The 49,485-nt window shown below is 66.3% G+C and carries 49 protein-coding genes, 2 tRNA genes, 2 other RNA genes and 7 pseudogenes; 25 read left to right on the top strand and 35 right to left on the bottom strand.

The features are described from left to right. Positions 1 to 93: 93 nt before the first annotated feature. From MBELCI_RS19845 to MBELCI_RS08755, 5 genes are all read right to left on the bottom strand, one after another. Positions 94 to 951, bottom strand: coding sequence for an HNH endonuclease (locus MBELCI_RS19845; RefSeq protein WP_081698522.1), 858 nt, complete (start codon positions 949 to 951; stop codon positions 94 to 96). After that, positions 948 to 1,673 carry a tyrosine-type recombinase/integrase gene (locus tag MBELCI_RS21565; RefSeq protein ID WP_235047600.1) on the bottom strand — a complete coding sequence of 242 codons (726 nt, stop codon included), beginning with the start codon at positions 1,671 to 1,673 and terminating at the stop codon, positions 948 to 950. Before MBELCI_RS21565 ends, MBELCI_RS19845 begins: the two co-directional genes overlap by 4 nt. Positions 1,674 to 1,684: 11 nt before the next feature. Continuing rightward, positions 1,685 to 2,155, bottom strand: coding sequence for a DUF6538 domain-containing protein (locus MBELCI_RS22545; RefSeq protein WP_369385411.1), 471 nt, complete (start codon positions 2,153 to 2,155; stop codon positions 1,685 to 1,687). 61 nt (positions 2,156 to 2,216) lie between these two features. Continuing rightward, positions 2,217 to 2,303 (bottom strand) — tRNA-Leu (locus MBELCI_RS08750). A 61-nt stretch (positions 2,304 to 2,364) separates the two neighbouring features. Continuing rightward, positions 2,365 to 2,910, bottom strand: a complete 546-nt coding sequence (locus tag MBELCI_RS08755) for a tetratricopeptide repeat protein (RefSeq protein WP_021693835.1) — start codon at positions 2,908 to 2,910, stop codon at positions 2,365 to 2,367. Positions 2,911 to 2,965: 55 nt separating this feature from the next. Between MBELCI_RS08755 and MBELCI_RS08760 the strand changes: the two are divergent. Next, positions 2,966 to 3,711, top strand: a pseudogene (locus tag MBELCI_RS08760) (rhomboid family intramembrane serine protease). After that, on the top strand, positions 3,708 to 4,085 hold the full coding sequence (locus MBELCI_RS08765; RefSeq protein ID WP_021693837.1) for a GFA family protein: 378 nt from the start codon (positions 3,708 to 3,710) through the stop codon (positions 4,083 to 4,085). Before MBELCI_RS08760 ends, MBELCI_RS08765 begins: the two are co-directional and overlap by 4 nt. 5 nt (positions 4,086 to 4,090) lie before the next feature. Here MBELCI_RS08765 and MBELCI_RS08770 read toward each other — a convergent pair whose 3' ends face one another. Continuing rightward, entirely contained in the window at positions 4,091 to 4,885 is a 795-nt protein-coding gene (locus MBELCI_RS08770) for an inositol monophosphatase family protein (protein ID WP_045319908.1), read from the bottom strand. 109 nt (positions 4,886 to 4,994) lie between these two features. Beyond that, on the bottom strand, positions 4,995 to 5,900 hold the full coding sequence (locus MBELCI_RS08775; protein ID WP_045319909.1) for a LysR family transcriptional regulator: 906 nt from the start codon (positions 5,898 to 5,900) through the stop codon (positions 4,995 to 4,997). A gap of 87 nt (positions 5,901 to 5,987) precedes the next feature. Here MBELCI_RS08775 and metF point away from each other — a divergent pair, with 87 nt between their 5' ends. The 6 genes and pseudogenes from metF to MBELCI_RS08800 all read left to right on the top strand — a co-directional run bounded on the left by metF (position 5,988) and on the right by MBELCI_RS08800 (position 12,568). After that, the gene (gene metF / locus MBELCI_RS08780; protein WP_045319910.1) at positions 5,988 to 6,854 is read left to right on the top strand and encodes a methylenetetrahydrofolate reductase [NAD(P)H]; all 867 of its coding nucleotides are present in this window, start codon (positions 5,988 to 5,990) and stop codon (positions 6,852 to 6,854) included. Between the two features lie 118 nt (positions 6,855 to 6,972). Further along, positions 6,973 to 8,013 (top strand): ligase-associated DNA damage response exonuclease, encoded by a 1,041-nt coding sequence (locus tag MBELCI_RS08785; RefSeq protein WP_021693839.1) that lies wholly within the window; start codon positions 6,973 to 6,975, stop codon positions 8,011 to 8,013. Then, positions 8,010 to 9,148 (top strand): annotated as a pseudogene (locus tag MBELCI_RS08790) (ATP-dependent DNA ligase); the annotation flags it as partial. The gene MBELCI_RS08785 and the pseudogene MBELCI_RS08790, both read left to right, overlap by 4 nt. A gap of 126 nt (positions 9,149 to 9,274) precedes the next feature. Further along, positions 9,275 to 9,613, top strand: coding sequence for an ATP dependent DNA ligase (locus tag MBELCI_RS21570; protein WP_235047601.1), 339 nt, complete (start codon positions 9,275 to 9,277; stop codon positions 9,611 to 9,613). Beyond that, positions 9,610 to 10,689 (top strand): endonuclease/exonuclease/phosphatase family protein, encoded by a 1,080-nt coding sequence (locus MBELCI_RS19275; protein ID WP_021693841.1) that lies wholly within the window; start codon positions 9,610 to 9,612, stop codon positions 10,687 to 10,689. The genes MBELCI_RS21570 and MBELCI_RS19275 overlap by 4 nt, the downstream gene beginning before the upstream one ends. A gap of 68 nt (positions 10,690 to 10,757) precedes the next feature. After that, positions 10,758 to 12,568, top strand: a pseudogene (locus MBELCI_RS08800) (M3 family oligoendopeptidase). A 91-nt stretch (positions 12,569 to 12,659) separates the two neighbouring features. Here MBELCI_RS08800 and MBELCI_RS20710 read toward each other — a convergent pair. The 5 genes from MBELCI_RS20710 to MBELCI_RS08825 form a co-directional block, all read right to left on the bottom strand. Continuing rightward, complete coding sequence (locus MBELCI_RS20710) at positions 12,660 to 13,328, bottom strand: hypothetical protein (RefSeq protein WP_131505520.1); 669 nt, start codon at positions 13,326 to 13,328, stop codon at positions 12,660 to 12,662. Positions 13,329 to 13,446: 118 nt separating this feature from the next. After that, the gene (locus MBELCI_RS08810; protein ID WP_021693843.1) at positions 13,447 to 14,148 is read right to left on the bottom strand and encodes an NAD(P)-dependent oxidoreductase; all 702 of its coding nucleotides are present in this window, start codon (positions 14,146 to 14,148) and stop codon (positions 13,447 to 13,449) included. 45 nt (positions 14,149 to 14,193) lie between these two features. After that, positions 14,194 to 15,168, bottom strand: a complete 975-nt coding sequence (locus tag MBELCI_RS08815) for a Gfo/Idh/MocA family protein (protein ID WP_045319911.1) — start codon at positions 15,166 to 15,168, stop codon at positions 14,194 to 14,196. An 85-nt stretch (positions 15,169 to 15,253) separates the two neighbouring features. Further along, a complete protein-coding gene (rpoH, locus tag MBELCI_RS08820) occupies positions 15,254 to 16,153 on the bottom strand; it encodes an RNA polymerase sigma factor RpoH (RefSeq protein ID WP_021693845.1) in 900 nt (299 codons plus the stop codon). A gap of 168 nt (positions 16,154 to 16,321) precedes the next feature. Further along, complete coding sequence (locus tag MBELCI_RS08825) at positions 16,322 to 17,344, bottom strand: RluA family pseudouridine synthase (RefSeq protein WP_021693846.1); 1,023 nt, start codon at positions 17,342 to 17,344, stop codon at positions 16,322 to 16,324. Here MBELCI_RS08825 and MBELCI_RS08830 point away from each other — a divergent pair. Then, a complete protein-coding gene (locus tag MBELCI_RS08830) occupies positions 17,343 to 17,663 on the top strand; it encodes a DUF6476 family protein (RefSeq protein ID WP_021693847.1) in 321 nt (106 codons plus the stop codon). The two genes, MBELCI_RS08825 and MBELCI_RS08830, sit on opposite strands and share 2 nt — an antisense overlap. 19 nt (positions 17,664 to 17,682) lie before the next feature. Here the strand turns inward: MBELCI_RS08830 and MBELCI_RS08835 are convergent, their stop codons facing one another. Both MBELCI_RS08835 and MBELCI_RS08840 read right to left on the bottom strand, forming a co-directional pair. Next, positions 17,683 to 18,027 (bottom strand): SPW repeat domain-containing protein, encoded by a 345-nt coding sequence (locus tag MBELCI_RS08835; protein WP_158497373.1) that lies wholly within the window; start codon positions 18,025 to 18,027, stop codon positions 17,683 to 17,685. A gap of 216 nt (positions 18,028 to 18,243) precedes the next feature. Continuing rightward, positions 18,244 to 18,320: transfer RNA gene (locus tag MBELCI_RS08840), tRNA-His, on the bottom strand. A 138-nt stretch (positions 18,321 to 18,458) separates the two neighbouring features. Between MBELCI_RS08840 and MBELCI_RS08845 the strand changes: the two genes are divergently transcribed. Further along, positions 18,459 to 18,653, top strand: a complete 195-nt coding sequence (locus tag MBELCI_RS08845) for a DUF6324 family protein (protein ID WP_021693849.1) — start codon at positions 18,459 to 18,461, stop codon at positions 18,651 to 18,653. Here the strand turns inward: MBELCI_RS08845 and MBELCI_RS08850 are convergent. Further along, complete coding sequence (locus MBELCI_RS08850) at positions 18,637 to 19,191, bottom strand: MmcB family DNA repair protein (protein ID WP_439645925.1); 555 nt, start codon at positions 19,189 to 19,191, stop codon at positions 18,637 to 18,639. The two genes, MBELCI_RS08845 and MBELCI_RS08850, sit on opposite strands and share 17 nt — an antisense overlap. An 87-nt stretch (positions 19,192 to 19,278) precedes the next feature. On the opposite strand from MBELCI_RS08850, the gene ssrS reads away from it, so the two are divergent. After that, positions 19,279 to 19,433, top strand: a non-coding RNA gene (gene ssrS, locus MBELCI_RS22935) — 6S RNA. Positions 19,434 to 19,504: 71 nt separating this feature from the next. On the opposite strand, the gene nusB is transcribed toward ssrS, so the two are convergent. The 5 genes from nusB to MBELCI_RS21000 form a co-directional block, all read right to left on the bottom strand. Next, positions 19,505 to 19,972, bottom strand: coding sequence for a transcription antitermination factor NusB (gene nusB, locus MBELCI_RS08860; protein ID WP_045319919.1), 468 nt, complete (start codon positions 19,970 to 19,972; stop codon positions 19,505 to 19,507). After that, positions 19,972 to 20,487 carry a 6,7-dimethyl-8-ribityllumazine synthase gene (locus tag MBELCI_RS08865; RefSeq protein WP_110546414.1) on the bottom strand — a complete coding sequence of 172 codons (516 nt, stop codon included), beginning with the start codon at positions 20,485 to 20,487 and terminating at the stop codon, positions 19,972 to 19,974. Before MBELCI_RS08865 ends, nusB begins: the two co-directional genes overlap by 1 nt. After that, a complete protein-coding gene (gene ribB / locus MBELCI_RS08870) occupies positions 20,487 to 21,617 on the bottom strand; it encodes a 3,4-dihydroxy-2-butanone-4-phosphate synthase (protein WP_021693853.1) in 1,131 nt (376 codons plus the stop codon). The genes MBELCI_RS08865 and ribB overlap by 1 nt, the downstream gene beginning before the upstream one ends. Positions 21,618 to 21,759: 142 nt before the next feature. Next, positions 21,760 to 22,431, bottom strand: coding sequence for a thiamine diphosphokinase (locus MBELCI_RS08875; protein WP_045319913.1), 672 nt, complete (start codon positions 22,429 to 22,431; stop codon positions 21,760 to 21,762). A 175-nt stretch (positions 22,432 to 22,606) separates the two neighbouring features. Next, entirely contained in the window at positions 22,607 to 24,070 is a 1,464-nt protein-coding gene (locus MBELCI_RS21000; RefSeq protein WP_158497374.1) for a hypothetical protein, read from the bottom strand. On the opposite strand from MBELCI_RS21000, the gene MBELCI_RS21005 reads away from it, so the two are divergent. Beyond that, positions 24,008 to 24,931, top strand: coding sequence for a hypothetical protein (locus MBELCI_RS21005; RefSeq protein ID WP_158497375.1), 924 nt, complete (start codon positions 24,008 to 24,010; stop codon positions 24,929 to 24,931). The two genes, MBELCI_RS21000 and MBELCI_RS21005, sit on opposite strands and share 63 nt — an antisense overlap. 86 nt (positions 24,932 to 25,017) lie before the next feature. On the opposite strand, the gene MBELCI_RS08890 is transcribed toward MBELCI_RS21005, so the two are convergent. Next, positions 25,018 to 25,254: a DUF2842 domain-containing protein gene (locus tag MBELCI_RS08890; protein ID WP_021693857.1), complete on the bottom strand. Its 237-nt coding sequence runs from the start codon at positions 25,252 to 25,254 to the stop codon at positions 25,018 to 25,020. Between the two features lie 13 nt (positions 25,255 to 25,267). Beyond that, positions 25,268 to 26,560, bottom strand: coding sequence for an adenylosuccinate synthase (locus MBELCI_RS08895; protein ID WP_021693858.1), 1,293 nt, complete (start codon positions 26,558 to 26,560; stop codon positions 25,268 to 25,270). A gap of 173 nt (positions 26,561 to 26,733) precedes the next feature. Here MBELCI_RS08895 and secG point away from each other — a divergent pair, with 173 nt between their 5' ends. Beyond that, complete coding sequence (gene secG, locus MBELCI_RS08900; protein WP_021693859.1) at positions 26,734 to 27,093, top strand: preprotein translocase subunit SecG; 360 nt, start codon at positions 26,734 to 26,736, stop codon at positions 27,091 to 27,093. A 172-nt stretch (positions 27,094 to 27,265) separates the two neighbouring features. Next, on the top strand, positions 27,266 to 28,909 hold the full coding sequence (gene pyrG, locus MBELCI_RS08905) for a CTP synthase (RefSeq protein ID WP_021693860.1): 1,644 nt from the start codon (positions 27,266 to 27,268) through the stop codon (positions 28,907 to 28,909). Between the two features lie 52 nt (positions 28,910 to 28,961). Here pyrG and MBELCI_RS08910 read toward each other — a convergent pair whose 3' ends face one another. Next, positions 28,962 to 29,429, bottom strand: coding sequence for a lysozyme inhibitor LprI family protein (locus MBELCI_RS08910; protein ID WP_021693861.1), 468 nt, complete (start codon positions 29,427 to 29,429; stop codon positions 28,962 to 28,964). A gap of 97 nt (positions 29,430 to 29,526) precedes the next feature. Beyond that, positions 29,527 to 30,300: a MipA/OmpV family protein gene (locus MBELCI_RS08915; protein WP_021693862.1), complete on the bottom strand. Its 774-nt coding sequence runs from the start codon at positions 30,298 to 30,300 to the stop codon at positions 29,527 to 29,529. 167 nt (positions 30,301 to 30,467) lie between these two features. Here MBELCI_RS08915 and MBELCI_RS08920 point away from each other — a divergent pair, with 167 nt between their 5' ends. The 10 genes and pseudogenes from MBELCI_RS08920 (at position 30,468) to MBELCI_RS08965 (ending at position 39,924) form a co-directional block, all read left to right on the top strand. Beyond that, positions 30,468 to 31,253: a 23S rRNA (adenine(2030)-N(6))-methyltransferase RlmJ gene (locus tag MBELCI_RS08920; protein WP_021693863.1), complete on the top strand. Its 786-nt coding sequence runs from the start codon at positions 30,468 to 30,470 to the stop codon at positions 31,251 to 31,253. Positions 31,254 to 31,313: 60 nt separating this feature from the next. Continuing rightward, the gene (locus tag MBELCI_RS08925; RefSeq protein ID WP_021693864.1) at positions 31,314 to 31,760 is read left to right on the top strand and encodes a tellurite resistance TerB family protein; all 447 of its coding nucleotides are present in this window, start codon (positions 31,314 to 31,316) and stop codon (positions 31,758 to 31,760) included. 112 nt (positions 31,761 to 31,872) lie between these two features. After that, positions 31,873 to 32,660 (top strand): annotated as a pseudogene (locus MBELCI_RS08930) (ABC transporter ATP-binding protein). 41 nt (positions 32,661 to 32,701) lie between these two features. Continuing rightward, positions 32,702 to 33,439, top strand: a complete 738-nt coding sequence (locus MBELCI_RS08935) for a transporter substrate-binding domain-containing protein (RefSeq protein ID WP_021693866.1) — start codon at positions 32,702 to 32,704, stop codon at positions 33,437 to 33,439. Positions 33,440 to 33,496: 57 nt separating this feature from the next. Further along, positions 33,497 to 34,402, top strand: a complete 906-nt coding sequence (locus MBELCI_RS08940; protein ID WP_021693867.1) for an ABC transporter permease — start codon at positions 33,497 to 33,499, stop codon at positions 34,400 to 34,402. Then, positions 34,399 to 35,208: an ABC transporter permease gene (locus MBELCI_RS08945; protein ID WP_021693868.1), complete on the top strand. Its 810-nt coding sequence runs from the start codon at positions 34,399 to 34,401 to the stop codon at positions 35,206 to 35,208. The genes MBELCI_RS08940 and MBELCI_RS08945 overlap by 4 nt, the downstream gene beginning before the upstream one ends. Next, positions 35,205 to 36,536: a glutamine synthetase family protein gene (locus MBELCI_RS08950; protein ID WP_021693869.1), complete on the top strand. Its 1,332-nt coding sequence runs from the start codon at positions 35,205 to 35,207 to the stop codon at positions 36,534 to 36,536. Before MBELCI_RS08945 ends, MBELCI_RS08950 begins: the two co-directional genes overlap by 4 nt. 60 nt (positions 36,537 to 36,596) lie before the next feature. Continuing rightward, positions 36,597 to 37,274 carry a type 1 glutamine amidotransferase gene (locus MBELCI_RS08955; protein WP_021693870.1) on the top strand — a complete coding sequence of 226 codons (678 nt, stop codon included), beginning with the start codon at positions 36,597 to 36,599 and terminating at the stop codon, positions 37,272 to 37,274. After that, positions 37,271 to 38,623: a glutamine synthetase family protein gene (locus MBELCI_RS08960; RefSeq protein WP_021693871.1), complete on the top strand. Its 1,353-nt coding sequence runs from the start codon at positions 37,271 to 37,273 to the stop codon at positions 38,621 to 38,623. The genes MBELCI_RS08955 and MBELCI_RS08960 overlap by 4 nt, the downstream gene beginning before the upstream one ends. Then, positions 38,620 to 39,924: an NAD(P)/FAD-dependent oxidoreductase gene (locus MBELCI_RS08965; protein ID WP_021693872.1), complete on the top strand. Its 1,305-nt coding sequence runs from the start codon at positions 38,620 to 38,622 to the stop codon at positions 39,922 to 39,924. The genes MBELCI_RS08960 and MBELCI_RS08965 overlap by 4 nt, the downstream gene beginning before the upstream one ends. On the opposite strand, the gene MBELCI_RS08970 is transcribed toward MBELCI_RS08965, so the two are convergent. Then, the gene (locus MBELCI_RS08970; protein ID WP_045319920.1) at positions 39,921 to 40,175 is read right to left on the bottom strand and encodes a DUF6552 family protein; all 255 of its coding nucleotides are present in this window, start codon (positions 40,173 to 40,175) and stop codon (positions 39,921 to 39,923) included. The genes MBELCI_RS08965 and MBELCI_RS08970 overlap by 4 nt on opposite strands. Positions 40,176 to 40,321: 146 nt before the next feature. Between MBELCI_RS08970 and MBELCI_RS08975 the strand changes: the two genes are divergently transcribed. Next, the gene (locus MBELCI_RS08975) at positions 40,322 to 41,206 is read left to right on the top strand and encodes a LysR substrate-binding domain-containing protein (protein ID WP_021693874.1); all 885 of its coding nucleotides are present in this window, start codon (positions 40,322 to 40,324) and stop codon (positions 41,204 to 41,206) included. Positions 41,207 to 41,263: 57 nt separating this feature from the next. On the opposite strand, the gene rpmG is transcribed toward MBELCI_RS08975, so the two are convergent. The 10 genes and pseudogenes from rpmG to MBELCI_RS09020 form a co-directional block, all read right to left on the bottom strand. Continuing rightward, entirely contained in the window at positions 41,264 to 41,431 is a 168-nt protein-coding gene (rpmG, locus tag MBELCI_RS08980) for a 50S ribosomal protein L33 (protein WP_017928995.1), read from the bottom strand. Between the two features lie 127 nt (positions 41,432 to 41,558). After that, positions 41,559 to 41,981: RNase P RNA component class A (rnpB, locus tag MBELCI_RS19280), an RNA gene on the bottom strand. 11 nt (positions 41,982 to 41,992) lie between these two features. After that, a pseudogene (locus MBELCI_RS08985) lies at positions 41,993 to 42,669 on the bottom strand (N-acetylmuramoyl-L-alanine amidase). Positions 42,670 to 42,675: 6 nt separating this feature from the next. Continuing rightward, entirely contained in the window at positions 42,676 to 43,356 is a 681-nt protein-coding gene (locus MBELCI_RS08990; RefSeq protein WP_021693877.1) for a hypothetical protein, read from the bottom strand. A 37-nt stretch (positions 43,357 to 43,393) separates the two neighbouring features. Beyond that, positions 43,394 to 44,877: pseudogene (gene gatA / locus MBELCI_RS08995) on the bottom strand (Asp-tRNA(Asn)/Glu-tRNA(Gln) amidotransferase subunit GatA). 11 nt (positions 44,878 to 44,888) lie between these two features. Then, a complete protein-coding gene (gene gatC, locus MBELCI_RS09000) occupies positions 44,889 to 45,176 on the bottom strand; it encodes an Asp-tRNA(Asn)/Glu-tRNA(Gln) amidotransferase subunit GatC (protein ID WP_021693879.1) in 288 nt (95 codons plus the stop codon). A gap of 29 nt (positions 45,177 to 45,205) precedes the next feature. Continuing rightward, the gene (locus tag MBELCI_RS09005) at positions 45,206 to 45,862 is read right to left on the bottom strand and encodes a hypothetical protein (protein ID WP_021693880.1); all 657 of its coding nucleotides are present in this window, start codon (positions 45,860 to 45,862) and stop codon (positions 45,206 to 45,208) included. A gap of 9 nt (positions 45,863 to 45,871) precedes the next feature. After that, positions 45,872 to 47,194 carry a pilus assembly protein TadG-related protein gene (locus MBELCI_RS09010; RefSeq protein ID WP_021693881.1) on the bottom strand — a complete coding sequence of 441 codons (1,323 nt, stop codon included), beginning with the start codon at positions 47,192 to 47,194 and terminating at the stop codon, positions 45,872 to 45,874. 2 nt (positions 47,195 to 47,196) lie between these two features. Continuing rightward, the gene (locus MBELCI_RS09015) at positions 47,197 to 47,544 is read right to left on the bottom strand and encodes a hypothetical protein (RefSeq protein ID WP_131505521.1); all 348 of its coding nucleotides are present in this window, start codon (positions 47,542 to 47,544) and stop codon (positions 47,197 to 47,199) included. 174 nt (positions 47,545 to 47,718) lie between these two features. After that, positions 47,719 to 49,139 (bottom strand): annotated as a pseudogene (locus tag MBELCI_RS09020) (Glu/Leu/Phe/Val family dehydrogenase). Positions 49,140 to 49,485: the final 346 nt, after the last annotated feature.

Genomic DNA, 49,485 nt, shown 5'->3' on the forward strand with positions numbered 1-49,485 from the left:
GGCCACGGGCACCAAGACTTAGGCTAAGCCCTTGTAAAGCCCGGCTTTTGCGCAATCAAAGCAAGGCCGTAGCATTAGGGCGTATGTTAGCACTTAACGCTCCAGCCATCCTTCTCCTCTTATTGCTAAAACTGCATCATTTTCAAACTTCGATGCTGCTATCGAAATCAAAGGCCTGAAAAGACTAGGCTTATCAGGAAACACGTCCCCATCCCCATCTACTTCCAGCATCCTCAGGCCAGAATATTGCGCTGCCCTGACAGCATCAAAATACTTAGCAGAGAATGACCCCTTCCCTTCCCCTCGGCTCGGGGATTGAGCATAAACTAGGTAATGATACTCAAACCTATTGTACAAAACCACCGGCCCCCCATACTGAAATCCATTTATTTCATGGATTAGACTCTTATTTCGAAACTCCAGGATCATGCGGCTATGACCCGTTTTAAAATTCCTGGCGTTAGTGGCCCGCGGATCAAGCATTACAGACGCTTGAATAGCCTCTTCGGACAAACCTACAAAAATTATTGAGACGACCTTCTCCTCAAGGTAGCCTCGCATCTTTTCATGAAAGACATCCAAACTCTTCTTGCGCCGGACCTTTGGACTTGCCTTGTCTACCGAATGAGAAATTTGAAGGGCTTTTGACTGCGCTGACCTCGCAACTAGCTCTAGAAGGTCGTCGCGAAGCAGGTGTTTGAATTTCTCATGGTTGCATCGACGGCAGGCTGCGGCATAATTTCCGAAATCTTCGATGCCGCCTCTTGCTTTCGGAATGATATGATCGACGTGCTGCGCGGGATGATCACTGCAATATGCACATACACCGCCCCATGCCGCGAGTACGAGCTTCTTCCCGGCCGTGGTAAGGCCATTAGGGACAGGAAACTGCCCAAATACTGGATCTGTTAGCCTTCGTACGGTTAAGTTCTGCACCGCCCGTGCTGTCATTTCGACCTCGAATACTGATCTGCAGCCTGAATAGTTGCCTCCATCCACTTTTTTAGGACTATTATTGGATAACCTTTCCCATATCCGTGGCCGACACCTTCGGTTTGCCAACCTCCGATCTGATCGACAATATCAGACGGACATTCCACGGCCCGTAGTCGGTCACGCATTGAGTGGCGAAAGCCATGCATGGTTGAGCGATCCGGTGCATAGGATTTCAGCCACTTGTTGAGTCCCGCACTAGCTGCGTTGGCGTTTGTAATGCCGGTCTTGTTGTAGCGCGGGAAAGCAAAGCCCGTCCCTCCATGCGCAGCCAATAGACGCTCAGCCGCCCACTGAGCAGAGCCGACAAGGGGGACTTCCCTCTTACTGCCAGTCGTCTTGAGCCTTCGCCACGGATGCGGGGTGATCCGGGCCGTGTAGTTGCCGTCAGCGTCTTGCACGATGTCCTCGCAGAGCAGGCCTGCTGCCTCGGCGAGGCGCATCCCCGTATCGGCAACCAAGGCCACCAGCCACCGCATCTCGTCGTCTAAGCGATAGCACTCGGCCTGCACGGCACGGATAGCTTCGCCCGGAATGGGCTGACGGTCCGACACGCCCGCTGACCGGTCGTAGTAGACCTTGCCGAAGGGATTGCTCAGTTCGACCCCCTCCTCGTTGGCCGCGAAGTTGATGATCGACCGCACCGTACCGAAGACACGAGTGATGCTGCTGCCCGCCATGCCACGGGCGATCAAGGCATCGCGGAAGGCGTTGGCATCAGCTTCGTATATGCCGTGAGCGGCTTGTCCCCACAGGTGTCGATTACGTAGCCACAGGATCGCTCTGCTGCCCGGTGAAAGGTGATGCCCTTTCCCCCGCCCTTTAGACGGAGATACGTCACAACAGCCTCGGAAAGGCTCATGCCCCCAGTGTTGACATCATAGCCCTCAACAGGCGCTCGATCACGACCAGCCACGCCCATTCGCAGCATATGCTTGCCGGGCAGGTCCGCATCCTGACAGCGAAGGTGATACCAATATTCGTCGAGTTGCCCCGCTGCTCGCATAGCCCGAGCTGCCGCCACGCGGGGCGATCTCGTCCGCAACGAATAGGCGATCTTCGGGGACGTGTAATGGCGACTCAACTCCGCAGGCACTCGTCGCCGGAAGTAGAAAACACCCTCTTTCAGGAAGGTATACGGGGCAGAAATGTGATCCGGCATGTGCTACGGCCTTGCTTTGATTGCGCAAAAGCCGGGCTTTACAAGGGCTTAGCCTAAGTCTTGGTGCCCGTGGCCGGACTCGAACCGGCACGCTCCGAAGGAGCAAGAGATTTTAAGTCTCGTGTGTCTACCATTTCACCACACGGGCCTGGGGCGAGACTTACGACGCCATGCGCGGACGGTAAAGCACCGGGAGGAGATCGGTGGGGTCAGATGTCGGTGCCCGGCGCTTCGATCAGCCCGCGTTCGGGCAGCCAGGGGTTGCGCGCCAGCGCGGCATCGAGGGCGCGGCGCGCCTCGGCGTCGCGGCCCAGCGCCATAAGCGCCAAGGCCCGTCCGGCCAGCGCTCCGACATGGCTCGGCTCGCGCGCCAGCGTCGCGTCGAGACCGGCAAGAGCCGCCGCATGCGCGCCTTGCAGGTAATGGATGAAGGCGCGCTGGTTCCAACCTTCGGCATAATCCGGACACTCCTCGACGAGTTGGTCGAGCAGCGCCAGCGCCTCGTCGCCCTGCCCCGCCGCGCGCCGCTCCATCGCCCGATCGAGCAAGTCCTGCGCGCGCGCATCGGGGGCATCGAACCACAGCGCCCAGAGCGCGTTCATCAGACGCTGCGCCTGCACCGGATCGCCCGCTCGCGCCAGCCGGTCGAGCAGGGCCGAAATTTCGCCCGCATGGTCGGGCGGCGGTGGACAGTCACGGCCCCATGCCGGAGCGGCGAGTATCAGGCCAAGCACCATGGCGGTCGCGCGGATCATGCGCCATGCTGCGCCAGCGCCTCACCGCGCGTCAAGATCCGCAGCCGAGGCCCCGATGTTTCCGATCCGCGACCACAACCCTTCGACCGGCACGCCCTATGTCACATGGAGCCTGCTCGTGCTCAATGTCGCGATCTATCTGTGGATGGTAGTCGCGCTCGACACCGGAGACGATCTCGCACGGCTCTATTTCGACTGGGCGATGATCCCGGCGCGGATCTCGGCGGCCGAGAACCCGATCTCTCTCGTCAGCTCGCTGTTCTTGCATGCCGGCCTGTTCCATCTTGCGGGCAACATGCTGTTTCTGTTCATCTTCGGCGACAACATGGAGGAGCAGATGGGCCATGGCGGCTTCGCGGCCTTCTATCTGGCCTCCGGCGTCGCGGCCAACCTCGTGCAGTTCGCGGCCGAGCCGTTCTCACCGGTCCCCACCATCGGCGCGTCGGGCGCGATCGCGGGCGTGATGGGGGGCTATTTGCTCATGTTTCCGCGCGCGCGGATCGACATCCTGATCTTCCTGATCGTGTATATCCGGCTGGTGCCGGTGCCCGCCTGGCTGGTGCTGGCGGTCTGGTTCGGGTTGCAGGTGCTGGGCGGCTCGGGGCCGATGCGAGCGTCGGCGGAGGCATCGCCTACTGGGCCCATGCGGGCGGCTTCGCGGTGGGGCTGGGACTGGCGCTGCCGGTCTGGCTCAGGCGCGGCGGCTCGACTTTCTGGGCGCGCACCCACGGGGTGCCGCCACACGCCCCCGCGCCGCCCTTGGCGCGCAGCAACATCCCGACCGTGAGGAGACGCAGATGACGATCCCCGAGCCCCATCACCGGCTGACCTGCCACTGCGGCGCGGTCGAGCTGTGCGTGCATCTTGCCGAGGGGCTGGCCACCGCACGGCGTTGCGACTGTTCGTTTTGCCGCAGGCGCGGCGCGATCGCGGCGACGGTGCGTCTGGGAGAGCTGGAGGTGGTGCGCGGAGCCGACAATCTTACGCTCTATCAGTGGGGCACCGGCACAGCGCAGCACTGGTTCTGTGCCACCTGCGGCATCTACACCCATCACCGCAGGCGGTCGAACCCGAACGAATACGGGGTGAATGTCGGCGCGCTGGAAGGGGTGAACCCCGCCCATCTGGGCGAGATCCCGTGGTCGGACGGGGTGAACCACCCCTCCGACCGCTAGGGGCCTCAGGCCTCGCGGGCGCGGACCAGCTTGGCGAACTTCTCGAAAATTTCGGCGTTGGCCGCGACCACATCGCCATGCTCGAGCGGATCGTGCCCGTCGCGGATGGCACCGACGAAACCGCCGGCCTCGGTGACGATGATCATGCCCGCCGCGATGTCCCAGATCTTTAGCTCGCGCTCCCAGTAGCCCTCGGTGCGGCCCGCCGCCACATAGGCCATGTTGAGCGCGGCCGAGCCGTATTGCCGGACACCGGACACTTCGGGGGCAATCCGGGCGAGATCCTGAATCATCGCCGGCAGGGTGCGGCGCCCGGCGCAGGGTACGCCGGTCGAGAAGATCGATTCGACAAGCCGGTGACGCCCCGAAACCCGCAACCGGCTTTCATTGAGCCATGCGCCCTCGCCCTTCTCGGCGTGGAACATCTCGTCCTTGACGGGATCGTAGATCACGCCGGCGACGATCTTGCCCTTGTGTTCGAGCGCGATGGAGATCGCCCAATGCGGCATGCCGTGCAGGAAATTGGTGGTGCCGTCGAGCGGATCGACGATCCAGCGCCGGGTCGGGTCCTCGCCCTCGACCGGGCCGCCTTCTTCGCCCAAGAAACCATAGGAAGGCCGCGCTTCCATCAGCGCCTCGCGCACGGTCTGCTCGGCCTGACGGTCGGCACGGGTGACGAAGTCGCCCGGCCCCTTGGTCGAGACCTGCAGCTGCTCGACCTCGGCAAAATCCTTGAGCAGCGCGCGACCGGCGCGGCGGGCGGTCTTCATCATCACGTTGAGATTGGCGGAACGGGCCATCGGGGCCTCCTCGGGCTTGGGCTGTCAGGCCCACGGGGCCCTGAGATGTCACGGATCAAGGGGCCATAGCCGCTCCGTGCCATCCGGGCAAGGGGCCAAGCGGCGCCGCCTAGCCCCTTTGCAGCTTCACCGCCTCCTGCCGCGCCAACCGGGTGAAATGGGCGATATAGGGCCGCGCCGTGTCGTCCGAGCGGGTCGCGGCAAAGAGCCTGCGGGTCTTGCCCTTTGCCGTCAGCGGCCGGGTCACGAAATCGGCGTTGTGCCGCAGCTGTCGCACGACCCAATCGGGCAGCACCGCGACCCCGCGGTTCGAGGCCACGAGAAGCAGGATCACCGCCGTCAACTCAACCTGCCGGATGGCGGCGGGCTCCACCTTCGCGGGGAGCAGAAGCTCGGTGAACACGTCGAGCCTCGTGCGCTCCACCGGATAGGTAATCAGCATCTGCTCCGCGAAATCGCGCGCCTCGACAAAGGGCTTCTCGGCCAGCGGGTTCATCGACGAGGCGACGAAGACCGGCTCGTAATCGAAAAGCGGCGTGAAATCGGTCTCGGGCAACTCTTCGGGATCGGAGGAGATCACCAAATCGACCATCTCGCGCCTGAGCGCGGGCAGCGCGTCGAAGGCGAGGCCGGGGCGGATATCGACATCGACCTCGGGCCAGGCCTTGCGGAATTGTTCCAGCACCGGCAGCAGCCATTCGAAGCAGGCGTGGCATTCGATCGCGATATGCATGCGCCCAGACTTGCCCGCGACCAGCCCGGCGAACTCGGCCTCCAGATCGGCGACGCGCGGCAGGATGTCCTCGGCGGCGGCCAGAAGCTTCATCCCGGCGGCCGAGAGCTTGAGCGGCTTGGAGCGGCGCACGAAAAGCTCGACCCCGGCTTGATCCTCGATCCCCTTGATCTGATGCGACAGCGCCGATTGTGTTATGTTGAGCAGGTCGGCCGCCCGCGCCAGACCGCCGGTGTCATGGATCGCCTTGATCGTGCGCAGATGGCGGAACTCGATATGCAAGTGAAACTCATGATCGTGGTGAGGGTTATGAATTTGTCTCACACCACCTCATCTGCGACAAGGTCCACAGCCCATAGGAGACCGTCCATGACCCGCCCCGCCGTCAGTTTCGAATTCTTTCCGCCGAAGAACATCGAAGGCTCGTTCCGTCTTTGGGACACGGTTCAGGCGCTTGCGCCGATGGGGCCGGAGTTCGTCTCGGTCACATACGGCGCGGGCGGCACGACGCGCCAGCTCACCCACGAAGCGGTGGATGCGATCCACAAGAAGGCCGGTCTGCGCGTCGCGGCGCATCTGACCTGCGTGGAGGCGACGCGCGCCGAGACGCTCGACATCGTCAACGGCTATGCCAAGGCGGGCGTCGAGGAGATCGTGGCCCTCAGGGGCGATCCGCCGAAAGGGTCGGGCGGGTTCACGGCGCATCCGCAGGGCTTCTCGGGCTCCGTCGAGCTGATCGAGACGCTGGCCGCGATGGAGAAGTTCCGCATCCGCGTCGGCGCCTATCCCGAGCGCCATCCCGATGCCGCACACGAGCTTGCGGATGTCGAGCATCTCAAGCGCAAGTTCGACGCGGGCGCCCACAGCGCCATCACCCAGTTCTTCTTCGAGGCGGACACCTTTTTTCGGTTTCGCGACGCCTGCGAGAAGGCGGGCATCAAGGGCCAGATCATTCCCGGCATCCTGCCGATCGAGAATTGGAAGGGCGCGCGCAAGTTCGCCGCGATGTGCGGCACCTCGATCCCGCAAGTCGTGGCCGACGGCTTCGAACATGCCGCCGATCAAGCCGAGGCCGACATGCTGGCCACGGCGCTCGCCACCGAGCTGTGCGACAAGCTGATCGCGGGCGGCGCGGAGCATCTGCATTTCTACACGCTCAACAAGCCGGATCTCACGCGCGACGTCTGTCATGCCTTGGGCATCACGCCGAAGGCCGCGCTCAGCGAAGTGGCCTGAGAGACCCCTCCCCGCGATCCATGATGAGGCCGGCGTCCCAACGAGGCGCGCCGCCTCCCGCACTTCACTCCCGAAATACTCACTACCCGGCCCTGTCCCCCGCGCTACCCTCGGGGTCATGAGCGATCTTCTGACATTCACCGATCGGGGCATCTATTGCGAAGCGGGCGATTTCTACATCGACCCGTGGCAACCCGTCGACCGCGCCCTCGTGACCCATGGCCATGCCGATCACGCGCATGAGGGCATGAACCGCTACCTCGCCACCGACATCGCGGCCCCGGTGATGCGCCACCGCCTGGGCGACATCTCGCTCGACACGATCCGCTATGGTGAGACGCGTCGCATAGGCGACGTCACCGTGTCGTTCCATCCGGCGGGCCACGTGCCCGGCTCGGCACAGATCCGCATCGAACGCCGGGGCGAGGTCTGGGTCGCTTCGGGCGATTACAAGACCATCGATGACGGGCTTTCGACCCCGTTCGAGCCGGTGAAATGCGACGCCTTCATCACCGAATCCACCTTCGGCCTGCCGGTGTTCAAATGGACCCCGCAGGACGAGCTGGCGCGCGATCTCAACGCGTGGTGGGCTGCCAACGCCGCCGAGGGGCGGTTTTCCCTGATCGGAGCCTATGCTCTGGGCAAGGCGCAGCGCATCCTGACGCTGGCCGACACCTCGATCGGCCCGATCCTCACCCATGGCGCGGTCGAGAACACAAACGCGGTGCTGCGCGCACAGGGCATAGCACTTCCCGATACGATCCGCGTGACGCCCGACATCGATCTCAAGGCCTATCCCGGCGCGCTCGTCGTCGCGACGCCGTCGGGGCTTGGCGGGCCTTGGTCGCGGCGGTTCGGCACGGCGGCCAATCCGGCCTCGACCGCCTTCGCCAGCGGCTGGATGGCGCTTCGGGGCGTGCGCCGCCGCCGTGCCGCCGACCGGGGCTTCATCATGTCGGACCACGCCGATTGGCCGGGGCTGAACGCCGCGATACGCGAGACGGGCGCGAGCCGTATCTTCGTCACCCATGGCTACACTTCCGTCTTTCGCCGCTGGCTAGAGAGCGAGGGCTATGACGCAGCGATCGTCTCGACCGAGTATTCGGGCGAGAATTTCGATGCCCCGGATGAGGGCGAAACCGGGGGCGAGGCCGCATGAAGCGCTTTGCCGAGTTGTTCCGCGCCGTCGACCAGACCACCCGGACCACCAAGAAGGTCGCGGCGATGGCCGCGTATTTCCGTGAGGCCCCCGACGCCGACAAGCTTTGGACCATCGCGATCTTCTCTGGCCGCCGTCCGCGCCGGACCATTACTGCTACGGTACTGCGCGAATGGGCGGCCGAGAGGGCGGGCATCCCGCTTTGGCTGTTCGAGGAGGCCTACCCGATCGTCGGCGATCTGGCCGAAACCATCTCCCTCGTCCTGCCCCCCGCCGAGGCCGAGGAGGATCGCCCTCTCAGCCACTGGATCGCCGAGATCCGCACGCTTTCGAAGCAGGACGACGCTGCGCGCAAGTCTGGCATCCTCGCGGCGTGGGACCGACTCGGTCCGACCGAGCGGCTCCTGTTCACCAAGCTGCTGACGGGCAGCTTCCGCGTCGGGGTCAGCCAGAAGCTGATGACCCGGGCGCTGGCGCAGGCCACCGAGATCGACGAGGCCGAGCTGACGCATCGGCTTATGGGGTCGTGGACGCCCGACGACATCACTTGGCACAGTCTCGTGCATGCGCCCGACCCCACCGCCAGCCTGTCGCGCCCCTATCCTTTCTACCTTGCCTACCAGCTCGACGATCCCGAGGCCCTGGGCGATCCGGGCGACTGGATGGCCGAGCGCAAGTGGGACGGCATCCGCGGCCAGCTGATCCTGCGCGGCGGCGACCATCACCTGTGGTCGCGCGGCGAAGAGCTCATGACCGACCGGTTTCCCGAACTGGCGCGGATGAAGGATTTCCTGCCGATGGGTACGGTGATCGACGGCGAAGTGCTGGGCTGGGGCGACGAGGTGCCGCTGTCCTTCAATGCGCTGCAAAAGCGGATCGGCCGCAAGACGGTGCCCAAGAAGCTGCTCACCGAGCGCCGGTGATCCTCATGGGCTACGACCTGCTGGAGCATGATGGTGAGGATATCCGCGCCCTGCCCTTCTTCGAACGCCGCGCCCGGCTCGATGCGCTGGGCCGCGATCTTCCGCCCGAAGCCCCCTTCCGCCTGTCGCCGCTCGTTCCGGTCGAGAGCCTCGACCAGCTGACCGAGGAGCGTGCGAAATCGCGTGACCTGATGGCCGAGGGGCTGATGCTCAAGCGAGCCGCCTCGCCCTATCTCGCGGGGCGCAAGAAGGGTGACTGGTGGAAATGGAAGGTCGATCCGCTGACCATCGACGCGGTCATGATCTATGCGCAGGCCGGATCGGGGCGGCGGGCCAACATGTTCACCGACTTCACCTTCGCGGTAAAGGACGGCAATGGGCTGGTGCCCTTCACCAAGGCCTATAGCGGGCTCACCGATGCCGAGTTTCGCAAGATCACCGCATGGGTGCGCAAGAACACGCTCGAACGCTATGGGCCGGTGCGTCACGTCAAACCGGAACATGTGTTCGAAATCGGCTTCGAAGGTATCCAACCCAGCCCGCGGCACAAGTCGGGCGTGAGCCTGCGGTTTCCGAGAATGCTGCGCTGGCGGCACGACAAGCCTCTCGACGAGATCAACACGCTCGACGATCTCAAGGACATGCTCGCCGCCTATGGAGGAGACAACACCGCATGAGACACGCCTTTGCCATTATCGCGGGGGTCGGCCTGTTGCTGCTGGCCATCGCCTCGCTGCTGCCACTTCTCGAAACCGATGCCTGGTGGGTGCGGTATCTCGACTTTCCGCGAATGCAGTTCGCCGCCGGACTCGTCGTGCTGTGGGTGCTGATGGTGGCCTTGGGTGGCATCGGGCGCGGGGCGGCTCGCTGGCTCACGGTGCTTGCACTGATCGCGCTGGGCTATCACGGCTGGAAGCTCTGGCCGTATCAGCCTCTCGCGGCCAAGATGGATCCCCGCACCGCCACCTGCGGTCCCGAGGCGCGGCTGAGCGTCATGGTCGCCAATGTGCAGCGCAAGAACCGTCAGGCCGATGAGGTGATCGCGCTGGTGCGCGAGCAGAACCCGGACCTGTTCTTCGTGCTGGAGACCAATGGCTGGTGGGACGAGGCGTTGTCGGCGCTCGATGCCGATTACGACCACCACCTGCAGGACATCCCGTCTGACGCCACCTATTACGGGATGCACGTCTTTTCGCGGCATCCCTTTGCCGACACCGAGATGCGGTTCCCCTTCGGCGCGGACACGCCACTCTTTGTCGGCACGCTCGACCACCCGGCCCGGCAGATCCGGGTCTTTGGCATCCATCCGCGCCCACCGCATTACTTCCAACCCTCCACCCTGCGTGATGCGACGGTGCTCGAGGCGGCGATCGAGGCGCGTGACGGCGATCTGCCCGCCCTGCTCGCCGGTGATTTCAACGCCACCCCGTGGGAGCGCACCTCGCGCCGAGCCCTGCGCCTCGGGGGGCTGATCGATCCGCGCGCGGGACGCGGGCCGCTGATCAGCTTCGATGCCAATTCATGGTGGATGAAATGGCCGCTGGACCAGATCCTATGGCAACAGGGGCTCGCCATGACGGGTTTCGAGGTGCTGGATGGCCTCGGTTCGGATCATTACCCGGTGCTCGCCGAACTGTGCGTCACCGACGGGGTCGATCTGCGCCCGCTTGCCCCGCGCGACAGCGACGAGGCAGAAGCCCGCGCCACGCTCGAGAAGGCGCGCGCCATACCGGATGCCGCCTTCGACGGCTGACATGGGTTGAGCCGGGCCGTCCGCGACCATATCTTTCGGCTCCGAGACACAGGACAGAAAGCAGCCCCATGACCCAAGCCCCCCGCTTCGACGCCGCGACCGAAACCGGGGGCCGCCCTTTGGGCAACCTGCCGGAATGGGACCTGAGGGACCTCTATCCCGCGCCGGATTCGGCCGAGATCAAGAACGACATCGACTGGCTCGAGAAGGCCTGCGCCGAGTTCGCCGCCGATTACGAGGGCAAGCTCGCCACGCTCGACGCGCATGGGCTGCTGGAGGCCGTGCAGCGCTACGAGCGTATCGACATCGTGGCGGGCCGGATCATGTCCTATGCGGGGCTGCGCTATTACCAGCAGACCACCGACAGCGAACGGGCCAAGTTCATGTCGGATTGTCAGGACCGGATCACCGCCTATACCACGCCTCTCGTCTTTTATGGCCTTGAGTTCAACCGGCTCGACGAGGGCCACCTCGAAACCCTGCTCGGCCAGAGCCAAGAGCTGAACCGCTACCGCCCCGTTTTCGAGCGGATGCGCGCGATGAAACCCTACCAGCTCTCGGACGAGCTGGAGAAGTTCCTGCATGACCAGTCGAGTGTCGGTGCGGCCGCTTGGAACAAGGTCTTCGACGAGACCATCGCCAGGCTGACCTTCACAGTGAACGGCGAAGAGCTTGGCATCGAGGGCACGCTGAACCTTCTCACCGATCGCGACCGGGCCAAGCGCGAGGCGGCGACGCATGAGCTGGCGCGCGTGTTTAAGACGCAGATCCGCCTGTTCTCGCGGATCCACAACACGCTCGCCAAGGAAAAGGAGATCGAGGATCGCTGGCGCGGCATGCCGACGCCGCAGACCGGGCGCCATCTGTCGAACCATGTCGAATCCGAAGTCGTCGAGGCGCTGCGCGATGCCGTGGTGGCCGCCTATCCGCGCCTGTCGCACCGCTACTACGCGCTGAAGGCCAAGTGGCTCGGGTTTGAGCGGATGCAGGTCTGGGATCGCAACGCGCCGCTGCCGATGGAGACCGACCGCATTGTCGGATGGGACGAGGCGCGCGCCATGGTCGAGGAGGCCTACGGCGATTTCGACCCGCGCATGGCCGAACTCGCGAGGCCCTTCTTCGACGAAGGCTGGACCGACGCGGCCGTGAAGCCGGGCAAGGCGCCGGGCGCCTTCGCGCATCCGACTGTCTCGACCGTGCATCCTTATGTGATGCTGAACTATCTCGGCAAACCGCGCGACGTGATGACGCTGGCGCATGAGCTGGGCCACGGCGTGCACCAGCGCCTCGCGGCGGGTCAGGGCGAACTCTTGTCCTCCACCCCCCTGACGCTGGCCGAAACGGCGAGCGTGTTCGGCGAGATGCTGACTTTCCGCAAGCTGCTCGCCAAGGCCAAGGACGCCAACGAGCGCAAGGTCTTGCTCGCCGGCAAGGTCGAGGACATGATCAACACGGTCGTGCGCCAGATCGCCTTCTACGATTTCGAGTGCAAGCTGCATGCGGCGCGCGCGCAGGGCGAGCTGACGCCCGACGACATCGACGCGCTGTGGATGAGCGTTCAGGCCGAGAGCCTCGGGCCTGTCTTCGACTTCGCACCGGGCTACGAGAGCTTCTGGGCCTACATCCCGCACTTCGTGCACTCGCCCTTCTACGTCTATGCCTACGCCTTCGGCGACGGCTCGTGAACGCGCTCTACGCGGTCTACGAAGAGGGCGGCGAGGATTTCCAAGAGAAGTATTTCGACATGCTCAAGGCGGGTGGATCGAAGCACCACAAGGAGCTTCTGGCGCCCTTCGGCCTCGATGCCTCGGACCCCGCCTTCTGGGACAAAGGGCTGTCGATGATCGAAGAGCTGATCGACGAGTTGGAGAAGATGTAGGGCTGAGCCTCTGTCTTTCGACATGCACGAAGGGCCGGGGATCAATCCCCGGCCCTTTTCATGTCAGAGCAGTCGGTAAGGCTAGACCGGCTCAATCATCGTCGTTGTCGTCATCGTCATCGTCGTCATCATCTTCATCTTCATCATCGTCATCGTCGTCACCGTCGTCATCGTCGTCGTCGTCATCACGCCCACGACGCTTCCCGGCCTTCTTCTCTTCCCGCTCACGGCGGTCTTCGGCCTTGTCTTCATCGCGCTCGCGACGGTCTTCGGCCTTGTCCTCCTCGCGCTCGCGGCGATCTTCGGCCTTTTCCTCCTCACGCTCGCGGCGATCTTCGGCCTTTTCCTCCTCACGCTCGCGGCGGTCTTCGGCCTTCTCCCCCTCGTGCTCGCGGCGGTTTTCGGCTTCTTCCTCACGCTCACGCCGATCTTCCGCGCGATCGTCCTCGTCCTCTTCGTCCTCGTATTCCTCTTCCACGACATTGCCGACGGCATCGAACTCGCGCTCAACCGAAGTGCCCTTGCTGCTGCGGCTTTGCTCCTCGAACAGGCGACTGCCGTCGCCGCTATAGACGCGCTCGGTCTGACCCGCTGCGCCAGTGGCCTCGACGACAAGGGTATCGCCGCTCGGGCGGATGCGGATCTCGCCGCTGTAGCCTTGTGCCACGAGCTGCGCCACGACCGCGTCGATGGCCGCCTGACTGGGTGCCGCAACGGCGGGCGCGCCCGCCATGATGGCAACTGTCGAAAGCCCTGCCATGAAATGTCTTCGAATGCTCACCGAAATCTCCCGTTCCCTGCCTACGCACCTATCCATTGGTATAGGTATCGTCGTCTCGGCAAATATGACGGAGGATTCGGACAGGAATATGGCCCGATCAGGCCAGCATTTCCCTGACCACTTCGAAGGACGAACTCAGATCTTCGGCCTCTTGCCGCGCGATGGCTGGGGTTTGACGGATCCATTCGCCGCTCTCCACGCAATGCAGCATGAAATGTGCCAGATCGGCGTGGCGGGTGCGGATTAGATCCTCGGGAATGACGTCGGGCACCACCACGTAATCGCCGGTCAACGGCTCGGGCAGCAGCCATCCGGGGCGCACGGCGGTCCAGTCCAGACTGCTCACGCGCAGCATCTCCTCCATCTCGCCCATCTGGTGCAGCACCCGGGTCAGGGCCGGGATCGCGGTGGTGCGAAACAGCAATGGGCCGCGGTCATGCGTGACCACGAAGCTCGCCGAGATCGTCACCAGCCGCGTCACCCCGCGCGCGTTCATCGCATCGATGAGCTTGGTCGTGCCGGTGGTGTAGAGGGGCGGCGGATCCAACAGCGTCGCGGGATCGCCCGGCACGCCCAGCGCCGAGATCACGGCATCGACGCCATCGACGACCGGGCCGAGGTCGTCCTCGATCACGTTCGCCGTGGCCCGTTCAACATTGTGGCCCGCCGGCGGGGCATCGTCGGGCCATTTCATTTCGGCAGCGCGGACGTGATGCCCGCGCGCCACCGCCTGCTTCACGACCTCCTGCCCTGTCACGCCATGCGCGCCGAGCACGAGGATTGTCTTGGGGTCGGCCATTGCGGTTGCCTCCGGTGGTATTACTGGGAACAACCGCCGATCCGCTCAGCCGTTCCCGCCCTTGGCATAGACCATGTCGATCATCGCCTGCGTGCCGCGGCTGAACTCCAGCGGGCAGGCATAGGCCGCGCCGCCGATCGCGGCCCCGAAGGCCTCGACCTGAAGCTTGTAGTGGTCGATGCCGGGCCAGCGTTCATGCACGACCCGCATCCCTTCGGTCTCGAGCGTCATCTCGGCCTGACCGAAGCTGTTGGCATTGAACGGGCAGAGCATCTTCAGCACGCCCTTGTCACCGTGAAAGGTCACCTCCTGCCGCGGATGCAGCCGCATCGACACCATGCCCGCATATTCGAAGCTCTCGAACCGTGCTGCGACCTGCGCATAGACATCGACCCCGTTCTCGTAGCGGATGTTGGCGTGGCGGATCTCCTGCGGCTCCTGCCCGGTGACGAAGCGCACCGAGCCGAAGGCATAGACGCCGATATCGGGCAGCCCGCCGCCGCCGGTTTCGGGCCTGTTGCGGATGTTGTCGGTGGCGGCGGCATTGTTGAAGCTGAACGCCGCCTCGACATGGCGCAGCTCGCCGATCGCGCCGCCTTGCACCAACTCCTTCGCGCGAATCCATTGCGGGTGATGCACGATCATGTAGGCCTCGGCCGCCATCAGCCCGGTCGCGTCGCGCTTGGCGATCACCGCGTCGAACGCTTCGGCTTTCATGGCCAGCGGCTTTTCGCACAGCACGTGCTTGCCCGCGTCGAGCGCCTTGAGCGTCCATTCCACATGCATGGCGTTGGGCAGCGGGATATAGACCGCATCCACCTCCGGGTCGTCGAGCAGCGCCTGATAATCGAGATGCACGCGCAGACGCGGCTGGAACGCCCGGAACGGCGCGGCCTTGTCCTCGGAGGAGGTGGCCAGCGCCGCAAGTTCGGAGCCCTCGGCGGAATGGATCGCGCGCGCCATGGCGCCCAGCGCGAATTTGGAGGCGCCCAGCACGCCCCAGCGGATCGGTTCACTCATCACGGTCTTTCCCTGCCTGCGGGAAAGAAAAACCCCTCCCCGTTTCCGGGGAAGGGTAATCATCGCGGCGCCAAGTGCAACTTGCTCAGGCGCTCTCGAGCATGCCTCGCTCCTTGGCGAGTTCCTGCATCCGCTTTTGCAGCTTCTCGAAGGCGCGCACCTCGATTTGGCGGATGCGCTCGCGGCTCACCTCGTATTGGCCCGACAACTCCTCGAGCGTCACGGCCTCGTCCTGAAGCCGGCGCTGGACGAGGATGTCCTTTTCGCGGTCGTTGAGCACGCCCATCGCCTCGGCCATCAACTCGCGGCGCGCGTCGAGCTCGTCGCGCTCCTCGTAATCGGTGGCCTGATCGGCACTGTCGTCCTCGAGCCAGTCCTGCCACTGGGTGGCGCTGTCGGCATCCGAGCCAACCATGGCGTTGAGCGAAGCATCGCCGCCCGACATGCGCCGGTTCATCGAGACGACCTCGTCCTCGGTCACGCCGAGATCGGTGGCGATGCGCTTGACGTTTTCGGGGCGCAGATCGCCTTCCTCAAGCGCGCCGAGCCGGGCCTTGGCCTTGCGCAGGTTGAAGAACAGCTTCTTCTGGCCGGATGTGGTGCCGAGCTTGACCATCGACCACGACCGCAGCACGTATTCCTGAATCGAGGCGCGAATCCACCACATCGCGTAGGTGGCGAGGCGAAAGCCCTTTTCCGGGTCGAACTTCTTGACGGCCTGCATCAGCCCGACATTGGCCTCGGAGATGACCTCGGCCTGCGGCAGGCCATAGCCCCGGTAGCCCATGGCGATCTTGGCCGCGAGGCGCAGGTGCGAGGTGACGAGCTGGTGCGCCGCGCCTGCGTCCTCGTGATCGACCCAGCGCTTGGCCAGCATGTATTCCTGCTCGGGCTCGAGCATCGGGAACTTGCGGATTTCCTGCAGGTAACGGTTCAGTCCCTGCTCCGGCGACGGGGCGGGAAGATTCGTATAGGTCTCTGCCATGGGCCCCTCCTTTCGGATGTCTCTTGGATCGGTCAGCGATACGGCGTCGTGCCTAGCGGGGCAAGCGCCGCCTACCGCGATATCCTTGTGCAATGATGAACCCTTATCCCCAGCCCGGCGAGGGGGTGCGACAGAGGTTCAGTGACAAGTGAATTTCGTTACGGCCCTTCAACCGCGCAACGCCGTGAGGAGTTCCGCCATGTCGGCGGGCAGCGGGCTGTCGAAGCGCAGCTTTTCGCCTGTGGCCGGGTGGGTGAAGCCCAGCGAGGCCGCGTGCAGCGCCTGCCGTCCGAAGCCGGCGGCCAGCATCACCGCCCGGGCCGAATGGGTCTTTTCCGACAGCTTGCGCCGCCCCCCATAGACCGGATCGCCGATCAGCGCATGCCCCGCATGCGACATGTGCACCCGAATCTGGTGCGTGCGCCCGGTCTCCAGCCGGCATTCGACCAGCGCCGATGCCGCGAAGGCCTCCATCACCTTGGCCCGCGTCACCGCGTGGCGGCCTTGGTCGAAGCTCACCGCCTGCCGCTGCCGGTCGGTGCGGTGACGGCCCAGCATGGTCTGGATCTTGAGCACCGAACCCGGCTCGAAGCTTGCCCCCTTCACGCCGCGCAGGCGCGGGTCGTTGGGGTCCGGCACGCCGTGACACAGCGCGAGGTAATGCCGCTCGGCCGAATGCTTCTCGAACTGGATCGCGAGGCCCTGATGCGCGCGGTCGGTCTTGGCGACGACCAGAAGCCCCGAGGTGTCCTTGTCGATGCGATGCACGATGCCAGGCCGCTTCGCCCCACCGACGCCCGACAGGTCGTCGCCGCAGTGATGGATCAGCGCGTTGACCAGCGTGCCGTCGGGGCTGCCGGGGGCGGGATGCACCACCATGCCCGCGGGCTTGTCGATGACGATCAGGTCATGGTCTTCCCAGACCACACTGAGCGGGATCTCCTGCGCGCCGATATGGCTCTCGGCGGCCTGCGGCACGGTGATCTCGACCTCGGCCCCTTCGGCGACGCCCGCCTTGGCGTCCGTCGCCACGACGCCATCGACGCGCACCGCGCCTTCGGTCAGAAGCTTGGCGATGCGCGAGCGCGACAGCGTGGCCTGCTCTGGCACATCGCGGGCCAGCGCCTTATCAAGACGCGCCGGCGGATTTTCGTCGATGATGAAGCGGACGACAGTGGAGAGATCGGCCATGAAGGCTCCCGAGACAGACGGCCCGGTCCTGATCCCGCCCGAGCTGAAATGGCTCAAATGGCTGGTGATCGCTCTGGCGGGCGTGATGATCGCAGGCTTCCTAGTGCTGATCGCGGCGATTGTCATCCGTCTCGATACGGCACCCCAGCCCGCCGCGCTGCCATTGCCCGAAAGTCTCGCCCTGCCCGACGACGCCGAGGCCATGGCCTTCACCCAAGGCGGCGACTGGATCGCGGTGGTGACGACCGATGACCGCGTGCTGATCTATGGCCGCGACGGGGCCTTGCGGCAGAGCATGAAGATCGACCGCGCGGACTAAGCCCGCGCGACCGGAGGCGTCAGGCGTGGCCGCCCTCGTGCGGGAGCAGGTGCGTCCAGAGCGCCGCGATGGCGAGCAGCGCCCCGAACAGCACGGCGTTCCATGAGGGCACCGCCATCGCGGTGAAGCCCAGCACCCAAGGCGACGCGACCACGAGCACCGCGACCACGGCCACGGCGTAGTCGATCCAGTCCCGCGCATCGGCCTGCATCAGGCCGATGGCGGCCAGAATCATGGTCAGCGCACCGAGCACGACCATGCCCCACATGTCGGCCCCCGCCATGCCGAGAGCCCATGGCGACACGATCAGCCAGACGCCGATCACGCCATAGATCCAGTCTTGCCAATGATGTCGATGTGTCATCTGCATCCTCCCTCGCCGGGTCGGAGCGCAGGCCCGCGCGAGCCTTTCCGACCTAGGAGATTCGCGACCCGTCCGGACCGCCCACCGCGAAGGAAGCGGCCCTCGGGCCACGGGAGCCATATCCTGACCCCAATAGAAAGATGGCGATCGGCGTGGCCCCGAGGAAGACGGAGCGACGATCACATTTTCAGGACTGGCAGGAGAGGAGAGGAGAGGTGGTACCGCCTTCCTGGCTTGAACAGGAGACCTCTGGATCCACAATCCAGCGCTCTAACCAACTGAGCTAAGGCGGCACTGGCGCGGGAATTAGCGCCAGCGCGCGTGGAATGCAACCCCCCTGCCCCGGTTTTGGCCCCGCTTCCGCGAGGTCGTCCACCTTGCCCGGCGCGCGTCCCGGCGCTAGGGACATGCCAGCTTGGAAAGGAACCGACATGGGCATCGACACCGAACGCGACATCGAGGCGAACCTGCAGATCGGGCCGACCGATCAGGGCATGGTGCGGCTGTTCATCGAGGCGGGCGCGACCGAGATCCCGATGGATTTCGACCCCGAGGAGGCCGAAGACATCGCCGAGGAGATCATGGCCGCCGCCCGCGCCGCGCGCGCGCTCAAGAAGAAAGGGTGACCGCCGGATCGCGCGCCTTGTGCCAACGCAACGCGGCGTGGCGCGCGAACTTCTGAAGCATCACCTTGCGCCGCGCGCCCGAGAGCTTGGCCTCGGGCGCCATGGCCACGATTTCGGCGTCATAGCCGTCGGCGATGATGACCCCCGTCTCCTCGGGCAGAAGCTCGCGCGGGAAACCGTCATCCACCGCCCAGAAATAGCGGTCGCAATAGTCGAGATAGCCCTGCCACTTGCGGTCGGAGGTGAAATCGGCCCGGCTCGACTTGCACTCGATCACCCATAATTCGCCCTTGGGGCCGAGCGCCATCACGTCGACGCGCAGGCCCGAGGCGGGCACGAATTCCTCGACGGTGACGAAGCCATGGCCCAGCAGGTGGCGGCAGACGCCGCGAGCGAGGATCTGGCCGGGCTGCGGCACGGCGCGCGGGCGCGACAGCGCTTCGGTCGAAAGCGCGTCGTCCGGCAGGGCCGCGACGCGGCGCTCGCCCTTTTCCCAGTCGTCCCAGTCGTTCCATTCATCCGGCATGGGCGGCATCATGAACATATCGGCAACATGCTTCAAGACGCGAAAGCCCCGGCGCGACCCCTTGTCATCCCCTGCGCGCGATCCTAGATGTGCTCGCGGCGGGTTCTGCTCTTCTCGTGTCACGGTACAATTCCAGTGGCCTTAAGCAATTCCACGGGAGCTGGCTCTGTGCGGACCCTGGTTCGTTTACCTGGCGCCCACCTGTATATACAGGTCCCCGGGAATTTTCACCCCACGGTCGCTGCGGTTCCCGCCACATCATCCCCGCATGAAAAAGGGGCGCGGCCTGTGCCACGCCCTCCTGATCCTTCGGCTTCTAGGCGCTTCAGAACGCCTCGGGCCGCGCCTCCCGCGCCATGTGGTCGAGCACGCCATTGACGAATTTCGGCTCCTTGCCATCGGGATAGAACGCCTTCGCGATCTCCACGAACTCGACGATCACCACCTTGGGCGGCGTCACCTTGCCGAGGAACTCCGCGCCCGCCGCGCGAAACAGCGCGCGCAGCGTCGGATCGATCCGCGCGATCGGCCATTTCGCGACCAGCGCGCGATGCGTCATCTGGTCGATCTTGGCCTGCTCGTCGACCGCGCCCTCCATCAGGCCCCGGAAGGTGGCGAGGTCGCCCTCCTCCCATTCGCCTTCCTCGTAGGTCGCGCCGAAGCGGTGCATCTCGAATTCGCGCATGACGCTATCGACGGACTGGCCAGAGGCTTCCATCTGGAACAGCGCCTGCACGGCATACATGCGCGATGTGGAGCGCATGCGCCGCTTCTGGTTGTTCGATTCGGCCATCAGCATTCTCCCAGCCGATCGGCGGTGAAGCCGAGGCCCTTGTCCTTGCGCCCGAGCTTGCGCGACAGCGCCACGAGATGCAGCGCCGCCGCGGCCGCGCCGCCGCCCTTGTTCTGGCCCTCCGGGTCGGCGCGCGCGGCGGCCTGCTCGTAATTTTCGACCGTCAGGATACCGTTGCCGATGCAGATCCCCTGCAGCCCGAGCAGCATCAGCCCGCGCGAGCTGTCGTTGCACACGGTGTCGTAATGCGTGGTCTCGCCGCGGATCACGCAGCCAAGCGCGACGAACCCGTCATATTCGCCCATGCGCGCGGCGATGCCGATCGCCGAGGGCAACTCCAGCGCGCCGGGCATCTCGACGACCTCGTAGCTGCCGCCCACGGCCTCGACCTCGGCCATGGCACCGGCAACGAGCCCGTCGGCGATGTCCTTGTAATAGGGGGCGACGACGATGAGGATCTTCGGGGCCTCGTCGAAGGCGGGACGCGCGAGCGCGTGGTGGGTGGGGCCGGCCATCATCCGATCTCCGAGATCTTGCGGGTGCCGGTGATCTCGAGCCCATAGGCGTCGAGTCCGACCACGCGGGGTTGGGGGGAATTGGTCAGAAGAACGATCTTCGACAGACCGAGCGCCGAGAGGATCTGCGCGCCGAGGCCGTATTGCCGCAGGACATGCGGCGAATGCTCCTCGGTGGTGGCGAGCTTCATGTGCAGATCGCGCAGCAGCACCAAGACGCCGCGCCCTTCGTCGGCGATGGCCTGCATGGCGTCGCCGAATTCGCGGGCCCGGCCCTTGGGCCCGGTGCCCACCACGTCGAGCATCGGATCGAGCGTGTGCATCCGCGTCAGCACCGGCGCGTCGCCCGAAAGGTCGCCCTTGATGAGCGCGATGTGCTCGGCGCCTTGGGTGGTGTCGGTATAGACGCGCAGGGTCCAGTCGCCGCCGAACTCGCTTTGGATCTGCTGCTCGTCGCGCAGCTTCACGAGGTTGTCGTGGCGGCGGCGATAGGCGATCAGGTCGCTGATCGTGCCGATCTTGAGCGCGTGCTTCTGTGCGAAAGCCACGAGGTCGGGCAGACGGGCCATGGTCCCGTCCTCCTTCATGATCTCGCAGATCACGCCAGAGGGGTTGAGCCCGGCAAGCCGCGAGATGTCGACCGCCGCCTCGGTATGGCCCGCGCGCACCAGCACCCCGCCCTCGCGGGCGCGCAGCGGAAACACGTGGCCCGGCGTGGCAATGTCGGCGGCGGTCTTGGAGGCGTCGATGGCCACCGCGACGGTGAGCGCGCGGTCATGCGCCGAGATGCCCGTGGACACGCCCTCGCGCGCCTCGATCGACACCGTGAAGGCAGTCTCGTGGCGCGAAGAGTTGTTGGTGGACATGAGCGGCAGGCCCAGAGCGTCGATCCGCTCGCGCGGCAGCGACAGGCAGATCAAGCCGCGCCCATGCGTGGCCATGAAGTTGATCGCATCGGGCGTGGCCATCTGCGCCGGGATCACCAGATCGCCCTCGTTCTCGCGGTCCTCGTGATCGACGAGAATGAACATGCGCCCGTTGCGCGCGTCGTTGATGATCTCCTCGATCGGGCTGATCGCATCGGACCAGTCGCGCTCCACGGGGCCTGGGGTCTCGAAGCTTTCGGTCACTGGCGATTCCTGACGATTTTGGGGCCGGGGCGGGAATGTTGGTGCAGATAACGGCTGGGGGCGGTTTTGCAAAGCCCGCAAGGGCCCGCGCGGGGTTGACCTCGCGCAGAGAGATTGTGCGGCCATGTCCGCCCCGCGCGGCCTAGCGTGGGGGCCAGCAGGCGGTGGCCGCGCCGAGACCCGCGATCACCGCGTCGAGCGCCGCGCGCGGCGCGATGGCGAGCATCAGGGGCGCGGAAGGGCGCAGCACCACCCGCCCCGTCACCTCGTTCGACGTGCCGACCCGCCCGGCGGGCGAGAACCGGATGCCGTCCGTGGCCCAGCGCAGCCCCACGGAGGCGCAGCCCACCTCTCCCATGGGAAACAGCGAAAGAGGCGTGCCCGGCACGAGGTCGAGCCCGATCTCGGGCGGGCACAAAAAGACGAGGCTTTCGGCCCCGATCAACAGGCAGCGCCGGTCGGGCCGCGCGGCCAGCACGTGGAACGCGGCCAGCTCGTGGTCGAGCCTCCCGCCGGTGAAGCCCACCGCCAGCACCAGCGGCGCGTCGATGTTGCGCAGGGCCTTGTCGAAATCGGTGCTGTCCTGCTCGGCGATCTCGTGCAGCCGGTCGACATAGCGCGCCGCCGCCGCGCCGAGGCTGTCCATGTCGCCGATCACGGCCTGCGGCGTCTGCCCCACGGCGGCGGCATGACGCGCACCGCCATCGGCCGCCACGAGGATCGGCGCGCGCGCCAGCGCGAGCGCCAGATCCCCCTCGCCCAAGGACCCGCCGCCCAGCAAGGTAATCGCATCAATGCACTGGACAATTGCCATGCTCGCCCTTCATCATCGCCACAAGCCGAACGGTTCGCCGCAGTCTTGCCATGAAATCACCCCATGGCCACCCGGATCGCGGTCCTGATTCAAACCCATTCACTGCTACATCAGCGTGGACAGGGTAGAAAGCGAGCGCTGAGATGGTTGGATCAAGCAAGATACTTACGGTGTCCTACGGGACATTTTCCTGCACGTTGGAGGGGTTCGACGACTCCTTCGACACGATGAAGGCCATTGCAGAGTATTTCCGCGATCTGGCATCGGACGACCGGTATTTCGGGGCCGAGCCGCCGACGCCGGATGCCGAGATGCTGGCCCGCATCGCCGAACGCGAAGTGGCCCGCAGGTCGAGGCCCGCACCGAGAGCAGCGGCATCGTGTTGCGCACCGGTCAGGCGCTGCCGCCCATGGCGCAACCTGCTCCTCAAGCGCAGCCCGCACAAGAGGCGCGACCCGCTGCCGAGCCGCAGCCTGCTCTTGCAGCGCAGCCTGCGGCGGAGAGCGTCGAATCGACCCGACATGCCGAGGCGGCTCCGGAACCGGCCGCACAGCCCGCCCCCCGTGCCGCCGAAGCGCCGCGTCAGGTCCAATCCCGGACGCCCGCTGTCGCGCCGGTCATGCCCGAGCCGGTCGATGCCGCGCCGGTCGAGACCGAGACGCAAGAGGCCGTAGCTGAGCCCGAAACCGAATGGTCCACACCGGCGCCGCAGACCGCTCGGCCGCGCACGGCGCAGGACGGCGATAGCGTCGCGGCCAAGCTGCAGCGCATCCGCGCTGTGGTCGGCCGCCAAACCGGTTTCGCCGACGACGAGGAGGAGGACATCGCCCCCGCCGCGCAGCGCCCCGCCGCCGGCATGTTCGACACCGCCCCCCAGCGTGCCGCTGCGCAGTCGTCGCGCTCCACCGAGGATGCCGCGAAAGCCCCTGCCCCCGTCGAGCAGACGGAAGAAGTTGGCACCGAGGCTCAGCCTGAGGCAACCGTTGCGCATCCGACGCGTGCCCGTGTCGTGCGGATGCGCAAGGCCGATTTCGACCGCGCCCTCGCCCGTGGCGAAGCCCACCGCATGATCGAAGCCGAAGCTGCGTCGATGCCGCCGGTATCGCACGAACAGCCCGATCCGGCCGCAGCCGAGACGGATGCGGCTGAACCGCAGGCCGCGTCGAGCGCCGCTGCGCCGCAGACGGCCCAGGCGGAGACCCGGTCCGACGGGGCGACGCTCGAGACCGATGGTGCCGAAGCCCCCGAACACGTTGTTCCCGCGCAAGCTGAGCCTGCGGCAACGGCCGAACCGGACAGCGATCCTGCAACGCAGAGTGCCGCGCCCCGCACCGACGCCCAGCTTTCCGAGGATGCCGAACGCGCCCTTCTCGAGGAGCTCGCGGCGCTGGAGCGGGAAATGGGCTTCGATCAGGAGGGCCCGGCATGCCAGGAGATCGCGCAGGCAGACGACGCCAAACAGAGCGAGCCTGCCTTCGATGAGGCCGCGCTCGACGCCCCCGACGAGACTCCGGCCGAGCCCGACCAAGCCGAAGAGGACCGGGCTGAGGACGATCAGGCCGAGGACGCCTTCGGCATGCCGAAGGAGTTCGTTTTCAACATCGACGACCGCTCCGACACGGAACGCGATGTTGCGCATGACCGACGCCATGAGGATGCGGCAAAAGCCGAGGGCGACACGCCCGAAGACGAAGATACCGGATCGGACCGTCCCCTCGGAGCGCAGTCGCTCGGCACCGACGAGGCGGACATGTCGCGCCTGATGTCGGCCACGGCCGAGCGGATGGACGATCCCGAGTCGGGCCGCCGCCGTGAGGCGATCTCGCAGCTCAAGGCCGCCGTCGCCGCCACCGAGGCGGCACGTCAACTGGGAGAGGTCGAGCAGCGCCAGAGCGCCGAAGAAGCCTTCCGGGACGATCTGCGTCAAGCCGTCCGCCCCCGGCGTCCCGTTCTGCCCGTGCAGGGCACCGAGACCGCCGATGCCGCCCCGCAGCCCCGCCCCGACCGGCCCCGCCCGGCGCCGCTCAAGCTCGTCGCCTCGCAGCGCGTCGACATCGCCGACGAGCCTGCCCAGAGCCGCAGCGTTCCCGTGCGGCCCCGCCGCGTCGCGGTCGCCGGGACCGAACCCGAGACCGAGAGCCGCCCCCGGACCGGTTCGGACGGCGCGCCTGAGGCGACGCCCGCCCCCCGGACCGTGGACAGCGCCTCTGCCGGTGCGGAGAGCTTCAGCGATTTCGCCACCCGGATGGGGGCGCATGATCTGGGCGATCTGCTGGAGGCCGCGGCGGCCTATACCGCCTTCGTCGAAGGAGCCGAGGACTTCTCGAGGCCGCAGCTGATGGACCGGGTGCGCGAGGTCTGCCCCGAGCCGATCAGCCGCGAGGACGGCCTGCGCAGCTTTGGCACGCTGTTGCGGCAGGGCATGCTCAAGCGGGTGCGCAGCGGCCGTTTCACCGTCGCCTCGTCGAGCCGTTTCAACCCCGAGCGCCGCGCCGGGTAAACCGGTCCGGTCGAAGGCACTATCCCAACGAAAAGGGCGGCACCGGAAGGCGCCGCCCTTTCTCGTCTCGACTACGAAAGACCGGATCAGCCGTCATCGCGGTCTTCGTTCGGATCGGCCTTGCCGACGCCGAGAAAGATCCGCCGGAACGGCAAGGCCCAGAGAAAGCCCAAGCCCACGTAGATCGCCAGTTCCACGAGGATCGAGGGCCGGTCGAACAGCCCCACCAGCGTGATCGCCACGATGATGTAGCCCGGCAGGCCCACCAGCAGGATCAGCAGCGACAACCGTCGCCGCGCCTTGATCGAGAGCTTGCGCGCCATCAGCCCCGCCCCCTCAATCCGCGAACGGATCGGTGACGAGGATCGTGTCGTCACGCTCGGGGCTGGTCGAAACCATGGCCACCGGGCACTGGATCAGTTCCTCGATACGGCGGATATACTTGATCGCCTGCGCCGGAAGATCGGCCCACGACCGCGCACCGGCGGTTGATTCCTGCCAGCCGGGCATCTCCTCATAGACCGGCACGCAACGCGCCTGACGGTCGGCGGCCGTCGGCAGGTAGTCGTAGCGCTCGCCATCCAGCTCGTAGCCGGTGCAGATCTTGAGCGTCTCGAACCCGTCGAGCACGTCGAGCTTGGTCAGCGCAATGCCCGACACGCCGGAGGTCGCGCAGGTCTGGCGCACGAGGCAGGCGTCGAACCAGCCGCAGCGGCGCTTGCGGCCCGTGGTGGTGCCGAATTCGTGGCCGCGTTCGCCCAGACGCTGGCCGTCCTCGTCATGCAGTTCGGTCGGGAACGGGCCTTCGCCGACGCGGGTGGTATAGGCCTTGACGATACCGAGCACGAAATCGATGGCATTCGGGCCGACGCCGGTGCCGGTGGCCGCCTGCCCCGCGATGACGTTCGAGGACGTCACGAAGGGATAGGTGCCGAAATCGATGTCCAGAAGCGCGCCCTGCGCGCCTTCGAACAGAATCCGCTGCCCGGCACGACGGCGCTCTGTCAGCACCTTCCAGACGGGGGCCGCGTATTTCAGGATCTCGGGCGCGATTTCGCGCAGCTGATCGAGCACGGCGTTGCGGTCGATCTCGGCCAAGCCGAGGCCCGCCCGTAGCGCGTTGTGATGCACGAGCGCCCGGTCGAGCCGCAGCTGAAGCGTCGCGTCGTCGGCGAGATCTGCGACGCGGATCGCACGGCGTCCGACCTTGTCCTCATAGGCGGGGCCGATGCCGCGCCCGGTGGTGCCGATCTTGGCGACGGTGCTGAGCCCTTCGCGCGCGCGGTCCAGTTCACCGTGGAACGGCAGGATCAACGGCGTGTTCTCGGCAATCATCAGCGTCTCGGGGGTGATCTCCACGCCTTGGCCGCGGATGCCCTCGATTTCCTTCAGCAGGTGCCACGGGTCGAGCACGACGCCGTTGCCGATGACCGAAAGCTTGCCGCCGCGCACCACGCCCGAGGGCAGCGCATGCAACTTGTAGACCTCGCCGCCGACGACCAGCGTATGGCCCGCGTTGTGACCGCCCTGAAAGCGCGCGATCACGTCCGCCCGCTCGGACAGCCAGTCCACGATCTTGCCCTTGCCCTCGTCGCCCCACTGGGTGCCGACGACCACCACATTCGCCATGGACGTACCCTCTCCGGTCTTGCAATCCGGCGTCCCTATAGCGCCGGGCGCGGCTTGGCGAAACCGCAAACTGGCTTCGACCCTCTCGCGGGCCCACTTCGGGGTTGCGACACGGGCCGCCCTCTTCTAGATACGGCGCGTTCCGCCACACCCCGTCGCTCGCAGAGGTCCGCATGGAAAACGTCGTTCTGATCGTCCACCTGATCCTCGCGCTGTCGCTGATCGGCGTGGTGCTGCTGCAGCGTTCCGAAGGGGGCGGCCTCGGCATGGGCGGCGGCGGTGGCGGCGTGATGTCGGGCCGGGCCGCGGCCACGGCACTGGGCAAGGTCACCTGGGGCCTCGCGGCGGCCTTCATCGTCACATCGATCGCACTGACGATCATCGCGGCCGAAAACTCGGCGGGCGGATCGGTACTTGACCGGTTGAGCGGCTCGGCACCGGCGCAGGACAGCGCACCCAGCACCGATCTCGGCGGTGGCAGCCTGTTGCCGCCCTCGGCCTCCGACGGCCCCATCGTGCCGCAGGCCGAGTAAAGCCACCCACAATCACTGGGCGTCGGCCGAATTCGGCCACATGATCTTGCGCCCCCGGTTGCGGTCACGGGCCGAATCCGGGTATCCTCAAATCCCGTGATGCCGCGAAACCCACGTTTCGCGGCAGTCTTCCATTCGATGCTCATTCGACGATCACGGGGTACTTCCGACCATGGCGCGTTACATCTTCATCACCGGCGGCGTTGTCTCCTCGCTCGGCAAGGGACTGGCCTCGGCGGCGCTGGGTGCGCTCCTGCAGGCCCGCGGCTACACGGTCCGGCTGCGCAAGCTCGATCCCTATCTCAACGTCGATCCGGGCACGATGAGCCCGTTCGAGCACGGCGAGGTCTTCGTTACCGATGATGGCGCCGAGACCGATCTCGATCTGGGCCATTACGAGCGGTTCACCGGCGTTGCGGCGCGGCGCACCGACTCGGTCTCGTCGGGGCGGATCTATTCGAACGTGCTCGAAAAGGAGCGCCGCGGCGACTACCTCGGCAAGACGATCCAAGTGATTCCGCACGTCACCAATGAGATCAAGGATTTCCTCTCGATCGGCGCCGATGAGGTCGATTTCCAGCTCTGCGAGATCGGTGGCACGGTCGGCGACATCGAGGGCCTGCCCTTCTTCGAGGCGATCCGGCAATTCGCGCAGGAGCGCCCGCGCGGTCAGTGCATCTTCATGCATCTTACCCTGCTGCCTTATGTCGCCGCCTCCGGAGAGCTGAAGACCAAACCGACGCAACACTCGGTCAAGGAGCTGCGCTCGATCGGCATCGCGCCCGACGTCCTGGTCTGCCGCTCCGAGCATCCGATCCCGGAAAAGGAGCGCGAAAAGATCGGTCTCTTCTGCAACGTGCGCAAGGAGAGCGTGATCGCGGCCTACGACCTCAAATCGATCTACGAGGCGCCGCTGGCCTATCACCGCGAGGGGCTCGACCAGGCCGTGCTCGACGCCTTCGGCATCGCGCCCGCGCCCAAGCCCAACCTCGCGCGCTGGCACGATGTGAACGACAGGCTGACCCATGCCGAGGGCGAAGTCCGCGTCGCCATCGTCGGCAAATACGTGCAGCTCGAGGACGCCTACAAGTCGATCAAGGAGGCGCTGACCCATGGCGGCATGGCCAACAAGGTCCGCGTCAAGGTCGAATGGGTCGACAGCGAAGTCTTCGACCGCGAGGACCCGGGCCCCTATCTCGAAGGCTACCACGCGATCCTCGTGCCCGGCGGCTTTGGCGAGCGCGGCACCGAGGGCAAGATCAAGACCGCGCAATTCGCACGAGAGCGCGGCATCCCCTATTTGGGGATCTGCCTCGGGATGCAGATGGCGGTGATCGAGGCGGCGCGCAACGTCGCGGGCTTCAAGACCGCCGGATCGGAAGAGTTCGATCATGAGGCGGGCAAGCGCCGGTTCGAGCCGGTGGTCTATCACCTCAAGGAATGGATCCAGGGCAACCACGTGGTCGAGCGCGCGATCGGCGACGACAAGGGCGGCACGATGCGCCTCGGCGCCTACACGGCGGCCCTGACGGAAGGCTCGAAGGTGGCCGAGGTTTACGGCGCCAGCCGCATCGAGGAGCGGCATCGCCACCGCTACGAGGTCGACACCAAGTACCGCGAGGCGCTCGAAGCCAAGGGCCTGTGCTTCTCGGGCATGTCGCCCGACGGCCGCCTGCCCGAGATCGTCGAGTGGAAGGATCATCCGTGGTTCATCGGCGTGCAGTTCCACCCCGAGCTGAAGTCCAAGCCCTTCGCGCCGCACCCGCTTTTCGCGGATTTCGTGCGCGCCGCCGTGGAAACCTCGCGGCTGGTCTGAGGCGAAACGCCGGATCGTGACAGGGCCGCTCCTTCGGGGGCGGCCCTTTGCGTCAGCGGTAGAGGATGAAGTAGAACTCGATCGCCTTGCGCGCGGTCAGATCGCGCTGGCACTCGGCACCGTAGATCACCCGGATCGAACCGCCACCCGCGCGGTCATAGGCGCGTCGGCATTCGGCATCCCGATCCTTGATCCATTGACGCTGCGCGGCAAGCAGGCGTTCCCAGCTGCCATTCGCCTGCGCCCGCGCCCGCATGGGTCCCCACCAAGCGTTCAGCCAGCTGTCCCAAGCGCCGGCCTCGCGCATCACGCAATCGGCGATCTCGATCGTGGTCTGGCTGCGGCAGCCTCCCGCAATGATGTCCATGCATTGCGACAGCACCTGCGACCGCGAGCCGCGCGCGGCGGCGGCCTGCACGCAGGCGCCGACGCGCGACACCTCCTCGCGGCTGGGTGTCGTCTGGGCGGTGGCGGGCTCGCCGAAGGCGAGCGCCGCAAGAAGGATGGCAAGACGAAACATGGGAAGAGCCCTCCCGTTACCGATGACATAGGCTCCAAGCCTACCACGGATGAGGGTTTTTCCCGCCAGCAAAGAGGCCGCGTGGCGCGGCGCCGCCTCAGAACCGGAAATCGACCTCTCGGGTGAGACCCAGCCGCGCGCCGAACTGGTCGTCGTCGAGGCTGATCGGGCTGTCGGCGGCGTCGTTCATCAGCCGTTCGTAGGTCACGGCCCCGTCGAGGCCCCAGCTGTCGCTGAACTCGTAGATCGCGCCCAGCTCGGCCCCGGCCGAGATCAGGCCGCCATCGGCGGTGTAGCCCGGCGTGCCGAAATAGGTCTGTGCATAATCGTCGTCACCAAACAGCACGCGCGGGCCCGCGCGCAGCGTCAGCCGGTCGGAGGGGCGCAGATAGGCGTCGGCCCCAAGCTCGGCCACGTAGCTTTCATGTCCGCCGAACCCGCGCCGCACATCGGCGAAGACGCCGAAGCTCTCGGTGTCGTAGGAGGCGCCCAGACCCAATTCGAGCGCGGCGTCGATATCGTCGAGCCCGGCCACGTTCTCGACGTCGCTGCCCTCGCGCTCCCCGATGTAGCGAAACGAGCCGCGCAGGCCGAAGCCTGTGGAGACAAAGCCCGGATCGTCGTTGCCGATGTCGAACGGGCCGAACCGCAGCCGGTCGAGCGCGAAGCCCAGATCCGGCCCAACCTCGTATTCGTCCGAGCCGAAATAGGTGGGCGAAGCCGCCAGACCGCCGCGCAGAGTGAAGCCCAGCGCCCGGCCCGGTGCTGCCGGAGCGGGCACGATCATCGGTTCGACCATCGGCTGGTCGAGCGCGCCGGCCATGGCGGGGAGCGGGGAAAGAGCGAGAGCGGCAAGCAGGAGGCGGCGCATGGGCGGGTCCTTTCGGGTGGATCTAGTCTAGCAGATACGTCGCGTGCGCCGGTAAGCAAATCTTGCGCGCAGTTCGCCGCCGGGCGTGGCGCGCGGGCCACGGCTTGCCCCGCCCCCGCCCCGCCGCTAGTCGGTGAGGTGTCGCCGAGGGGCCGAAGGAGACGTTCATGCTGTCCTACCAGCACGCCTATCACGCGGGAAACCTCGCCGATGTGCACAAGCACGCCGCGCTCGCGTGGATGCTCGACTACATGGGCCGCAAACCCAAGCCCCTGAGCTATCTCGAGAGCCATGCGGGCCGCGCGCTCTACCGGCTCGACGCGTCAGAGGCCGCCAAGACCGGCGAGGCGGCGCAGGGCGTGGAGCGCGTGGCGGGATGGTTCGACACGCAGCACCCCTATCGCCGCACGCTGGAGGCGACCCGCGCGGAACATGGCGCCAGAGCCTACCCCGGATCGCCCGAGATTGCAGCAAGGCTTCTGCGCGCAAGCGATGCGATGCACCTCGCCGAGTTGCACCCGCAGGAGCACGCGGCGCTGGCCGCACATTTGGGTGACCGGGCCAAGGTGCACCGCCGCGACGGAATCGAGATGGCGGTGGCGCTGACCCCGCCCGAGCCGAGACGCGGCCTGCTGCTCATCGATCCGAGCTGGGAGATCAAGGAGGATTACCGCGCCATTCCGCAGGCGATCCGCCGCATCTCCAAGAAATGGGGCGTGGGCACGATTGTGCTGTGGTACCCGATCCTGCGCGACCGGCCCCATGCCCCGATGCTGCGCGCGTTGGGGCGCGATATCGCTGATGGCGTGCGCCACGAGGTCGCCTTTCCGCCCGCGCGGGAGGGTCACGGCATGACCGGTTCGGGGCTTTTCGTAGTGAACCCGCCGTTCGGCTTTCACGAACAGGCGCAATGGCTCTCGGCGCGCTTTGCCTCGCTGGCCCCGCAGCCCTGACGCCCGGCCTCGTGATCCCAAGGGCCTTCCCCTCGCCGCAGGGCCTTCTATATTGGCCCCATGTTCGCAGATCTCCTCCGCCGCCTCACCGATCCCGCGCCCGAGCGCCTTCCCGATGCCGACGCGCGTCTTGCACTCGGCGCGCTGCTGGTGCGCCTCGCACGTGCCGATGGCCATTACAGCCCCGAGGAGGCGCGGCGCATCCTGCGCATCCTGCGCACCCGCTACGCGCTGGACGAGGCCGAAGCCGAGGCCCTGCGCGCCGATTGCGAGGTGATGGAGGCCGAGGCCCCCGACACCGTGCGTTTCACCCGCGCCATCAAAGACGCGGTGTCCTACGAGGACCGCGAGGCGGTGATCGAAGCGCTTTGGGAGATCGCGCTCGCCGATGGGCAGCGCGAGGCCGAGGAGGACGCGCTGATGCGCATGGTGGCCCCGATGCTGGGCGTGTCTGACCCCGACAGCGCCCGCGCGCGGCAGCGCGCCGCCGGACGGATGCAGGGCTGAGCGAAACCGGTTTTCCGTGGCGTAGCTGACGCCGGGGCAGAGGCGCGGTCCCCGTTGCATTTCGTGTGAAACTGTCCCCTACTCGGTCGCCAGACAGGGGACATGAGAGCACGTGAGCGACAGCAAGCCGGTCATTGAAATCCGCAATCTGCACAAGTCCTACGGGACGCTCGAAGTGCTCAAGGGCGTGGACATCACCGCGCCCGCCGGGCACGTCGTGTCGATGATCGGATCGTCGGGATCGGGCAAGTCGACGCTGCTGCGCTGCTGCAACCTTCTGGAGGACAGCCAGCAGGGCGACGTGATCTTCGAGGGCGAGCCGGTGCGCTGGAAGGGCAAGGGCCTCGATCGCCGCCCGGCCGATGCGAAACAGGTCACCCGGATCCGCACCAACCTTGCCATGGTGTTCCAGCAGTTCAACCTCTGGGCACATATGACGATCCTGCAGAACGTCATGGAGCGCCGGTGACGGTGCTCGGTCGGCCCCGCGCCGAAGTCGAGGCTAAGGCCCGCGAGTACCTTGCCAAAGTCGGCATCGGCGACAAGGCCGACGCTTGGCCCGCGCAGCTTTCTGGTGGCCAGCAGCAGCGCGCCGCGATCGCCCGCGCGCTGTGCATGGAGCCGCGCGCCCTGTTGTTCGACGAGCCGACAAGCGCGCTCGACCCCGAGCTGGAGCAGGAGGTGGTGCGGGTGATCAAGGATCTGGCCGAGGAGGGCCGTACCATGATCATCGTCACCCATGATATGCGCATGGCGCATGACGTGGCCGATCACGTGGTGTTCCTGCACAAGGGGTTGATCGAGGAGCAAGGCCCGCCTGCCGAGCTGTTCGGCAACCCGAAATCCGAGCGGCTGCGGCAGTTCCTGTCGCACTCCGCCCCGCATCCGCAGCCCGCCTGAGAGCGGGCACGGCCCTTTCCCCAACAGGAGACCACAACACGATGAAGACCCTGATCCTTTCGACCGCGCTTCTGGCGCTGGGCTCCGGCGCCGCGCTGGCCGAGAGCCACATGCAGACCGTTCGTCTGGGCACCGAGGGCGCCTACCCTCCGTACAACTTCCTCAACGATGCGGGCGAGGTCGACGGCTTCGAGCGCGAGGTTGGCGACGAGATCTGCGCGCGCGCCGAGCTGACCTGCGAATGGGTTACCAACGACTGGGATTCGATCATCCCCAACCTCGTATCTGGCAACTACGACACGATCATCGCCGGAATGAGCATCACCGACGAGCGTGACGAGGTCATCGACTTCACCCAGAACTACTTCCCGCCCGCCGCCTCGGCCTATGCCGCGCCCTCCGAGGACGTGGACCTGACCGGCGGCGTCGTCTCGGCGCAGGCCACCACCATTCAGGCCAGCCATGTCGCCGACAGCGGCGCGGCGCTTCTGGAGTTCGCCACCCCCGACGAAGCGGTGGCCGCGGTGCGCAACGGCGAGGCCGACGCGATCTTCGCCGACAAGGATTTCCTCGTGCCGATCATCGAGGCGTCGGGTGGCGAGCTGATGTTCGTGGGCGACGACGTACCTCTCGGTGACGGCATCGGTGTCGGCCTGCGCGAGAGCGACGGCGAACTGCGCGACAAGCTCGACGCGGCGATCCAGTCGATGAAGGATGACGGCTCGCTCAACGAGCTGCTGATCAAGTGGTTCGGCGAAGAGACCCAGACCTTCGAATAAGCCTATCCGCCGAATGACCACCGGGGCGGCCCCGCGCCGCCCCGATCGAAAGCTCCCATGTTCGCATCCTGCGCCGATCCCGAAACCCTCTCCGGCCTGAGCTGGCTCTGGTGCTACCTGACCACGGGCAAGCATCTCGCCTTCTACGGGGCCTTCGGCACCGTGCTGCTGCTGCTTGCGGTGACCGCTCCCGTGGCGCTGGCCTTCGGCTTTGGCGGCGCGGTGGCGGCGCGGTCGCGTATCGCGCCGCTGTCCTGGCTGGGCCGCGCTTATATCGCCGTGGTGCGCGGCGTGCCCGACATCGCCTTCTTCCTGTTTTTCGTGATCGCGCTCGATCAGGGTATCGAATGGCTGCGCCACAAGGCCAAGTGCCCCGACTGGGATCAGCCGATCCGGCAAGGCAGCGACTTCGTCGTCTGCGCCGAGGCCAAGATGCCGCTCTCGACCTCGGCCCAATGGGTGCACGAGGTCTATGGCTTCTGGCTCGCCGTCTTCACCTTCGCCCTCGTCTTCGGCGCTTTCGCCGCCAACGTGCTCTACGGTGCGATGCGTGCCGTGCCGCAGGCGCAGATCGAGACCGCCGAGGCTTACGGCATGACCCGCCGTCAGGTGTTTCGCCGCATCACCGTGCCGCAGATGTGGGTCTATGCCCTGCCCGGCCTGTCGAACCTCTGGATGGTGCTGATCAAGGCCTCGCCGCTGCTGTTCCTTCTGGGCGTCGAGGACATCGTCTACTGGGCGCGCGAACTGGGTTCGACCAAGACACCGCAATTCACTGCCTATCCGCATGGCGACTGGCGGATGTGGTACTTCCTGTTCCTTCTGGTGTTCTACCTCGCCTTCACCCGGATCTCCGAGATCGTGCTCGACCGGATCATGCTGCGGCTCAGCCATGGGCAGGCGACGCTTGGAAGCCACAAGCGCACCGGCCCCATCGGCATGAACAAGGCGGGCCCGCCATGAGCTGCTACGACACCCTCATGGAGTACGGGCTGCGCTCGCTGGGCTATGGGGAGCGGCTGCTGCCGCGCTCGGACTTCACGCTGTGCCAGCAGGTCGTGCTGATCGGCTCGGGCATGATCTGGAACGTCTATTTCGGCGTCGTGGCGCTCTTGTCGGGCTTTGCGCTGGCCACCGCTCTCGCGGTGGGCAAGGCGTCGCGCTCGGCATGGTTCCGCAAGCCCGCCCAATGGGTGATCTTCCTGTTTCGCGGCTCGCCGCTCTTCATTCAGTTCTTCTTCGCCTATTTCCTGTTCTTGTCGCTCAAGGGGCAGGTTCCGGCCTTCGACGCGCTGACCTCGGCATGGCTGGGCGCGGCCGTGGTGCTGTTCTTCAACACCGCCGCCTATTCGGGCGAAATTTTCTACGGTGCGCTGCAATCGGTCCCGAAGGGCGAGGTCGAGGCCGCCGACGCCTACGGGCTGTCGGGCTGGTCCAAGTTCCGCCGCGTGGTCTGGCCCACGACGCTCAGGCTGGCATGGCCCGCCTATACCAACGAGGCGATCTTCCTGTTCCATGCGACGACGCTGGTGTTCTTCTCCGGCTTTCCGGCCTCGCGGCAGCAAGGCGACGCGCTTTACTATGCCTCGTATTTCGCGGACAAGACCTTCAACCCCTTCGTGCCCTATCCGATCCTAGCGGGATATTTCATCCTGCTGACCTTGGTGGTGATCGGCGTGATGGGGCTGATCGGGCGCCGTCTCAACCGACATCTCCCCGATGCCGCCGGCGCCCGGCGACGCGGTGGTTTCAGGACGATATTCAGATGAGCTGGCTCGACGAGCATCCCGATGTCCGCAACATCCGCGTCGGTGCCGCCGACCTCAACGGTCAGGCCCGCGGCAAGCGCGTGCCCGTCCGCTTCGCGCGCAAGATCGAGGAGGAAGGCACGCGATTTCCGCTTTCGGTGCTGAACCTCGACATCTGGGGCGAGGACGTGGAGGACAGCCCGCTGGTGTTCGAGATCGGCGACCCCGACGGCGTGCTGCGCCCGACCGAGCGCGGCTATGTGCCGATGCCGTGGCTGTCGATCCCCTCGGCGCTTCTGCCCTTGTGGATGTACACCGAGGATGGCGAGCCCTTTGACGGCGATCCGCGCCACGCGCTGGGCCGCGTCGTCGAGCGTTACAAGGCGCGCGGACTGAACCCTGTGGTGGCGACCGAGATGGAGTTCTATCTCATCGACGACAGCGGCAAGGAGATCCGCCAGCCCAAGAGCCCGCGCTCAGGCAAGCGCCGTGCCGGGGCCGACATCCTGAGCCTGCGCGCACTCGATGCCTTCGACATCTTCTTCAACGATCTCTACGACGCCTGCGAGCTGATGGACATTCCCGCCGAGGCGGCGATCTCCGAGGTGGGGCTGGGCCAGTTCGAGGTCAACCTGATGCACGTCCCGGACGCGCTCAAGGCCGCCGACGACGCATGGCTGTTCAAGATGCTGGTGCGCGGGCTGGCGCGCAAGCACGGCATGGCCGCGAGCTTCATGGCGAAACCCTATGAGGAGTTTGCCGGAAACGGGCTGCACACCCATTTCTCGGTGCTCGACGAGGCCGGAAACAACATCTTCGCCGATGGCAGCCATGACGGCACGCCGGTGCTGCGCCATGCCATCGCGGGCTGTCTCAAGGGCATCCCCGACTGCGCTCTGGCCTTCGCGCCGCATGCCAACAGCTATGACCGGCTGGTGCCCGACAGCCATGCGCCCACCGGCATCTGCTGGGCCTATGACAACCGCACCGCTTCGGTGCGCGTGCCCGGCGGATCGCCCGCCGCGCGGCGGATCGAACACCGGGTCGCGGGGGGCGACGTGAACCCCTATTTGTTCCTCGCCGCCGTGCTCGGCTCGGCGCTGGTCGGTATCGAGGACGCGATGACCCCGCCCCCGCCCATCGTCGGCAACGCCTACGAGCAGGAAATGGCGCAGATCCCGCAGACTTGGGGCGCCGCGATCGACGCCTTCGAGAATTCGGAGATGGTCCGGCGCATCTTTCCGCAGCTCCTGATCGACAATCTGGTGATGACCAAGCGCCAAGAGCTGCACTACATGGCCGAGCTCAGCCCCGACCAGCAACTCGAGCTTTATCTCGACACGGTCTGATCCGCTTGCCCCAGCCCCTCTCGCGGACTAGCTTCCGGGTATTCCTAGACACGGTGCTTCATGCAGATCGGCATTCTTGAGACCGGCCACGCGCCAGACGCGCTGCGGCCGGAGCTTGGCGACTATTCGGACCTGTTCGAGCGGCTGCTCGATGGGCATGGCTTCGTCTTCCGCCGCTACGACGTGGAGGCGATGGATTTCCCCCGAAGCGTTGGGGAGTGCGACGGCTGGCTCATCACCGGCTCCCGGCATGGCGCCTATGAGGATCACGCCTTCATCGCGCCCCTGGAGACGCTGATCCGCAAGATCCACGCCGCCGGGACACCGCTCGTCGGAGTCTGCTTCGGCCATCAGATCATCGCCCAGGCCCTTGGCGGCCGGGTCGAGAAATTCGTCGGCGGCTGGTCGGTGGGCCGCAAGAGCTATGATTTCGAGGGGCGCGAGATCGCGCTCAACGCCTGGCATCAGGACCAGGTGGTGACGCTGCCCGAGGGGGCGCGGATCTGTGCGGCCAACGACTTTTGCGCCCATGCCGCACTGGCTTGGGGCGATCATGTCTTCACCGTGCAGCCTCACCCCGAGTTCGGCGCGCGCTTCATCGAAGGTCTCGCCACGACCCGCGCCATCGGCGTCGTGGCGCAAGAGCACATCGACCACGCGCTCGCCAACCTCGACAAACCGGTGGACGCCGATGTTCTGGCCGAGCGCATGGCCCGCGTGCTGAAGGGGGCCGCATGAGCTGGATCGACGAGATCCCCGAAGCCGCCCGCCTCTATCTCGATCAGCACCGCCTCGACGAGGTGGAATGCGTGATCGCCGATCTGCCGGGCATTGCCCGCGGCAAAGCCGTCCCCGCCGCCAAGTGGGAGCGCCAGCAGTTCTTCCACCTGCCCAACTCGATCTTCTTTCAAACGATCACTGGTGACTGGGGCGAGGCGGCGGGCCCCGAGGGCTTTGTCGAGCCCGACATGGTGCTGCGGCCCGACCTCGCCACAACTACCGCCGCGCCGTGGGCCGCCGATGGCACGCTGCAGGTTATCCACGACGCCTATGACCAGAAGGGCCGCCCCGTCGGATGTTCGCCGCGCAACGTGCTCAAGCGCGTGGTCGATCTCTACAAGGCCGAGGGCTGGACCCCGGTGATCGCGCCGGAGATGGAGTTCTATCTCGTCGGTCGCAACGTCGATCCGGCCAAGGCGATCGAGCCGATGCTGGGCCGCACCGGTCGCCCTGCCGCTGCGCGGCAGGCCTATTCGATGACCGCCGTGGACGAATACGGCCCCGTGATCGACGACATCTACGAATATGCCGAGATACAGGGCTTCGAGATCGACGGCATCACGCAGGAGGGCGGCGCGGGCCAGCTCGAGATCAACCTGCGCCATGGCGATCCGGTGAAGCTCGCCGACGAGGTGTTCTTCTTCAAGCGGCTGATCCGCGAGGCGGCGCTCAAGCATGACTGCTTCGCCACCTTCATGGCCAAGCCGATCGAGGGCGAGCCCGGATCGGCGATGCATGTCCACCACTCGATCATCGACGCCAAGGGGCGCAACCTGTTCACCGGGCCGCAGGGTGGCGAGACCGACGCCTTCTTCAACTTCATCGGTGGTCTGCAGGAGCATATGCCGAGCGTGATCGCGATGATCGCGCCCTATGTGAACTCGTTCCGCCGCTACGTGCGCGACCACGCCGCCCCGATCAATCTCGAATGGGGCCGCGACAACCGCACCACCGGCATCCGCGTGCCGATCTCGCCGCCGCAGGCGCGCCGCGTGGAAAACCGGCTCGCCGGGATGGACTGCAACCCGTATCTCTGCATCGCCGCCTCCCTGGCCTGCGGATATCTGGGCATGAAAAACGAGATCTGGCCGGACAAGCGTTTCCGAGGCGACGCCTACGAGGCCGCCGACGAGATCCCGCAGGGGCTCTATGCCGCGCTCGACCTCTTCGACAGCGCCAAGGAGCTGCACGAGGTACTGGGGCCCGAGTTCGTGCGCGTCTACTCGATCGTCAAGCGCGCCGAATACAACGAGTTCCTGCAGGTGATCAGCCCGTGGGAGCGCCAGCACCTGCTGCTCAACGTATGAACCCGCTTTATCGCAACGACCGCCCCGGCCAGATGCCGCGCAGCTGGTATGCCGCCACGGCCGAGCCGGTGGCCGACCGCGCGCCACTCAACCACGACCGTCGCTGCGACGTGGCCATTGTCGGCGCGGGCTTCACCGGTCTCTGGGCCGCGCTGACGGCGGCGCGCGCCGGGCTCGATGTCGTCGTGCTCGACGCGCATCGCGCGGGCTTCGGCGCCTCGGGGCGCAATGGCGGTCAGGTCGGGTCGGGCTTCAACAAGGGGCAGCTCTGGCTGGAGCAACGATTGGGCGAAAGCCCCGCCCGGCAGCTTTGGGACCTCGCCGAGGAGGCCAAACGCCAGCTGCGCGAGTTCTGCGAGACCCACGCGCCCGAGGCTCGCTACCTGCCCGGCGTGGTGCATGGGGCCTATTCCACGAAGGAGGCCGAGGCCGACCGAGCCGAGGCCGAGCACCTCTCGCACGCCTATGGCTATGACGCGATCCAACCATTGGGCCGAGACAAGATCCGCGGGATCGTGAAGACCGAGGCCTATCACGGCGGCCTCATAGACGAGGGCGCGGGGCATCTGCACCCGCTGCGCTATGCCCGCGCGCTGGCGCGCGAGGCCGAGGCCGCCGGGGCCACGATCCACGAGCTGACCGAGGTCACCCGCGTCGAGCGCGGCGAACCGGCAGTGCTGCACACGCCCCATGGCCGCGTGACGGCAGACCACGTGATCCTTGCCGGCAACGGCTACCTCCCCGGCATCATGCCCGAGGTCGCGGCGAAAGTGATGCCGATCAACAGCTTCATCGCCGCGACCGAACCGCTCGGGGATCGCTGGCGCGAGGTGCTGTCGCGCGACATCGCGGTGGCCGATTCGCGTTTCGTGGTGAACTACTACCGCATGACCGAGGATCGCCGTTTTCTCTTTGGCGGACGCGAAAGCTATTCTATCGGCTTTCCGACCGACATCACCACCAAGCTGCGCGCCCGGATGCAGAGCCTGTTCCCGCAGCTCTCGGACGTGCGCATCGACAATGTCTGGGGCGGCACGCTGGGCATCACCATGTCGCGCCTGCCCTCGTTGCAACGCATCGGTCCCAACATCCTTTCGGGCGCGGGGTTTTCGGGGCACGGCGTGGCGCTGTCGGGCATGGCGGGCCGCGTCATGGCCGAGGCGGTCGCGGGGCAAGCTGGGCGGTTCGACACCTTTTCGCGCCTGCCGGTGCCCGAGTTTCCGGGCGGCGCAGACTGGCGCGCGCCGCTGCTGACGCTGGCGATGACATGGTTTTCGCTGCGTGACAGGCTCGGGGTCTAGCCGCTCGCCATCCCGGCCAGCATCGCGCCGAGTGCTACGAAGTGGATCAGCATGATCGCCCGGTCGTTCCAGATGAACCCCATGGCGAGCCAGCCCACCACACCGCCAAGAAACAGGTAGAGATTAAGCGGTGTGACGCCGAAGGCGGTCGCGGCATAACCCGCGATCTGGATCACGCTGGCGATCCATTTCACCATGAAGGCGACCCGGGGATCGCGCCAGAAGGCGCGCCGCGAAGGCCTGTCGGGCATGGTGCATTCGATATTTTCTACCGTCACGAAGCTCTCCCGAATGGCGTGTCGAGGCCGCCCCGAGCGGCCCGTTGTCATATCAGGTAATCGCGTTAGGCTGTCGTGACGATTCAGAAGCACTACAGCCTGTCAGTAGAAAACCTATCATGTCGCGCCGCACCGCCCTGCCCCCGCTCAATGCCCTGCGCGCCTTCGAGGCGGCGGGCCGGCACCTGACCTTCCGCGCCGCTGCCGATGAGTTGGGCGTCACGCAAGGGGCGGTGGCGCAGCATGTGCGCGGGCTTGAGGCGCAGATGGGGCTGCGGATGTTCCTGCGCGAGGCGCGCGGGCTGTCGCTGACCGAAGAGGGCCGCGCCTACCACGCCGCCGTTTCGCAGGCCTTTGCACAGTTGTCGGAGGCGACGGCGCGACTCAGGCCCGCGCCGGAGCACGTCACCATCTCGGTGACGCCGACTTTCGCTTCCAAATGGCTCATCCCTCGCCTGCCCGGTTTCGGTACCGCCCATCCCGAGATCGATCTCAGGGTCATGGCGACCGAGCGGGTGACCAGCTTTCATTCCGACGGGATCGACCTTGCCGTTCGGCAGGGCGAGCCGCCCTTCGGCGCCAGCATCCGCGCCGACCCGCTGTTCCGCCAGGAGATCCTTGCAGTCTGCGCGCCCGACATGACCCCCGGCATCGCCCCGCCCTTCGGTCCCGAGACCCTGTCCGCCCTTACGCTCCTGCATGATACGCACAACCTTTGGCCGCGCTACCTGCGCGAGGCTTTTCCCGGCATGCGCGCTGCCCACCCCCGCGGCATCCGCTTCAGCCAGACCACGCTCGGGCTCGACGCGGCGCTGGCGGGACAAGGTGTGGCGCTGGCGAGCCAGTTCCTCGTGGACCGCGACCTCGCTGCCGGTCGGCTGGTACAGGCGATGGGTCATGTGCTCCGGGGGCGGCGCGATTTCTACCTGCTGGCCTCGCGAAGCCGCATGTCGCCTGCCACGGCGGCGGCGCGCGACTGGCCGTTGGTACAGGCCGATCCATAACGAAAAGGCCGCGCTCCTTGCGGAACGCGGCCCTGAATTCCGTCGGAACGGCTCAGATCACTTGATCTTGCCTTCCTTGTATTCGACATGCTCGCGCTTGACGGGGTCGTACTTCCGCACGACCATCTTCTCGGTCATGGTGCGGGCGTTCTTCTTGGTCACGTAGAAGTGGCCGGTCCCCGCGGTCGAGTTCAGGCGGATCTTGATCGTCGTCGGCTTCGCCATGGTCGTCTCTCCTGCTCGCGGGGCGTGCGCGTTGACGGCGCCCGCGTGAATACGTCTGAGACCCGGCTTTTAACCGCGCGCGAGGCGCTGTCAACCGGGAAACGGGCCGGGATGACCCGTGGTCGATTTGCGCGGATGGCCTGTAAGCCGGATTCTGTCCCGGGGTCGCCCCCGGCGATGACCATTCATCTCGACACCCTGTTACCAGAGCGCCTGAAGCTGCCAACCCGGACCTCTCGGGGTCAGGCGTCCCTGCGGCGATATCCGGCAAACCCGGATCAGCACCCGCGCGAGGTCCCTATTTGGCATTGCTCCCGGTGGGGCTTGCCGTGCCGGTCCGGTTGCCCGTCCCGCGGTGGGCTCTTACCCCACCGTTTCACCCTTACCCCGGTTCCGACGAAGGCGAACCTTCGACGCATTGACCGGGGCGGTCTGTTCTCTGTGGCGCTTTCCCTCGGGTTGCCCCGGCCGGGCGTTACCCGGCACCGTGCCTTGTGGAGTCCGGACTTTCCTCGAACCTGTGAAGGCCCGCGGCCATCCAGCCATCCGCGCCCTCGTGGCCTATGCCGCGGGCGCGTCCCGGTCAACGGGAAAGCGCGCGGCGAGATCGGCGATCAGCGCCATGTCGGCGGCCTCGACCGGCCCGTGGGCACGTGGGCGAAACCGCAGGCGAAAGGCCCTGAGCCGCAGCTCGTGAGACGCCTCGGCGGTATAGCCGAACCGCCGCGCCAGATCGTCGAAGCCGGAGGACGAGACGGGCGGCGCCTGCCCCCTCTCGGGCCAGACCGACAGCCCGTGCTGCGCCAGCCGGCGCCAGTCGAAGCGCGGTCCGGGGTCGTCCTTGCGGCCCGGCGCCATGTCGGAATGGCCGATCACCCGTTCGGGACGGATCGACCAGCGCACCATGAGTTCCCCGAGCAACTTCTCGAGCGCCGCCATCTGCGGTCCGGCGAAGGGATGGTCGCCCCGGTTGTAGAGCTCGATGCCGATGGAGCGGGAGTTCACGTCGCTCACGCCGCCCCAGCGCCCCGCCCCGGCATGCCAGGCGCGCAGATCCTCGGGCACCAGCCCGGTGACCGCGCCGCTGCCGGAGATCAGCCAATGCGCCGAAACCTCGGCTCGGGATCGCACAGTCGGGCCAGCGCCTCGTCATGGCTGGTCATGGCAGTATAGTGGATCACCACGAGATCGGGCCGCGCGCCAAGGCGTCGCGGCCCATGATTCGGCGACAGCGGCATCGCGCCCTAGCGGCCGACCGCCGCGAGGAACGGCGCCGGGTCCCAGCCACAGGCGAAACCGTCGCCATCGGGGTCGATGCCCTTGGGGTCACGCTCGGGGCCGCCGCGCGCGAGGAAGTCGCGCTGCGCCTCGTCGGGCGAGCGGTAGGCGGCGCAGTTGCGCTCGAACCGGTTGCCCATGGTCCCGAGCACGAAGCGCGAATACCACTCCTGCCCGCGTTTGTTGGGGGCGTTCAGCGCGTATTCGACGATGTTCGGCCCGGTGTCGCCCGCACGCTGCGGCAGCGCGGTGGGCTGGATCACCTGATAGGCGGCAGCCTGCTGGGCGCGGCGCTCGGCGTCGGATTGGATCGTCTCGCGGCCCGCCACGGCGTCGAAGCTCTGCTCGTCGGAGATCGCGGCGCCGTTGGCGGTCGGCATCGCGTTGGTCGGGCTGGCCTGCACCCCGCCGCGCCGCTCGAGGTCCTGCCCCGAAGCCGCGCCGATGCCCGCCGCCGACAGCTCGGTGCTGGCGATGGCACCACCCGCCGGCGCGCCGAAGCTGGCGGGCTGATCGCCGAAGGTGCCGGTCAGCTGCGCCTCGCGCATCGCGGCGCCGCTGTCGGGCACGCGCGGCGCGCAGGCCGCCAAGGTCAGCCCGGCGCAGGCCAGGGCCAGGATTTTCGTTCGAGAGGCAAGCGGTTTCACGGCGACACTCCGGGCCCTGATCTGATCGACTGCGCCGTTACCACCATTTCACGGGCTTGGAAACGAAACCTGCGGCCTGTTCGAGCGCATAGGCGGTGTTCAGAAGATCGCCCTCCTCCCACGGCCGCCCGATCAGCTGCAGGCCCAGCGGCAGGCCCTTGTGATCGAGACCTGCGGGCACCGAGATCCCCGGCAGACCGGCAAGGTTCACCGTCACGGTGAACACGTCGTTGAGATACATCTGCACCGGGTCGGCGTCCTTCATCGCACCGATTCCGAAAGCCGAAGAGGGCGTCGCGGGCGTCAGGATCGCGTCGACCCCTTCGGCGAAGACCTGATCGAAGTCGCGCTTGATCAGCGCGCGCACCTTGCGGGCCTGGTTGTAATAGGCGTCGTAGAAGCCTGCGGACAGCACATAGGTGCCGACCATGATGCGGCGCTGCACCTCCGGGCCAAAGCCCTCGGCCCGGGTTTTCTCGTACATTTCGGTGATGCCGTCGCCCTGCGCGAGCTTGGCGCGGTGGCCAAAGCGCACGCCGTCATAGCGCGCGAGGTTCGAGGATGCCTCAGCGGGGGCGATCACGTAATAGGCCGGCAGCGCGTATTTCGTGTGCGGCAGCGAGATGTCACGGATCAGGGCACCGGCATCGCGCAGCATCTCGGTGCCGCGGGTCCAGAGCGTCTCGATCTCGCCCGGCATTCCGTCGACATGATATTCGCGCGGGATGCCGATCACCTTGCCGCGGATGTCGCCGGTCAGCATCGCCTCGAAATCGGGCACAGGCAGATCGGCGGAGGTCGAATCGCGGGGATCATGGCCCGACATGGCGCGCAGCATGATCGCCGCATCACGCACGTCGCGGGTCATCGGCCCGGCCTGATCGAGCGATGAGGCGAAGGCGATGATGCCGAAGCGCGAGCAGCGCCCATAGGTCGGCTTGATGCCGGTGATGCCGGTGAAGGCCGCCGGTTGCCGGATCGAACCACCGGTGTCGGTGCCGGTGGCCCCGAGGCAGAGATCGGCGGCCACGGCGGCGGCTGAGCCGCCCGAGGAGCCGCCAGGCGTCAGATCAACGCCATCATCGGCCTTCCACGGGTTCACGGCGGCGCCATAGGCCGAGGTCTCGTTCGACGAGCCCATAGCGAACTCATCCATGTTGAGCTTGCCCAGCATCACAGCGCCGTCGCGGAACAATTGGCCGGTGACGGTCGATTCGTATTGCGGGCGAAAGCTTCGAGGATGCGGCTCGCGGCCTGGCTTGCCACGCCTTCGGTGCAGAACAGGTCCTTGATCCCGAGCGGGATGCCGCACAGGTCGGGCGCGTCTCCGGATTTCAGCCGCGCATCGGCGGCCTCGGCCTGCGCGCCCGCGATCTCGGGCGTCTTGTGGGCATAGGCGTTGAGCTTGTCTCCGCCGTCGACGGCGGCGTTGAACGCGCCCGTCAGCTCGACCGAGGAAATCTCGCCCTTGCGGAGCGCGTCGCGCGCCGAGGCGATGGTGAGCTTGGTCAGTTCGGTCATCAATCCGCCCCCTATTCCACGACCTTCGGCACCGCGAAGAAGCCTTCGCGCGCGTCGGGCGCGTTGGCGAGGACCTTATCTTGCTGGCTGCCGTCGGTGACCACGTCGTCGCGGCGCTTGAGATGCATTGGCGTGACGCCGGTCATCGGCTCGACGCCCGTCACATCGACCTCCTGCAGCTGTTCGATGAAGCCGAGGATGGTGTTGAACTCGGAAGCGAGCGCGGGCAGCGCCTCCTCCTCGACCCGGATGCGGGCCAGCTTGGCCACCCGCCGGGCGGTGTCGGTGTCGATCGACATGGGGCTCTCCTGTCTGGTCGATCCCGGCTTTAGCGGGCGCGGGGCGGTCCCGCAAGCAGCGCCCGGCGGATCAGCTCGATCATCCAGCCCAGCATCACCCCGTTGAGCGTGTGCCATGCGAAATGCGTACCGATGGGCCAGTTCGCGCAGAGCGCCCCGTCGAGCGAGCGGAAGACCAGAGACAGGCACAACAGCGCCGCGCCCAGGGCCATCCCCCGCCCCACCATCGGCCAGCGCCGCCAGAGCCACGCGGCATAGACCGCGATCAGCAGCGGCACCGGCCAGTAGAAGGCAGAGACGGAGAGGAAGGGCAGCGCCGCGAAGACCGGCGTCAGCAATAGCGCCCAAGGCACGAAGCCCGCCGCCCCCAGCGCCGAGGCCCAGACCGGCCAGCCCAGATAGGCGCGGTTCGCGGCATAAACATAGGCGAGGATGAAGACCGCGATCGGGATGACGTCGGCCGCAGAGGCCCAGATCGTGGCGAAGGAATGGAACAGCGCGCTGCCGATGCCGATGACGAAAAGCAGCGCCGCCAGAGCTCGCGGCAGTACCAACCCGTCCGCGCGGCGCCAGCACCAGGTCGCGGCGATCAGGAATGCGGCGTTTGAGACGAGGTTCAGCGGCTCGGCCCACAGGCCGGGCGTCAGCCGTTCGCAATAGCCGTCGATGGCGGCGGTCCAGTCCATGCCCGCAGGCTAGAGCGCGAGGCGGTAGTGATCCACCCGGAAGTTGTCGTTCATGCCGCCCGAGCAGCGATACATCAGCATGTTGGAGGTACCGTCGATCTTGCCGCCAGCGATCAGCGACAGTCCGACCCCCATCGCTCCCGCGCTGAAGGTGATGTCTTTCTTCGCGATGATCTGACTGCCATGCAGATGCATGTTGGAGGGCAGGCTCGTCCCGCCCATGGTCAGCAGTTGCGCGCTGCCGCCCGGCAGGCAGGCATCCGCACGTCCAAGCCGCACGCCGGAGCTGCCGGAGATCGATTTATCGCTGGTGCTGGTGGTAGCCAGCACCGCGTCCTCAAAGGCGAGACCCGAGCCGAGGCTGACCTCGCAATCGGTGACGATGACGGCCTCGCGAATCGTCGTGTAGAGGCCGCGTGTCCTGAGCTGGACCTTGCCGCCATTGCAGGAGATCCGATGGATTCGGCCGCGCCGAAAATCGGACGGGTCGAACTGCCCCCCCGAGAGCTGGATCACGCTTCCCGAAGTGACGTAATCCGGTGTGTGCCAGGCCCCGATGGTCTGGATCTGCGAAATGATGTCCGACAGGTCGCGAAGCTCGCGGATCTCGACCGTGGCGGTCCGCAGCGCCGCCTGCAGCCCGTCATTCTGCTTGAAGCCCGAGGACGGCATCGAGAACTGTGACAGGTCCGGCATCGACAACACGGTGCCGGGGGCGAAGGTGTTGTTGTTGTTGATCGACACGGAAGTGTTCGAATGCATGCAAAAGCCGTTGAGATAGGCGTTGTTCGACTGCACGTCGATCAGCCCCTCCGATAGGAACCCCTCCTCGGAGCAGCCCGGATTATAGGCCACGAAGACCGCTTCGCGCGAAATATCCCAGCTGTCGAACCCGATCAGTTGCGTCAGAAAGCTGATCACCGCGTTGTCGCGCGCGGCGAGACGGGCGGTCGACACCCGCACCGCCATGCCTTTGGAGGGGTCGGCGACGAATCCGCCCGTGGCATAGTCGAAGACCCCGAAGGAGATGTCGGAGGCCAGCAACTGGTCGCCGCGCTCGGCCGCGGGGTCCGAGGCGCGCACCATCGCCACCGCCTCCGCCTTGGCTGCCGAAGCCGACATCTTGCGACGGCTGACCAGTGCGGCATGGGCCGCCGCATCGGCCATCACCTGCAGGCGCACCCTTTCGGCATGGACGTGGCTCACGTCGATGGCGAGACCGCCGATCACGGCCATCGTCAAAAACACGAAAAGACCGAACAGCGTCATCGCCCCGGCGGCATCCTTCGCGAGCCGGAAGCAGAGGTCGTGAAGACGGCGGGGCGACCACATGATCAGTATTCCACCATGTGCCGCGCGTTCACCGTCATCACCGCGCCGCCCAGAAACGGCAGGCTGCTGCTCATTGTCATCGATCTGAGGGGCAGGCTCGCGGTGGTGATGATGGTATTTCCGGTGATCCCGGTGGTGACCGTCGCTCCGGGAACAGCGAGCGCCAGCTTCTGCGCGATGGCGGTTTGCGCCGCCAAGGGCGAGGTGAGGCGATTGATCGACAGCGCGCGATTGCCGTCCTGAATGATCCGCATCGCCTCACTTTGCTTGAGATAGACGTTGGACACATCCGCAACCAGCAGGATGAAGAAGGTGAACAGCGGGATCCACATCACGGCTTCGATCGACATGGAGCCGCGCGCGTCCTTCGCGAAGCTCTTGCGATGCGACCGGCACGATGTGGTCCCGCGCCGGTCCTTTTTCCTTGCTCGGTCCATGTTCCCCGTCTTTCGGCCTTCACGTCTCCTTCAGACTAGGGGCGGATTGCGGCCTTTTTTCGTTGACCAGGGGGAACCTATCGGGCGTCAGAGGCCCTTGGAGCGGTAGCTCATCGCCACCCGGCCGATCGCCACGAGATAGGCCGCGGTGCGCAGGTCGGGCACGTCGTCGCGCGAATGCCAGATCTCGCGCATCGACTGGTAGGCGGTACGCATCGTGTCATCGAGCCCCGAGCGGACCAGCTCCAGCTCGTCGTCGCCCTTGAGATAGCGCGCCTTGAAGTCCTTCGACAGGTTCCAGCCCAGCCCCTCATCGTCCGACAGGCGCTCCAGCTCGTCGACGATCGCCTGCGCGCGGGCCTCGTCGGCGCGCCGCTCCATCCGGCCAAAGCGGATATGGCTGAGGTTCTTGACCCATTCGAAATAGGACACGGTCACGCCGCCCGCATTGGCATACATGTCGGGGATGATGACGGTGCCCTTGCCGCGCAGGATGTCGTCGGCGCCCGCCGTGATCGGCCCGTTCGCGGCCTCGATGATCAAGGGCGCCTGAATCCGGTCGGCGTTGCCGAGGTTGATCGTGCTTTCCAAAGCGGCGGGGATGAGGATGTCGCACTCCGCCTCCAGAAGCCGCGCCCCGTCCTCGTGATGCGTGGCCCCCGCGAAGCCCGCGACGCCGCCATGCTTGCCGATCCATTGGTGCACCGCCTCCACGTCGAGGCCGTTCTCGTCGACGATCGCGCCGTCGCGCTCGATGATCGCGGTGATCCTGGCCCCGTCCTCCTCCGAGAGGAACTTGGCGGCGTGGTAGCCCACATTGCCGAGACCCTGCACGATGACCCGCTTGCCGACGAGCGTGCCCGACAGGTTGGCCTTGGCCACGTCCTCGGGATGGCGGAAGAACTCGCGCAGCGCGTATTGCACGCCGCGCCCGGTCGCCTCGACCCGGCCATGGATGCCGCCCGCGTTGAGAGGTTTGCCGGTGACGCAGCGCGCGAGTTGATGTCGGTGGTGTTCATCCGCGCGTATTGATCGGCGATCCAGGCCATCTCGCGCTCGCCGGTGCCCATGTCGGGCGCGGGCACGTTCTGGCTCGGGCTGATCAGGTCGCGCTTGGCCAGCTCATAGGCGAATCGCCGGGTGATCTGTTCGAGCTCGTGCTCGTCCCAGTCGCGCGGGTCGATCCTGAGGCCGCCCTTGGAGCCGCCATAGGGCACCTCCACGAGAGCGCATTTATAGGTCATCAGCGCCGCCAGCGCCTCGACCTCTTCCTGATGCACCGACGATGCGTAGCGGATACCGCCCTTGACCGGCTCCATGTGCTCGGAATGCACCGAGCGGTAGCCGGTGAAGGTGTGGATCTGGCCGCGCAGCCGCACGCCGAAGCGCACGGTATAGGTGGCGTTGCAGACGCGGATCTTCTCCTCGAGCCCCGGCGACAGGTCCATCAACGCCACGGCGCGGTTGAACATCATGTCGACGGAGTCGCGGAATCCGGGTTCTGCCATCTCGGGCTGGTGCTCGGTCATCTCGGGTCTTCTCCCTGTGCTGCCGGTGTCGGACCGGCGGTCCCTGACCGATCCTAGGCCCTTGCGCGCAAGAATCGACCTCCGTGTCGACCGATGGCGCGACGGAAGGCGCAATGGGTCCGAATCCGGTCCAAGTTTGGTCATCGTGTCATGGTTGCCTGTGTCTGAATTTCAGGAAACCCCGCCATGACCCCGCTCCGTCCTTTCAGTCGAGATAGCCAGCCTAGGACCGGCCTGCGCGCCTTTTGGCAAGTTCAGGTCCCGCGCGCCTTCCGGCAAGTGCATGCTCTGCGGGCCTTCCGGCAAGTGCATGTTCTGCGCGCCT

Origin of the sequence: Limimaricola cinnabarinus LL-001, from assembly GCF_000466965.1 — a bacterium.
Classification (GTDB): Bacteria; Pseudomonadota; Alphaproteobacteria; order Rhodobacterales; family Rhodobacteraceae; genus Limimaricola; species Limimaricola cinnabarinus.

Coding starts and splice junctions, on each gene's coding strand:
- MBELCI_RS19845 (WP_081698522.1), bottom strand. CDS start 951: ATGACAGCACGGGCGGTGCAGAACTTAACCGTACGAAGGCTAACAGAT.
- MBELCI_RS21565 (WP_235047600.1), bottom strand. CDS start 1,673: ATGGCGGGCAGCAGCATCACTCGTGTCTTCGGTACGGTGCGGTCGATC.
- MBELCI_RS22545 (WP_369385411.1), bottom strand. CDS start 2,155: ATGCCGGATCACATTTCTGCCCCGTATACCTTCCTGAAAGAGGGTGTT.
- MBELCI_RS08755 (WP_021693835.1), bottom strand. CDS start 2,910: ATGATCCGCGCGACCGCCATGGTGCTTGGCCTGATACTCGCCGCTCCG.
- MBELCI_RS08765 (WP_021693837.1), top strand. CDS start 3,708: ATGACGATCCCCGAGCCCCATCACCGGCTGACCTGCCACTGCGGCGCG.
- MBELCI_RS08770 (WP_045319908.1), bottom strand. CDS start 4,885: ATGGCCCGTTCCGCCAATCTCAACGTGATGATGAAGACCGCCCGCCGC.
- metF (WP_045319910.1), top strand. CDS start 5,988: ATGACCCGCCCCGCCGTCAGTTTCGAATTCTTTCCGCCGAAGAACATC.
- MBELCI_RS08785 (WP_021693839.1), top strand. CDS start 6,973: ATGAGCGATCTTCTGACATTCACCGATCGGGGCATCTATTGCGAAGCG.
- MBELCI_RS21570 (WP_235047601.1), top strand. CDS start 9,275: ATGTTCACCGACTTCACCTTCGCGGTAAAGGACGGCAATGGGCTGGTG.
- MBELCI_RS19275 (WP_021693841.1), top strand. CDS start 9,610: ATGAGACACGCCTTTGCCATTATCGCGGGGGTCGGCCTGTTGCTGCTG.
- MBELCI_RS20710 (WP_131505520.1), bottom strand. CDS start 13,328: ATGGCAGGGCTTTCGACAGTTGCCATCATGGCGGGCGCGCCCGCCGTT.
- MBELCI_RS08810 (WP_021693843.1), bottom strand. CDS start 14,148: ATGGCCGACCCCAAGACAATCCTCGTGCTCGGCGCGCATGGCGTGACA.
- MBELCI_RS08815 (WP_045319911.1), bottom strand. CDS start 15,168: ATGAGTGAACCGATCCGCTGGGGCGTGCTGGGCGCCTCCAAATTCGCG.
- rpoH (WP_021693845.1), bottom strand. CDS start 16,153: ATGGCAGAGACCTATACGAATCTTCCCGCCCCGTCGCCGGAGCAGGGA.
- MBELCI_RS08830 (WP_021693847.1), top strand. CDS start 17,343: ATGAAGGCTCCCGAGACAGACGGCCCGGTCCTGATCCCGCCCGAGCTG.
- MBELCI_RS08825 (WP_021693846.1), bottom strand. CDS start 17,344: ATGGCCGATCTCTCCACTGTCGTCCGCTTCATCATCGACGAAAATCCG.
- MBELCI_RS08835 (WP_158497373.1), bottom strand. CDS start 18,027: ATGACACATCGACATCATTGGCAAGACTGGATCTATGGCGTGATCGGC.
- MBELCI_RS08845 (WP_021693849.1), top strand. CDS start 18,459: ATGGGCATCGACACCGAACGCGACATCGAGGCGAACCTGCAGATCGGG.
- MBELCI_RS08850 (WP_439645925.1), bottom strand. CDS start 19,191: ATGATGCCGCCCATGCCGGATGAATGGAACGACTGGGACGACTGGGAA.
- nusB (WP_045319919.1), bottom strand. CDS start 19,972: ATGGCCGAATCGAACAACCAGAAGCGGCGCATGCGCTCCACATCGCGC.
- MBELCI_RS08865 (WP_110546414.1), bottom strand. CDS start 20,487: ATGGCCGGCCCCACCCACCACGCGCTCGCGCGTCCCGCCTTCGACGAG.
- MBELCI_RS08875 (WP_045319913.1), bottom strand. CDS start 22,431: ATGGCAATTGTCCAGTGCATTGATGCGATTACCTTGCTGGGCGGCGGG.
- MBELCI_RS21005 (WP_158497375.1), top strand. CDS start 24,008: ATGCCGAAGGAGTTCGTTTTCAACATCGACGACCGCTCCGACACGGAA.
- MBELCI_RS21000 (WP_158497374.1), bottom strand. CDS start 24,070: ATGCGCAACATCGCGTTCCGTGTCGGAGCGGTCGTCGATGTTGAAAAC.
- MBELCI_RS08890 (WP_021693857.1), bottom strand. CDS start 25,254: ATGGCGCGCAAGCTCTCGATCAAGGCGCGGCGACGGTTGTCGCTGCTG.
- MBELCI_RS08895 (WP_021693858.1), bottom strand. CDS start 26,560: ATGGCGAATGTGGTGGTCGTCGGCACCCAGTGGGGCGACGAGGGCAAG.
- secG (WP_021693859.1), top strand. CDS start 26,734: ATGGAAAACGTCGTTCTGATCGTCCACCTGATCCTCGCGCTGTCGCTG.
- pyrG (WP_021693860.1), top strand. CDS start 27,266: ATGGCGCGTTACATCTTCATCACCGGCGGCGTTGTCTCCTCGCTCGGC.
- MBELCI_RS08910 (WP_021693861.1), bottom strand. CDS start 29,429: ATGTTTCGTCTTGCCATCCTTCTTGCGGCGCTCGCCTTCGGCGAGCCC.
- MBELCI_RS08915 (WP_021693862.1), bottom strand. CDS start 30,300: ATGCGCCGCCTCCTGCTTGCCGCTCTCGCTCTTTCCCCGCTCCCCGCC.
- MBELCI_RS08920 (WP_021693863.1), top strand. CDS start 30,468: ATGCTGTCCTACCAGCACGCCTATCACGCGGGAAACCTCGCCGATGTG.
- MBELCI_RS08925 (WP_021693864.1), top strand. CDS start 31,314: ATGTTCGCAGATCTCCTCCGCCGCCTCACCGATCCCGCGCCCGAGCGC.
- MBELCI_RS08935 (WP_021693866.1), top strand. CDS start 32,702: ATGAAGACCCTGATCCTTTCGACCGCGCTTCTGGCGCTGGGCTCCGGC.
- MBELCI_RS08940 (WP_021693867.1), top strand. CDS start 33,497: ATGTTCGCATCCTGCGCCGATCCCGAAACCCTCTCCGGCCTGAGCTGG.
- MBELCI_RS08945 (WP_021693868.1), top strand. CDS start 34,399: ATGAGCTGCTACGACACCCTCATGGAGTACGGGCTGCGCTCGCTGGGC.
- MBELCI_RS08950 (WP_021693869.1), top strand. CDS start 35,205: ATGAGCTGGCTCGACGAGCATCCCGATGTCCGCAACATCCGCGTCGGT.
- MBELCI_RS08955 (WP_021693870.1), top strand. CDS start 36,597: ATGCAGATCGGCATTCTTGAGACCGGCCACGCGCCAGACGCGCTGCGG.
- MBELCI_RS08960 (WP_021693871.1), top strand. CDS start 37,271: ATGAGCTGGATCGACGAGATCCCCGAAGCCGCCCGCCTCTATCTCGAT.
- MBELCI_RS08965 (WP_021693872.1), top strand. CDS start 38,620: ATGAACCCGCTTTATCGCAACGACCGCCCCGGCCAGATGCCGCGCAGC.
- MBELCI_RS08970 (WP_045319920.1), bottom strand. CDS start 40,175: ATGCCCGACAGGCCTTCGCGGCGCGCCTTCTGGCGCGATCCCCGGGTC.
- MBELCI_RS08975 (WP_021693874.1), top strand. CDS start 40,322: ATGTCGCGCCGCACCGCCCTGCCCCCGCTCAATGCCCTGCGCGCCTTC.
- rpmG (WP_017928995.1), bottom strand. CDS start 41,431: ATGGCGAAGCCGACGACGATCAAGATCCGCCTGAACTCGACCGCGGGG.
- gatC (WP_021693879.1), bottom strand. CDS start 45,176: ATGTCGATCGACACCGACACCGCCCGGCGGGTGGCCAAGCTGGCCCGC.
- MBELCI_RS09005 (WP_021693880.1), bottom strand. CDS start 45,862: ATGGACTGGACCGCCGCCATCGACGGCTATTGCGAACGGCTGACGCCC.
- MBELCI_RS09010 (WP_021693881.1), bottom strand. CDS start 47,194: ATGTGGTCGCCCCGCCGTCTTCACGACCTCTGCTTCCGGCTCGCGAAG.
- MBELCI_RS09015 (WP_131505521.1), bottom strand. CDS start 47,544: ATGTCGATCGAAGCCGTGATGTGGATCCCGCTGTTCACCTTCTTCATC.